Here is a 57,671-nt window from a genome sequence, read left to right as displayed (position 1 = left end):
ATTGATGTTATTGGTCTTGACACTGCACATCATGCTCAATCAGTCATGGCCCAAGGGTTCCCAGATCGTATGCAGCGTGATTATAAAGATGCCATTGATGTTTTATATGACAATCAACGTTACGGGCAGAAAAACGGCCTTGGTTTCTACAAGTACACTCAAGATAAGAAAGGTAAGCCTAAAAAAGAGCAGGACGAGCAAACAGACCAACTGCTGGCAACTATCTGCCAACAGAAGAGTAATTTCTCCGGTGAAGAGATCATTGCTCGTACTATGATCCCGATGATCAACGAAGTTGTCCGTTGTCTGGAAGAAGGTGTCATTGCCAGCCCGGCAGAAGCCGATATGGCTCTGGTTTATGGCCTTGGTTTCCCTCCATTCCACGGTGGTGTTTTCCGTTATCTGGAAACAATGGGAACAGCGGCTTACGTAAAAATGGCTGAAAATTATGCTCACCTCGGTGCTCTTTATCAGGTACCACCTGGTCTGAAAGCCAAAGCTGAACGTAATGAAAGTTACTACTCTACAGCAGCAACGATTGCTGTCAGCACCGGAAAAACAGCGTGAGGTCTGGAAACATGGAAAATGTAGTCATTATTGATGGCATCCGCACCCCAATGGGGCGCTCAAAAGGTGGTGCATTCCGTCAGGTCCGGGCTGAAGATCTCTCCGCTCACCTGATGAAAGAGCTATTTAAACGTAATCCGGCAATACAGCAACACGAAATCGATGACATCTACTGGGGCTGTGTACAGCAAACTCTAGAGCAAGGTTTCAACATTGCCCGTAATGCAGCTTTACTGGCGGATATCCCTCACTCTGTACCAGCCGTGACTGTTAACCGGCTGTGCGGTTCATCAATGCAAGCGCTGCATGATGGCGCTCGTATGATCATGACCGGAGAAGCTAATGTCACACTGATTGGTGGTGTAGAGCACATGGGTCACGTTCCAATGACACATGGCGTGGATTTCCATCCTAAAATGAGTCTGAGTGTTGCCAAAGCCGCAGGAGTCATGGGCTTAACCGCTGAAATGTTGGCAAAGATTCACCATATCAGCCGTGAAATGCAAGATGAATTTGCACTCCGTTCACACCAACGAGCAACACAAGCAACGCAATCAGGTGCATTCTCCAATGAGATATCACCAGTTTATGGTCACGATGCCGATGGCATATTGAAACGGTTTGATTACGATGAGGTAATCCGTTCAGATGCTAATCTGAAAGATCTAGCCGCCCTGCGTCCTGTATTCGATCCAGTAACAGGTTCAGTCACAGCAGGCAGCTCTTCTGCTTTATCCGATGGTGCGTCTGCAATGTTGATAACCAGTGAAAGTTATGCCAAGAACCTGGGGCTGAAACCTCGTGCCCGTATCCGTTCTATGGCAGCTGTTGGTTGCGATCCTTCCATTATGGGATATGGCCCGGTCCCTGCTACACAAATGGCGCTCAAAAAAGCAGGTTTAGTACTAGGTGATATTGGCGTGATTGAACTAAACGAAGCATTTGCCGCTCAATCACTTGCCTGCCTGAAAGGCCTGAATTTGTTGGACAGTATGGATGACAAAGTTAACCTGAATGGTGGCGCAATTGCTCTCGGTCACCCACTAGGCTGCTCAGGTGCTCGCATCACAACAACATTGTTGAACTTAATGGAACGCCGCGATGTTCAGTTTGGCTTGGCAACCATGTGTATCGGTTTAGGCCAAGGTATCGCCACCATTATAGAAAGAATGGATTAAGAACTTATCTGTAAGAATTATTATAACTGAGTCGTTGTTGCCGTAATTCCCGCCTGTCAGGGGCGGGTTTTTTTATTATTATTTTAAATGAATTCGAAAGCATCACCATACATGTTGTCAGTAGAAGCATCACGCTCACCACAAAAGCGCTCGCGAGCAATTTTTGCCATTTCAAATCGCCCTGCAATGTAGATATCATAATTGGCCAAACTACCAAAATCCTCTAGTACCGCTTTAAGCACTGTTCCTGTACGTCCACACCAACCATTCTCTGACTGTTCAACAACCGGAACAACCTTCAAATTAGGGTAGCGCTCTGTAAGTAACTGTAATTCAGCAAGATCATATAAATGTTGTGATTCTCTGCCCCCCCAATACATAGAGATCTGGCGTTCAGGTTGTTCTTCCAACGCTGTCAGCAATATAGAACGGGTATAAGAAAACCCCGTACCGCCTGCAATTAATAATAGCGGATTAGTGCTGCTTTGACGAAACCAGGCTTTACCATGAGGGATATCAATATCGATCACTTTCTGATCCAGAATTCTATCCATCACAGCCATTGCATACAAATTCAGTTCAGAAGCACCAATATGTAATTCAATAAACTCCTTTTCTGAAGGCGTTGATGCCATTGAAAATGGACGTTTATCTCTCTCACCCATTACCACCATCAGATACTGACCGGCGCGGAATGAGAACGGAGAATCGGGAAGTAACCGTACCCGATAAACCGTATCAGTAATAGCCTCTACAGAGGTTACTTTGCAGCTCAGTGTTGTCATGCGTTCCCTCTTATGGTCCTAAAATATCTAATTCATCCCAGATTTTGTCGACGCGGGTACGCACTTCTTCACTCATCACAATAGGACGTCCCCATTCCCTCTGCGTCTCTCCCGGCCATTTGTTCGTTGCATCCATTCCCATTTTCGAACCCAATCCTGAAACGGGTGATGCAAAATCGAGATAATCTATCGGAGTATTCTCCATTAATACTGTATCTCTTGCCGGATCCATCCTCGTAGTGATTGCCCAAATGACATCGTTCCAGTCTCTGGCATTGATATCATCATCACAAACGATAACAAACTTTGTATACATAAATTGCCGTAGATATGACCAAACCCCCATCATGACTCGCTTGGCATGACCCGGATATTGTTTCTTCATAGTCACGACGGCAAGACGATAGGAACAACCTTCAGGAGGCAGATAAAAATCGACAATTTCAGGAAACTGTTTTTGTAAAATCGGTACCAGCACCTCATTCAATGCAACCCCCAACACAGCAGGTTCATCCGGCGGGCGGCCAGTATAAGTCGAGTGATAAATAGCATCATGGCGCTGAGTAATATGTGTCACAGTGAACACCGGGAACATATCGATTTCATTATAATAGCCCGTATGGTCACCATATGGCCCTTCTGGGGCTAACTCGCCAGGCTCAATATACCCCTCCAATACGATCTCAGCACTTGCTGGTACCTCCAAGTTATTTGAAAGACATTTCACAACTTCTGTTTTATATCCTCTTAATAACCCGGCAAATGCATATTCCGATAATGTATCAGGAACTGGCGTCACAGCCCCCAATATTGTCGCTGGATCAGCCCCCAAGGCAACAGCCACCGGGAAACGTTCTCCTGGATGTACCTGACACCATTCCTGAAAATCAAGCGCACCACCACGATGGGATAACCAGCGCATAATGAGTTTATTTTTACCCAAGACTTGCTGACGATAGATACCAAGATTTTGCCGCTCTTTATTCGGGCCACGAGTGACTGTCAGCCCCCAAGTAATCAACGGCGCAGCATCCTCTGGCCAACAGTGCATAATCGGAATACGGGTTAAATCTACATCGTCACCAACCGAAACATGTTCCTGACAAGGCGCAGTATTAAGCCGTTTAGTTGGCATATTAAGGACTTGCTTAAATTTCGGTAGCTTATCCAGTAAATCACGAAAACCTTTCGGAGGATCGGGTTCTTTCAAAAAAGCTAGCAGCTTACCCACATCATGCAAAGCTTTAACATCTTTCTGCCCCATTCCCATAGCAACACGTTCAGCAGTACCGAACAAATTACACAATACAGGCATCGAATAACCTTTGGGATTTTCAAACAACAAGGCAGGCCCACCAGCGCGAAGGGTACGATCTGCAATCTCAGTCATCTCCAAATAAGGATCAACTTCAAAACTGATGCGTTTCAACTCACCTTTATGCTCCAATAAGGTTAGAAAATCTCTTAAGTCACGGTATTTCATACTATTCATTTATGCCGGTTTTTAAGGGGGAAAACATTATAAGCCATCCCACTCAGCTTTTTTGTGTTTTTTTCAGAAGACTACAAAGTAAACCAATAAGTTACTAAAAAGCAATGAGGTTAATTCAACCTTGCGACCTTAAAGACAAATACAACGAAATGGAGGCTAATGAGTTAATATTTGAGCATTAAATTACCCAGTAAGATGTTCAACCACGGATTTCCCATATGACTACTCAATGACTATCAAATTTTGCAATTACTCAACAGAAACACTGATATTTTTCTTTTATTAATATTTACTGAACAAATAACAACCAACTTTATATTAATTACTTTATCTGTTACTTACCAAAATATTACTCATCGCTTTTTTACTGAAAAACATAGGACTCACTCATAACAATAAATATGCATTATTAAACAATTATCACTAAGATAATACCTGTAATGCCCTTTTCTATTTTGCTATGCTTAATAGTCATTGGATTAAGGTTAAATAAAGATGGAAAACTGGTACCTCATTTACTGTAAACGTGGGCAAATTTCACGAGCAATAGAAAATCTGGAACGACAGGATGTTGCTTGCCTGACTCCTACCGCGAGAATTGAAAAAATAACCCGTGGTAAACGTACTGTGAATATAGAACCACTTTTTCCTAATTATCTGTTTGTTCAGTTTGACCCTGAAATTATTCATACTACAACTATCAATTCAACACGCGGTGTTAGCCACTTTGTCCGTTTTGGCGTGCACCCTGCTATCGTACCGGAAACACTGATTAAAGAGATCGTATCAGTAACTGAGCAAGAATATGTATCACCAGATACACCTGTGGCTGGCGATACCGTATTAATCACCGAAGGTATTTTTGAAGGATTGCAAGCTATCTACAATGAGCCAGATGGAGAAACCCGTTCTATTCTGTTACTTAATATTCTGAATAAACAATTACCTAAAGCACTTGATAATAAGCAGTTTGTGAAAATTTAACCAGACAAAAAACGGACAGAATTTACATTCGCCCGTTTTTAATCAAATATTAACGCTTCTGTTCATATAACTGTTGAGCAACCTGTTTCGCAAAATAGGTCAGTACACCATCCGCTCCTGCGCGCTTGAAGCATAACAGAGACTCCACAATTACCTGTTCTTGTAACCAACCATTCTGAATAGCAGCCATGTGCATGGCATATTCGCCAGATACTTGATAAGCAAAGGTTGGTACACCAAATGTCTCTTTTACCCTGCGAATAACATCCAGGTAGGGCATACCTGGTTTTACCATTACAGTGTCAGCGCCTTCCTGCAAATCCTGTGCAATCTCCTGCAATGCTTCATCACTATTCGCAGGGTCCATCTGATAGGTTTTTTTATTGCCCCCTTTCAAATTACGATTTGAACCGATTGCATCACGGAATGGGCCATAATAACTAGAAGCATACTTAGCGGAGTAAGCCATAATTTGAGTATTTACATGTCCTTCCGTTTCAAACAGTTCACGGATTGCACCAATACGCCCATCCATCATGTCGCTCGGTGCCACAATCTCAGCACCAGCTTCTGCATGTGACAATGCCTGTTTGACCAAGATCTCTTTGGTGACATCATTCATTACATAACCATCTTGGTCGATGATCCCATCCTGACCATGTGTAGTGAATGGATCTAATGCTACATCAGTTAGCAACCCTAGTTCAGGAACAGCATTTTTCAACGCACGAACCGTACGCTGAATCAACCCATCAGGGTTATAAGCTTCTTCCGCATCCAGAGATTTTTTATCTGCTTCAATAACGGGGAACAGAGACAATACAGGAATCCCCAGTCGGGCAATCTCTTCAGCTTCTTTCAGCAAAAGATCCATCGTCAGGCGATACACCCCTGGCATAGAAGGCACTTCTTGACGACGATTAATGCCCTCCATCACAAATACAGGATAGATTAAATCATTAACAGTTAATTGGTTTTCAGCAACCAGACGGCGGGAAAAATCATGACAGCGCAACCGGCGCATACGTCGACCAGGGAAAGTTCCTGGAAATGCATAGCTCATATAGCTCTCCTAACTCAAACCCAGCGCACTCGCACTGGGTTAATTAATATGCTATCGCTTCGTGGTGACTGCTCCCCGCCGTAAAAAACCGCGAGGCTTCCCACTTCTCAGGCCGCCACCGTCTTTATGACGGATTTACGCTGGCCTCCGTGGGCAGAAACGACGAGTCCCGCCGCCTGTAATTCCAGTATGCCCTTGCGCTGGATGTTGAGCGCCGCATTGATATCGCGGTCATGTTCAACACCACAGCAAGGGCATTGCCAGATCCGCTTACTCTGCGGCTTTGTATTCCAGTTTCTTGATGAAGCTATTCCAGCCCGCATCCCCGATAGCGCGAGCAATGTGGTGATTTTTCATCATGTTGGCCGATTTCAGTGTCTCCACAATTACCGCTTGGTTTTCGTCAACAATTGAACGAGAGAGTTTATGTTGAAAATCAGCACGGACATTGGCTACCCGCTCATGGACTGCCGCCAGACGTAATCGGGCCTTACCGCGGTTAGCGCTGACCTGTTGTTTGCGGGACAGCGATTTCTGCTTTCGACGCAGGTTACGGGTGGCGTTAATAAGGTGACGCGGGTTATTGACCTTCTCCCCGGTCGACTCGATAAGATAGTGGGACAAACCCATATCGCAACCGGTCACGCGGATGATAACACTCGGCTTTTCCGGCGCATCTTTGCCATCGTCACACAGGATAGCGGCGAAATATTTTCCCGTGGCGGTGCGAGAGAGCGTAATGCTCTTCACTTCCCCTGTAATTTCTCGGTGTATGCGTGCTTCTATCGGTGACAATTTCGGGATCTTCACCGCGCCCTCCAGCACTTTCACCCCAACACAGTGATAGCTGGATTGCTTGCCCTGTTTGCGTTTGAACGAGGGAAATTGGGCGCGCAGCTTCGGGTTGAAGAAATTATCAAACGCGGTATGCAGATTAATCACTGCCTGCTGTAATGCAATGGAGTCATATGCCCTGAGCCAAGCATACTTGCGGGATTGCTTCGCGACCGCCAGGAGCGGTTTGAGGTCTTTGCGCGGATTTAAACTTACACCATGACGTTTGTAAGCCTGCTTTTTGATGTGCAGCGCCTTGTTGTACGCAAAACGGACCGCACCGGACTGGCCGTTAAGATACCCGGCCTGTTCAGGTGTGGGGTAAATGCGGACTTTGGTCGCTCTTAACATATTCAGCGCTCATTGAAAAAGTGCATTCATTTTAGCCTGTTTTACAGACAGACATCAATTCAGTCAGGATACGTCGCAGTAGCCAGACCTAAAACCCTTTGGGCTTTTCGCCTGATATCCCCGCCCGCACTGGGCAAGGGTTTACGGCGTTTTTTGCTAATTATCTTAGCACTACAGAACAACATGTTAAGATTACTATTATCACTTTTCCGTATTCACTTCTGGCGCTTCTTGCTCATCTTCCTCTGAACGATCCCCCAATTTCCGCTGTCCGGTATAAAAACGGGAGAGCAAAATCCCCAGTTCAAACAGCAGATACATAGGAATAGCCAGCAAGGTTTGCGAGAAAACATCCGGCGGCGTTAACAACATGCCAACAACAAAGGCTCCGACCAAAATATACGGACGCTTTTTCTTTAAGGATTCCGGTGTAACTACCCCACTCCAACATAATAAAATAATGGCAACGGGTACTTCAAAAGAGACACCAAAGGCCATAAACAGTGCCATGACAAAGCTTAAGTAGTTACTGATATCCGTTGCAATCAGCACCCCTTCAGGCGCCGTTTTAGCAAAGAATCCAAAAGCTATCGGAAATACAACAAAATAAGCAAACGCCATCCCCAAATAAAATAACAGGCTACTGGAAACAAGCAAAGGGATCATCAAGCGGCGTTCATGCTTATATAACGCAGGTGCAATAAATGCCCATACTTGATAGAGAACCATTGGTGCAGATACGAATATTGACACCATAATGGTCAGTTTTATTGGCGTAAAAAAGGGAGAAGCAACATCTGTCGCTATCATACTGGCACCTTGAGGCAACTGCTTAATCAAAGGTGCAGAAATCATCTGATAGATGTCGTTAGAAAAATAAACCAATGCTAAAAAAACCACTAATACAGTAAGTAAACTGTTTAGAATTCGCTTACGCAGTTCAATAAGGTGACTGATAAGTGGTTGAGTATCATCAACAGCCATGTTTTAGTGTTCACCATTAACTTAATTAGAAGTTTTTTTCTTTGTTGCAGAAACCGCTTGATCATCCACTAGAGCAGAAGGTCCAGATGAAGCCACAACCTGAGACGCTGCCGGCTTTTGTGCCACCTCATTTATTTCCGATGCGTTCATACTCCCCGCATCAGGTTCATTTTGGTATGCTTTTTTCAAAGACTCAGCAGCTTCTTTTAGCTCATCCATCGAAGCTTTTAGTTCCGGGGATAAATTGTGCAACCCCGCTTCTTCTTGAACTTTTTTCAGGCTTTCTTGGAGCTCCTGCAATTTCAGCTCTTGGGCCAACTCATTTTGGACGTTAGCAGCTAAAGAGCGCAGTGCCCTGATCCAACCAGCAACCGTTTTTACTGCCACCGGTAGCCGTTCTGGCCCCAAAACCACCAAGCCAATGACCATAACCAGCAGCAACTCACCAAAACCAATGTCAAACACGGTTTATACCTGCTCTTTGTTTTTGCTCTCAGATGTTTCAGATTGAGCTACAGATTGTTTTTCAGTAATGTTTTTAGTCTCAAAATCGGCATCACTACTGGTTTTTTGAGCCTGTTGAGGCTGATTATCATCCCCTATCGCCTTTTTAAAACCTTTAATAGATGCCCCAAGATCAGAACCTAAAGTACGGAGTTTATTCGTGCCGAACAACAGCACCACAATGACCGCAATAATGAGTAACTGCCAAATGCTTATACCACCCATTCTGATTCACCTCTATTTAACAGGGATTATTTTAATAGCTCATTATATACCCGTTATCTTTCAAGTTGCCTCTTTGTTGGCTGCGCTCGCTCACCCCGGTCACATAGTTACCTATGCTCCCGGGGATTCACTCCCTTGCCGTCTCGATGCATCTTGAAATCCATAGGGTATACATACGACGAACTATAACCAACCTTCAAAAAAACCTGACCCAAGACAAATTTTACTCAACTTTATTCAGACGACACCAGCCAAACAACCATGAAACGGTACCCGCGCCTATAAACAACCAAGGAATATTTGCTAAGCCAGATAACAAAAACAAGCTGCCACAGAGAAATAATGTCGCACCAACACCAAGCAAATACTGCGACTGCCGCTGTTTTATCTGTTGCCCTTTCAAATGACTTGATAGCTTCTCAAGGCTCACCTGCAAATGTTTATGCTGCTGAAGACTGTCATACACTAATTCAGGTAGTTCTGGCAACTTTTCTGCCCAATAAGGCGCCTTTTCTTTCAACGCTCGGATAACTGCCGGCAATCCAACCTGGCTATGTAACCACTCCTCCAGAAACGGTTTTGCTGTTTTCCACAAATCAAGCTGTGGATAGAGCTGCCGCCCTAATCCTTCTACATACAAAAGCGTCTTCTGTAGAAGAACTAACTGAGGCTGCACTGCCATATTAAAACGACGTGCAGTATTAAATAGATTCAGAAGTACATGACCAAATGAAATTTCAGCAAGTGGCTTCTCAAATATTGGCTCACAAACCGTACGGATTGCAAATTCAAAATCTTCAACATTGGTATCACTAGGAACCCAGCCTGAATCCACATGAAGCTCAGCAACTTTCCGGTAATCACGATTGAAGAAAGCAATAAAATTCTCAGCCAGATAACGTTTATCATCTTTATTAAGAGAACCAACAATACCGTAATCAATACCAATATAAAACGGATCTTCAGGATGTTCATAGCTGACAAAAATATTTCCCGGATGCATATCGGCATGGAAGAAGCTATCGCGAAAAACCTGTGTAAAAAAAACCTGTACGCCCCGTTCAGCCAGCAATTTCATATTGGTATTCTGCGCTTCCAATGCTTCAATATCAGAAACAGGGATACCATAAACCCGTTCCATTACCAAAACATTTTCACGGCAATAATCAGAATAAATTTCCGGTACATAAAGCGTTGAACTATTTTCGAAATTACGGCGGAGTTGAATTGCATTAGCCGCTTCACGCAGCAAATTCAGTTCATCAATTAACGTCTTCTCGTATTCCCGCACAACTTCACGAGGACGTAGACGACGTCCATCGGGTAGTAACATTGGTACCCAATTAGCCAGACGGTACATTAACCGGATATCCGCTTTGATAATCGGCAGAATATCAGGGCGGATGACTTTGATAACAATTTCCTGTCCATTCTCTTTTAACCGAGCAGTATGGACCTGAGCAATTGAAGCAGAGGCCAGAGCAATAGGTTCAAAATCATCAAACCAGGTTTCCAATGCCCCTCCTAAAGCGGTTTCAACATATTGACGCGCCAGAGCACCATCAAAAGAGGTAACTCGGTCTTGCAACAACGCCAGTTGATCCGCTATTGCTGGAGGAAACAGATCACGCCGCGTTGAAAGCATCTGTCCAAATTTAATCCAAACAGGTCCTAATTCCTGTAAGGCAAGCCGTAGTCTCTCCCCAAGTGATTTATCTTTATGTCTATTTGGGATCCAGAACAACAAATAACGACCAAAACGAAGAGGCCAAGTTAGGCGAATCCGAGGAATTAGCTCATCTAATCCGTAAGAAAGAAAAACCCGTATGATCAAATAAAGGCGCCTTAATTCACCTGGAGTCATATTTTCCCTCTAATACTGCCAATCGTTGTTCTATTTGCTCGATATCTTTGGCCAACATGCTAACTTCTTCACTGAAATAAGCCACTTCAAGCTGATTTGGGGCCAGTTTCCATTCTTCCGTTAACGCTTCCGCCAGATAATTTTTCTGGCATTCCATTGAGCCGGAAACACACTGAAATCCCTTTTTAAGGACTTGATTAATACTTTCGGCAGCGATATCCCCGAAATAAGGAGAAAGATAATGGGCCAAATCCCATTCAACCATATCTAACAAAGCAGACCATTGCTGAACAACCTGCATATCCCCTTCAATAACCATTTCACCGCTATTGAGCAACTTGGAAATTTGTTGGCGATCCCGTAGTTTAAGCAAAGCAGAAAAGTGAGTTTTAACAGTGCAATCGGCAGATTCGCCCCATTGGCTTAATACGTCCACCTGTTTTTCACTGAACACCAACGTGAGTGGTGTATTCATTTCTTTTAATTCTATCGACAAAACTTTGTCCACCAGCCGCATACGAGCTGGCCTTAACACGGGTTCACGGTACAACAGGTAATTCAACGATGTTTCCATCACTGCGGTTAAAACCGGCGTAAGTGTGGAATTAATAACTGTACTCAGTGATGGTCTTTCCATCTCAGAATTTAAAACCTCTGTGTAGTGCAACAATGCCGCCAGTCATATTGGTATAAGTCACCTGTTCAAAGCCAGCCTCTTCCATCATCGTTTTAAGCGCATCCTGATCAGGATGCATACGGATGGATTCCGCCAGATAACGATAACTGTCAGCATCCTGCACAAAAACCTGACCAATCTTTGGCAGCACATGGAAAGAATAAGCATCATACGCTTTGCTTAACGGAGCGAACAAAGGCTTAGAAAATTCAAGTACCAATAAACGCCCACCCGGCTTCAACACCCGAAACATAGAACGCAGGGCTTTTTCTTTTTCAGTAACATTGCGCAAACCAAAAGAGATAGTGATGCAATTAAAATAGTTATCAGGGAAAGGCAACGCTTCCGCATTAGCCTGCACATAGCTGACATTACCAACAATACCAACATCACGTAATTTCTCACGCCCAACCTTCAACATAGATTCATTGATATCAGCAAGAACAACTTCGCCTTTTTCACCAACTATACGAGAAAATTTGGCGGTCAGATCTCCGGTACCACCGGCTAAATCAAGTATCCTCTGACCTCTGCGCACCCCACTGGCATCAATAGCCACACGTTTCCAGATACGATGGATACCAAACGACATTAAATCATTCATTAAATCGTATTTCGCTGCAACAGAATGAAACACTTCGGCCACCATGCCTGCTTTTTCATCCTTTGCTACAGTACGGAAACCAAAATGCGTGGTTTGTTTCGTTTGGTCTACCATGTTATTTGCCCATTTTTTATTCAAAGCGTTATAAAAGTGTATCAGCCTTTCAGATAAAACCCTATCCTGGTATTAATCATTAGCGCAGAATGGTTGGCTGGCTTTATCAACCAATTCAGGATCAATCGGACGTTTCACCTCAACACCTAAATTACGAAAACTCTCCGCCTGACTTATCAGGTTGCCACGTCCCTCAGTCAACTTTTTCATTGCCAGTCGATAATTAAGTTGAGCCTTATCCAGACTTTGCCCCAAACCTTGCATGTCATCGACAAACAAACGCATTTTATCGTACATACGGGCAGCCTTATCGGCGATTAAACGCGCATTCTGGCTTTGATACTCATAGCGCCACAAGTTATTAATCGTACGCACAGCAACCAACAATGTTGATGGACTAACTAGCATAATATTGTATTTAAGTGCTTCATCAAGCAGCTCAGGTGCCTTGTTCAGCGCAATCAGATAAGCGGGTTCAACCGGAATAAACATCAATACATAGTCCAACGATTTCAGCCCAGGCAACTGCTGGTAATCTTTGCGGCTCAAACCACGAATATGACCTTTAATCGAGTCGATATGCTCTTGAAGGGCTAACTCCTGCTGATGTCGATCACCACTGTTAAAATAACGCTCATAAGCGACCAGTGACATTTTGGCATCAATCACCACATCTCTCCCTTGCGGCAAATGAACAATAACATCGGGTTGGAAACGGCGGTTACCCTCCACCTTGATATTCACCTGAGTACAAAACTCATGCCCTTCTCGTAAACCAGAAGCTTCCAAAATACGGGATAATACAACTTCTCCCCAATCTCCCTGAATTTTATTATTACCTTTAAGGGCATTTGTCAGATTGATAGCTTCCTGAGCCATCTGGACATTGAGTTGCTGTAAGTTACGGATTTCATGTGCAAGAGTATGCCGTTCACGGGCTTCCTGACCAAAACTCTCCTGTACTTGCCGATGAAGGCCATCAAGCTGTTCACGAAATGGCGCTAAAAGCGTATTGAGACTTTGCCGATTTTGTTCATCAGTACGGCGACCCGTTTGTTCAAAAATACGGTTAGCCAAATTCTCAAATTGCGTGTTCAAACGTAGTTCACTGTTGATCAGCAACCGCTGTTTCTCTTCAGCCGCAAGGCGACTCTCTTCCAGACGTGTCGTCACTTCCCGCAGTTCAGATTCTTGCACGCTATTGATTTCTCTCTGAGCCCGCAATTCTTGGTTCAATTGTTCGCATTCAACCCGCCAATAAGCGGATTGTTCAATTTTCTCATTAGCAACGGCAAGCTGGCTGTCCAATTTCCGTAATTCCAGCTCTTGCTGCTGAATACGTTGATGAATGGAGAACCAAACGAGAATACCACCCCCCAAAAGACCGCCAAGTGTCCCTATCAACGTATATAACAACTGGATACCCACCGGTACTTCCTCTATCTAATGCCTAGACCAGATAAACTAAATTACCACTGTATAGATGTCCAGAATGATTTATACAGATGGTTCAGTCTGCGAAGCCGCTCCCAATTAACTCACCCATTTCACTAACCATTGCAAACCAAATGCTCCTGGCGCTAATACGCCAAAAGACCAGATAAGCGCGGAACAGATATTCGCTATCTGGAAATAACGCAATGGCATGGTACAAATACCCGCGACTAATGGCACAATTGCACGGAATGGCCCAAAAAACCGACCAAGGAAAATGCTCCAAATACCCCAGCGCTCAAAAAAATTATGCGCTCGTGTCAGCAGTTGTGGTTTACGGGAAATCGGCCAGATTTTACCAACATCACCTTTAAAATGCGCACCGGCGATATAGGATACCCAATCGCCCAAAAAGGCCCCTACCGCGGCGGCCAACCAAATTGACCAGAAATTAAGGCCACTTTCACCTATTAATGCACCTAACCCAAGCAATATGATTGTTGCAGGTAATAACAATGAGAAAAAAGCCAGAGATTCACCAAAAGCAAGTAAGAAAACAATCGGCATGATCCAGGTATCGTGTGCTTTAACAAAAGCGATTACCAACTCAACTATTTCATGAAGACTCAAATTCATATTCCTATATTGATTAATATACCCTATGGATTTCAAGATGCATCGCGACGGCAAGGGAGTGAATCCCCGGGAGCATAGCGAACTATGTGACTGGGGTGAGCGAGTGCTGCCAACAAAGAGGCAACTTGAAAGATAACGGGTATACCACATTCAATTTAACCATCGCTGCATTAACCAGAATTAAACCAACTTTTTATTCAAGGAAATAACCTTGTAATTTCTTACGAGCAGCAAAATCAAGGCCAAGATCTTTCTCCAGCCATATATCTACACTGCCATAATGCTGGTTAATACTGTTTAATGCCGTCATTAAAAACTCTTCTCTCACGGAATAAACATAAGCGAATTTATCAACCACATCGTCACTCATAGTTTTCGCATGCTCATTTAACAAATATTCACGATAAGGAGCCAGAGTGCAATTAGTCACTAAATAATCTTCCATTACCGTATCCAAATCAGCCCCCAATGCAAATAATACCAGCGCAGAACCTACACCGGTTCTGTCTTTACCTACCGCACAATGCTGGACTATCCCACCTTTTTCCGGTTGTTGCAGTAATTTAACTAATGTCTTGTAGGCTGAGTTTTTTAGAGGCAGTAATTCATAAAGACGGAACATAAATGCCTGAGGATTAAATTGTTCCAACATCTCTGACGCCAATTTTTCCAGATTTGCATTCACTTCATCAGATAAGGGATTGGCCGGAGCATGATGATAATTAGCGCCATTCCATACCAAATCGGGTTTATCCGCTATTTCACTGGTATCACGATAATCTATGATTTGAAAGAGATTTTTATTTGCCAGGAAAGATTGGTCTTGTTCTGTTAAGCGATCCAAAGAACCAGAACGGAAAAGCAAGCCTGATTTGATTTTTCCACCACTCGCGACTTTTTTACCGCCTAAATCACGAAAATTAATCCCTCCATTGAGGGGAAGCACTGAGGGATGCAATAAAGATGTTGTGATCATGATGATTTTTAATCAGTTGTTAGGTATTAAAACATTAACAGATTTCTATTCAAAATAAGAGTGAGCCGGAATACTCCGGCCCAAAAAGTATGATTTACAACAAACGGCGAGCAGCTTCTACTACAATCCCCAATGCGTTACTTTCTGTTTTCTCAAGTAATTCAACATTAGGAATCTCCTGCTGAGTACGGTTAACAATAACACCGGCAACCATACCCGCACGCAGCCCTTGGCTTGCACACATTGTTAATAAAGTTGCCGATTCCATTTCATAATTCATAACCCCCATCGCCTGCCATTCAGCCATTGAACCTTTAAAACGGCTCACAACACGGCCAGAATAGGTATCATAACGCTCCTGACCGGGATAAAAAGTATCGGAAGAGGCCGTTACCCCCACATGTACCATTGCACCTAAATCTTTTGCTGCTTCGTACAAAGCCGTCGTACATTCAAAATCGGCAACCGCCGGGAATTCCATCGGAGCAAAATGCAGGCTGGCACCATCCAAACGAACAGCCGCGGTAGTCACCAACACATCACCAACATTGATATTTTCCTGAATTGCGCCTGTTGTGCCGATACGTAAAAAAGTACGTACCCCCAATTGCGCTAATTCTTCAACCGCAATAGAGGTTGACGGGCCACCAATACCCGTAGAGCATACAATGACTGCTTTACCATCAATTTCTGCCCGCCATGACGTAAATTCACGTAAAGAAGCGAGATGAACTGGGTTATCCATCAATCTTGCGATTTTTTCCACACGTTTCGGATCACCCGGAACAATAGCTAAAGTTGCGCCTTGCAGATCGTTTTTGGTCAGACCTAAGTGAAATACATCAGACATATCAGACTCCTCAGCAAGAAGAATTTATAATGAAATTAGTTGAGATCTACTGTATTGATCATTTAGGCATCTTTTAGTGATAAATGTCACCTTAAAGTAATATAAAAAAGAAAAACGTACATTATTTTGAGACATAAATCACAAAATAACCATGAAATAGGTAAAAAAACAGGGCGTTTTCTTCCGTCCATAAACTAACTTGAATGAGTTCATATTATGGAAAAACAATCCATTGTTTAGCTATATTTATGTTTCATAACGTATCGAGAAAAATATATCACAGATTATCTCATCGAAATATTTTCTCCTTGAGAGTTAATAGAGGTTAATATCCATTCCATCACAAAGAAAAAATTATCATTTCATAACCCAGTCATAAAAAAAATATTTCCAATAAACTATCAACTTAATCAAATATAAATCACCGTCGTTACTAAAATACTCTCCTAACATTTATAAATCAACAACGCAATAAACTGGACTATTTTTAAAATAACTTTTTCTTATGATAAACATATTAAAAAATTAACTGTATTTTACTTCTATAGCTAATAAATAATTTTTCTTGCTTATTTACCAACATATTACAATTATATTTTCAACAAAAATAAAACAATTACCAAATATAAATATCACAGTTGTCTTTTTATAAGATGCATATTGTTTAGATATATACCCTAGAAACAGTTATAACAGCGCTGAAAATTGCTATCGATGAAGCATTAAAAAACAGTGAAGATATCACCAGTAATGGAGACACAGCTCATTAATTTGACATTCTGCTTGCGGGACTGAAAGCTTTCCTCTGAGAAAATGACAGGCACAGACAGTATGCTCTACTGATAATATCAATCAAACAGTAAAGATAATTCTCTCTATGCCTGCATAATATCCATATGTAAATATACCTGTTATCCTTCAAGTTGCCTCTTTGTTGACTGCACTCACTCACCCCGGTCACATCGTTATCCATGCTCCCGGGGATTCGCTCCCTTGCCGTCGCGATCCATCTTGAAATCCATTGGGTATATCAAGTACCTGATACTTTATTAAATTATTAATCAGCACATTATTTACATAGGTTATTTTATAATTTCGACTGTTATTACATTGAAATTTAGTTTATTCAACAAAACCGGTCATACCGTATGAAAATATAAATCATCTTTAGTTATGAAATTAGATATATTTTCCAAGTCTATCGATAGAATTATTTCACCAAGTATCCCACGGTTAATATCAGATTCATCTATTTTTGTTACTTTTATTTCTGAAAGATGACCATTCATATTTTTAAAATATTCATCCTCATGATTTTTTGTTCTGATTACCCTCTGTTTTGAATACAGATCATATTTATAAACCTCTGTATTTATTTCTTCTGGAAAATACATTTGACCAACAAAAGCAAAGTGCTCTTTGTCATCCACATTTGTACTCAATTTTCTGATCGCAACATGAATATGAGTCGCTCTACCAGCATAAAACCCGGGATAAATAGTCGTAAAATTAACTATCCCATTCTTATCCGATGGTTGAGCTCCTCTTAGAAAATTTTTATCATCAGTTCTATTGATAGAAGCTATTCCAGCAACGTTAGGTACTATATCGGGGCTGATATAACTCCAACCAGAATATTTCCCCCGACTATTACAATGCCAGATATCAATAAATAAATTATCAACAGGTTTACATGTTTTTTTATCCATGACAGTAATTTTCAATAAAAAAGGTATTCCTACTTCTGAATCGGTAATATCCCTTCTTACAATTTTGTCATTTCGGAAATACGGCCCTGATATCTGCTCTGGCGCAAGCGTACATACGCCTATTCCATGTTGTGGGGATAACTTTGCTTCCGCACGAGCTAAACTCATCGGAGCAAGTGCGGCAGTCGCCGTAATAACAGCACTACTTTTTAAAAAATTTCTTCGAGAGCTACTTTTCTTACCTTGCAACTTATTAACATCCATATAATCCTCTCTTTAATTATTAAGTTTCTATTACAATGCTTCCATCTTGTTACTACTCGGGTTATTTTGTTAATAAAATATATTTTTTCAAATACCAATATGGCATATATAAGTTACTGAAAGTTTGGTAATAGAAAAGATCCCAGCCAAGCCGCACCTCTACGTGCTATTGAAAAAAGAAAGATTATTTTATGAAAAATGCCCATCACCAATTAAAGATGACAGGCAAATTATGGGATGCGTTATTTTACTGACTCACGGAGGCGTTTCGCTGCTTGTACCATGTTTGCCAGTGACTGGCGAGTTTCAATCCAACCACGGGTTTTCAGGCCACAATCCGGGTTAACCCACAAGCGTTCGACCGGAATACGATCAGCCGCTTTACGTAACAGTGCTTCAATCCATTCAACACTAGGTACGTTAGGTGAATGAATGTCATAAACCCCCGGCCCGATCTCATTCGGATAAGAGAAGTTTTCGAATGAATCCAACAGCTCCATATCTGAACGGGAAGTTTCAATGGTAATCACGTCCGCATCTAATGCTGCGATGGAAGGCATGATGTCATTGAACTCGCAATAACACATATGAGTGTGAATCTGTGTGTCATCTTTGGCAATTGCAGCATTCAATTTAAATGCTTCTACCGCCCAATCAAGATAGGATTGCCACTCTTCCCGGCGCAGTGGTAAACCTTCTCGCAATGCTGGCTCATCAATCTGGATGATACCAATACCCGCTTCTTGCAAATCGTCCACTTCATCACGCAGTGCCAATGCAATCTGCTTAGCAATCGTCTCACGGCTGACATCTTCCCTTGGGAATGACCAACAGAGAATTGTCACCGGCCCGGTTAACATCCCTTTGACAGGTTTCTCCGTCAGCGATTGAGCATATTTAGCCCATTCTACCGTGATAGCTTCTGGACGACTGACGTCACCAATAATCACTGGTGGCTTCACGCAGCGGGACCCATAGCTCTGAACCCAACCATTCTGCGTAAAGACAAAACCGTCGAGGTGTTCACCGAAATACTCCACCATGTCGTTACGTTCAGCTTCGCCATGAACCAATACATCTAATCCTAAACGTTCTTGTTCGTTAATTGCCTGCTTAATATGTTCACAGATATTGGTACGATAGCTGGCACCATCTACCCGGCCTTTTTTGAAATCCAAACGCAAGCCACGAATTTCCGTCGTTTGCGGGAATGATCCAATGGTTGTTGTCGGCCACAATGGCAAGTTATAGCGCTGACGCTGTATTTCCGCACGCTGCGAGTATGGCTGATTACGCTCACTGTCCTGTGGCTTAATTGCCGCCAGGCGCTCAGTAACAGCCTGATTATTCACCCGTTTAGATTCACGACGTGCACGGATTGGCGCACTGTAAGCATCCAATTCTGCTTGTTTACTGCCATCTGGCTGATTCAATGCCGCAGCCAGCAAAGCTAACTCTTCACATTTCTGCAATGCGAACGCAAACCAGCTTTTCACCTCTGCATCAAGCGCAGTCTCATCACTCAGATCAATAGGGCTATGCAGAAGAGAACAGGAAGAACCAATCCACAGTGTACGGCTACCTACCAATGGCTTAATTAGCTGATGCTTAGCGGTTAAATCAGCACGCCATACATTACGACCATTAATCACACCAAGGGAAAGCACCCACTCTTTCGGCAATGACTCATTCAGTTGCGCGATATCATCCTGACCAGCAACCAGATCCACATGTAGCCCTTGTACCGGCAAAGATTTAATCGTTTCTAGATTGTGACCAACGCTATCGAAATAGGTAGTCAGCAATAGTTTAACCTGTCCTTGAAGTGCCTGATAAGCAACCGGATAAGCTGCCAACCACTCTGCTGGCAGTTCCAGTACCAGCGCAGGTTCATCAATCTGAACCCATTCGATACCACGTCTAGCTAACTCAGCTAATACTTGCTGATAAACAGGAAGAATATCTTTCAATAAAGAGAGACGATCAAATACCTGACCTTTCACTTTACCCAACCACAGGTAAGTTATCGGCCCCAGTAAAACTGGTTTCACTTGATGGCCCAGAGATAAGGCTTCATCCACTTCTTCTAGTAACTGAGTCCAACTCAGCTTAAATTCCTGCCCTTGCTGAAATTCCGGCACAATATAATGGTAGTTAGTATTAAACCATTTAGTCATTTCCGCGGCGGCGGCAGGTTCACCCGTCGGCGCACGACCGCGAGCAATACGGAACAGTGTATCTAGATCAATCGTGCCATCTGGATTCTGGTGACGCGGTGGCACATTACCGAGTAGTAAACTGGTGGTTAGAACATGATCATACCAAGCGAAATCACCAACCGGCACTAAATCAACACCAGCCTGCTTTTGTTGTTCCCAGTGACGGGCACGTAACTCACGGCCAGTTTCCGATAATTCTTGCTGAGAAATTTTCCCTGCCCAATAGTTTTCCTGAGCCTTTTTAAGTTCTCTTTTCAAACCGATACGTGGAAAGCCAAGTGTGTGATTAATAGTCGTCATTTCATTATCCCGTCATTTTTAGCCGTCTAGATGTTTACACATCCATAATCAACAGGTAAGGTATAAACCACAAGCGCAATTTATTCATTATCATCCTGAAGGTTTCTCATGATCGAAATAAAACATCTAAAAACATTACAATCATTGAGTCATTGTGGTTCATTAGCGGCAGCAGCCAATCATCTGCATCAAACACAATCCGCTTTGTCTCATCAGTTCAGCGATCTTGAACATCGCCTTGGCTTCCGGTTGTTCATTCGTAAAAGTCAACCGCTTCGTTTCACGCCACAGGGTGAAGTTTTATTACGACTAGCGGAACAAGTGCTCCCTCTGGTTCAAAATGCACTGCGCGAATGTAAAGAGCCGGGCCAAACAAATCTGCGTATCGCTATTGAATGTCATAGTTGTATTCAATGGCTGACACCTGCACTCAAGCATTTCCGAGAAACCTGGCCACAAGTCAATGTGGATTTCAAATCCGGCGTCACTTTTGATCCACAACCTGCATTACTGCAACGAGAATTGGATGTCGTTTTGACATCAGATATTCTCCCTGAGAGTCATTTGCACTACACACCGCTATTTGATTATGAGGTCAAACTGGTTGTTGCTCCGGATCATCCTCTGGCCAATAAACTGCACATCCAGCCAAAAGATTTAATTGATGAGACATTGATGATCTATCCCGTTCAACGTCAGCGATTCGATATCTGGCGGCGTTTCTTGCAACCGGCGGGTGTTGTCCCTACGTTGAAAAATGTGGATAACACCCTATTACTGATCCAAATGGTCGCTGTCCGCATGGGAATCGCGGCTCTGCCACATTGGGTTGTTGAGACATTTGAAAGGCAAGAGTTAGTGGTAACTAAAACACTGGGAGAAGGTTTATGGAGCAGGCTGTACGCTGCCGTTCGTGAAGGCGAACAGTATCAGCCTGAGATTGACGCGTTTATCCATTCCGCACGCCAGCACGCGATGGATAATCTGCCATTCGTAAAAGGAATTGCAAAATTAAACGTTGATGCCCCCAGAACAACGCAACAAACAAACTCCCACCAATGGTAAATTGATCAGCCATTCCACCGGAACCAACATATTATTCATCATTGCCGAGAGGTTCCGGTATCTACGGCGGGAAAACCAATACCACCAGCCAGATACGAGTAAACATATAAAATCAGTTATCAACCTGACAGGCGAAATATCCACCGATCAGGCTGAACACGGCGACTCACAAGATTATCGTGACAACTCACAAATTATAGGATATCAATGCTCTTTCTGTACCAATAGAGCTTCCAGTAAATCCAAATCATGCAGCAAGGTTTGAAGTGTCTCATTACTTATTTTTCTAGTTGCACGCAGATGATATAACTCACCACGCTCTGCCCTTAATGCAGTCAGACGAAAACGACGTTCCAAATCTTCCACTAGCAGGCTATGTTCTATCTCATCCTGCCCCACAGTACGGCGACGCAAATAGCCAATTACCCTGGAAGCAACTTCAGTAATCACTTCAGCATCCAATTGCTCTTCGGGACTAGCAGAAAGACGCTCTTCCATCTTATTCATACTGACAATCGCCACTTCCGCCATAGCTGCCCGCGCCATTCGGACCTCACTGATATCTGCCTCCTTATCGGAAGTTTGCATTCCCCGTAACAGGAATGGCAAAGAGAGAACGCCAATTAACAACGAGAACAGAATGACTCCCGCGGCAATAAAGATAAGCTGATAACGGGCCGGGAATGGCGTACCATCCGCCAGAAACAGAGGAACAGACAGTGCGCCAGCAAGTGTGATTGCTCCACGAACGCCGGCAAAAGATGCCAGCCATAATTCACGAGTGGTATAAGTCGCAAAATTCAGTGGATTTTTTTTCATAAAAAATTTGCTGATATTCTTCATCAGCCATAACCAGCAGAAACGCAGTAATAAAAGGGCTCCATAAATCACTGCAACCGCGGCGAACAGCATCCAGGTTTCAACGGTTGGATCAATTTCTGCCTGTATAACGGAAGTTTGCCAGATCCCCGGTAATTGCAGGCCCAGCATGACAAACACCAAGCCGTTAAATACAAACGCCAGCATTGACCAGACACTATCAGCACGCAAACGCATTGCCAACGGAGCATTACGGATGACCCCAGATTTACTGATCGTCATACCCGCGGCAACCGCGGCAAGGATACCGGAAACGCCAATATGTTCTGCAATCAGATAAGAAGCAAACGGCAACAGCAACATGAAAACAATTTGGGTTGCCGGATCGCCACCGCTCCAACGATTCATTAAGCGCAGGGATTTACTGTACAACCAGGTTACTGCAATACCGGATAACAAACCGCCAATAGCAACTTTGAAGAATTCTATGGTCATGCCAGTAACAGAAAATGCCATCGTTCCCATTGCTATCGCTACAGCGAACTTTAAGGCTACCAGGCCGGAAGCATCGTTCATTAACGCTTCCCCTTCCATCACATTCATCATGCGCTTAGGCATACGCCTTTTTCCAACAATGGATGATAAAGCCACCGCATCTGTTGGCGATAACACAGCAGCAAGGGCAAAAGCAGCAATTAACGGAATACCTGGCATCAGCCAGTAAATCAGATAACCAATACCGACAACAGTAACCAGCACCAATACCAGCATCAGTATGAAAATTTCCCGTCCATACTGGAAAAACTCTCTGGTCGGCATTTTCCAGCCATCAACGAATAACAAAGGAGGAATTAGCAGAACGAGAAATAGCTCAGGATTAAAAGTAACATGTAAGCCAAAGTGCGGCCAAGCCAGCAATGCTCCCATAGCAATTTGCATTAACGGCAGAGGTATGCGGAACGGAATCACTTTAGTCAGAACGCCAGAAACTGAAACCACCAAAATCAAGATCAGAATAGTAAAGAATATTTCCATGTTGCCCTTACAATTTGCCTAAGAACCGTTGGTATACAGATTGAAACTCTTTTTCTTCCCGTTAACACAAAACAGTGAGAATAAATCTTAATACTAAAATAACTGAATCAATCGAAAAAGGTAGATACACGCGGAGCCGTATCCGAAAGAATTACAGGAATATTGTAAACTAATCAGATAAATACAGGGGAAATAATTGAGAATTTAAAAGTAATCGCAAGAATTGGCAAAGTGCGCAGGGGTGAACACCCATTACGCACTTTTTAATCAATCAAATAGCCCAATCACCAGCATAAAATGCTACTAAAGCGATCGTAATTACCACGGTACCGATATTCAATTGGCGCCATTCACCGGAACAGATACGACCAACAACCAGCGAACTGAAACCCAACATAATACCGGTTACAATATTGCAGGTCAGAACAATAAAGACTGCACAAAGCATACCGGACATCGCCCCAACAAAATCATCGAAATCCAGCTTTCTGACATTACTCAGCATCAACAAACCAACATACATCAATGCCGGCGCGGTGGCATACGCCGGTACAAGATAGGAAAGTGGAGAAAAGAACAAAATTAACAGGAACAGGATACCGACAACTGTTGCGGTTAAACCTGTTTTACCGCCGGCGGCGGTACCTGCGGCTGATTCGATATATACCGCAGCCGGAGAAGCACCGATAGCACCGGCAAAAATACTACTAACAGAATCGGCAGTCAGCGCTTTACTGCCATTAATAATCTGTCCGCCTTTATCCAACAGGTTCCCTTGCCCTGCTACCGCACGGATGGTACCGGTGGCATCAAACACCGCAGTCATGACTAACGCCAACACACTGGGTAACACAATCGGCTGCAAAGCCCCCATAATATCCATACTAAAAATCAAGGACAGGCCATCATCTCCCAGACTCGGTATCTTAAAGAACCCTTGATATTTCACCGCCGGATCAAAAATCAGCCCAATAACTGAAATCACCACGATCACTAACAGCACACCACCGGGAACTTTCAATTTTTCCAGACCAAAAATAACAGCCAGCCCAAGCAGAGTCATCATAACCGGAAAAGAGGTGAACGCCCCCAAAGCAACAGGCAAACCTTCCAGAGGGTTCTTAATGACCAGACCCACACCGTTTGACGCAATCAGTAACAAAAACAGCCCAATACCAATCCCTGCACCATGCGCAATACCCATTGGTATGTTGCGTAAAATCCAAGAACGAATACCGGTAACAGAAATCACCGTAAACAAGCATCCCATCAAAAATACCGCACCGAGTGCAACCGGAATAGTGATTTGCTGTCCTAAAACCAAACTAAAAGCGGTAAATGCAGTCAACGAAATTGCACAACCAATTGCCATTGGCAAGTTAACCCACAGCCCCATTAACAAAGAACCAAAACCGGCAACTAAACAAGTCGCAATAAAGACAGCAGTATGGGGAAACCCTGCCTGCCCTAACATTCCCGGTACAACGATGACTGAATAAACCATCGCCAAGAAAGTTGTGATCCCTGCCAGAATTTCACGGCGTACCGTTGTGCCACGTTCAGTCAATTTAAAATACTTGTCCAGTTTGCATTTAACTGGTGCCTGAGTGCCAGACATGTCGTTCCCCTGCATTATGTTCATGGTACTTCTTCCACTTCCTCATCAAACGAAAACGATCACCTTGCTTAATAACACAACAACTTAATGAACATTGCACCAATCGGTTCAACAAATCATAAAAGCAATCGTTTGGCTTTTAGAATAGAAAACAGTGAGAGAATTTGAGGCGAAAGATTATCCAGTGATCATAGTGTCGAAATCAATAGCTAACAGTATTATTTAGTCAAGCATTAGAAGAATGACTTCCGAAGATTAAACTTTTCACAATAATTAATCGCAATGTTTCAACCTTAGGATTCGACTACAGCTACCGAATGAATACTTCAGCTTTTATCACTTTTATTACTTTTATCACTTTGTGGATTAAACCGATCCATGGTTGAAACCAGAAACAGTGCTGCAATGATGACAAGCAGAACAGGTAAACCTGATGGCGTCACTGAACTCGCTATACCGGCAAGCAGTGGTCCAAACAAACTCCCAATTCCCCACAACATAGCCGCTGCGGCATTAGCCACTATCAGATCATTTCCTGAAAAATACTGACCGATTTGGACCAATGCAATGGTGTAGATAGCCCCCGCAGTTGCCCCTAAAACAATCAACAAAGGCCAGATAAGATACTGATATGTCATAACAAACGGCAATAATGCACTTGCTCCGAGCGTTGCTACACCACAAATCTGGTATAAGCGCATACGATTCATATGATCCGCCAGCCAACCAAACGGAAGCTGCATCACTGCATCACCAGCAAGAATGACACTTATCATCAGTGCAGCTACCGCTTCGGTATACCCACAACTCATCCCGTAGATGGGAAACATAGAAAGAATGGTCCCGTCGAAAAAGGAAAAAAATAGCACACCACCACAGATCGCCGGTGCAATCTTCACAAATTGAACAATAGAGAAATTGGATTTCTTACTGTGTTGCGGCAACTTATCGCCTTTCTTCTGATCTACCATGACAAAGAGCACCAGTGAAAAGATATGGATCAGAGTACAAATCAGTATCGGCGTTTTATCTGCGATACCATAAAAAGCAATGATAGAAGGGCCAAGCAACTGACTGACAGTAAAAACTGTTGTATAAACAGCCAGTACCCTGCCTCGTTTATTCTCTTCAGAGAGTTCATTAATCCAGGTTTCACCTAGACAGATCATTAATCCATTAGCAACACCAGTAACTAGCCGCAGAGGAAAAAGCAACTCCATCGGCAACGAACCCAAAAGTGGGAGCAAACTGCCAGCAGAAACCCCTGTTGCAATCATCATGACGTGTTTCTTACCTACCAGAGCTACAATTTTCTGGACTACCGGAGCACTCAAAAGAACCCCCAATGCCGGAGCCGCAGAAATTAAACCAATGTACAACTCATCAATACCTTGGCTATTCAAGCGTAACGCTATCATTGGGATAGTCAAACCAATGACAATGCCAATAACAGCGACACTCGTGGTAATAGTAAAAATGGCAAAAAAATTATTATTTCTATAATCACGACTGTTCATTTTATTTATATCTATCCAGCAAAAACAAAGAGAATAAATATGAAATGAACTGAAAACAACAAATTAATAATATTATATTGAATGAGTTAATTCCTATTGGTTATTATTTCAAACAGTAAATATATAACGATATATCAGCATTAACCCCGAAGCCAGTACAATAATATTGATAAACTTCAAAAATGTTCCTCTGGAGATTTTCAGTGTCACTTGGCGACCAAAATAGATTCCCAACAACATGGCTGGAATAAATACCAGTATCAATAACAAAAATGAGGTGTCCAGATAAATACCCATGACAACAAAAATAATCACTCTCGTCAGGGTACTGAAACCAATTAAAGTCGTCTGAGTGATCCTGAAAATTTCCTTATCTGATATCCGTCCAGTTAGATAAATTGCATATAGAAAACCTCCACTACCAAATAGCGCACTGAAAACACCTCCACTCAGACCAAATGGAATAGCGGCTTTAGCGGGGAATTGACGGTAGGTTTTACTGAAAAATAGCGAATAAATTGAATAGAAAACAACAAATAACCCTAACACCAGAACTAAAACATTAGGCCGGGCCATCAATAAAATAGCGGCGCCAATCAAGCTACCGACAACCATTAATGGAATAACTAACTTGATCTCACTAAACTCTGATTTCTTACCCTCTCTGGTAATATTAATCACTGCGGCGGTTAAATCTACCAACGCGAGCATAGGAACAATTTTCGCTACAGGGATATAAAATGCTAGAATTGGGCCAGCAATAAGTGCAGAACCAAACCCGGCCATACCAAAAACCAGATAAGCAAAGAAAACGACAAAAATGCAAATAAACAGATCAGGCCACGCAAGTACATGTAACATTTCTACTTCCCTGAAAATGGTTTCTAAACTAAAGTGATTGTTTTCCCAATACTAATAGCTTTTACTATCATTTGTCAGGTCAGTCTGCAAAAAATTGGACGCTAGTTAAAGATATACTTAATGTACACATGATACTGGTATGGTCCTGATGGAAAAATAACATATTAAAATTACAATCAATTAAAAATATTTACTAGCAATAAATCACTTACCGTATATTGGGAACATATAAGGGTATTGGCAAGATAAAAGCGATACCACCAACAAACCAGAGGGCGATCTTAAAAAGAATGGTATTTCGTTAGATTGGATTAATATTGTTATTAATACCATTCATACAACGATGCAGAAAGTTCTGACGGATTAACCAGCCAAGATTATAACGGTTTAACAGGTATTTAAGCGTTAATCGAGCGAGAAAATAGTTTTTAAAAACGGCGACATAAACTGATTTTAGCATGTTAAAAACATAAAAAGAGATAAACGGTTTAAATCAAATCATAGCAAAGAAATGCTATTCAACGGGTTAAAACAGGGTAAAACAAGTTTAAACTGACGTATTTAAGAGTCTGTACATTATTCTGTTAAATCATTTATCTGGGGATGTTTTCATGCCGATTTTTATCATCGATTATTTAACTGATTTATAAAAACTTTATTCTACGATTGAAAACACTATTAAAGCGGCTCATTTTTAAAAATAGATTATCGAATTAACAGATTTATATTCTTATTTATCTTTTTTCCTGGAAACATAAGCATTAATCAAACCCATTTTTATTTCTCAGTTTTCATTGATAGCTTTATGATGGGCAGGTTTTAAACCATTATTAAAAGTCATTTTTTTAACCGCTGATTTTAAGTAGCATAAAACTTTAACAGTTGTTTTTACCACTTTTAACGCTTGCTTTTTACTAAGTTTAATCATTATGAAATATCTTATTTTACGTTTACCTAGTGTAGATTACCCCGGCTTTTTATCTTTAATGACACTATTTTATCGATAATTTAAATCAGTTTTTATAAGTCACCACCATTTATTTTTCTAAATAAATTAGCCGGTAAATAATCTGATGATATAAAGATACCCCTTTGTGTTTTTTTCAGATACTCACTTCTCTTTCAGAGCTTAAATCCTACCAGATTGACCGTTTTATCCTTTCTTTATTGCATCATTTTTATAGTTTTCTTCATAAAATAATGGTGAGAAAATACTTTCATATCATTCTGTTCGAATAATATTATTTTACATGCTGGTTTCTTTTCAACTCTCTGTTAATAAACTTAGACTCAATTAATCATTCTTATTAAAAATTAACTTATTTAATAAATCAATTAATTAAAGTTACACCATCCCTGCATTTGCATTTTTAAATAGCCATAGCAGGTTAGTTAAAATATAAAATAATAGAATAACACCATTGCTGATAAATACATTAAACATAGTAGTAAAAAGGTTTTCATTGGATAGTCCATGTAAATATAATCGTTTTTTCCATTTACCAACCTGTATTTAACCCCCTCCATTTTCATTAAATTAGCACTTGGGTTTTTATTTTTCCTGTATTTAATTTTTTTAGGTTTAAAATCAGATAGGATAATAGGTATGTTAATGATATTAAAATCAACGCCAATGCGGTTAATGTGGTTAATGTGGTTAATGTGGTTAATGTGGTTAATGTGGTTAATGTGGTTAATGTGGTTAATGTGGTTAATGTGGTTAATGTGGTTAATCAATTTAAAACCCGTTTCCTCTGGTATTTTCTCTTTTAATATCAATATAACATCAAGTTTTTTATCCACTTTTAAAAATCCTTAATCACTTCTTTTTAACTTTTTTCTGGTATTTACGGCTGTAGTATTAGCCTACAACGTGGTGTATGCCCCGCGAAAGAAGGCGAAGCTCAAGACGTTGGCGCAGGTGACGGGCCGGGGTATCTCCACTACCTATCAGTTTTATTCAGGCATGACGAGATATTCAGGATGAAGTTTTGTGGTGTGCGATTACTGCTCCCGGCACCATTCCAAAAAACTCAGAGCACTGAGGGAAAGCGTTAAGCAGTATAATTTTGCCTGAAAAAAGAAAACGGCCCAAAAGCAGGACCGTTCGTATGTCGAAAACCCGCTACCTCATTCAAAACATGCTTAACTGAATGGTGTTATCCTTGCGATCGCTTCTCCTATCCCGCTTGCCCCGCCAGTTACAACCACTCGTTTACTTTCAAATCTCCTCACTTGGCTCTCTCCTCAAATACGGGGTTATAAGTTGCATTTATTTTGCTGCGAAGATATGGGAAATCCCGAGTCAGTTGTGAAATCAGATGATTACCAATATTAAAATCAGGTTCGCCTGGCCGTTTTAGATGTGTATCAGGGTTAAGGTTCATAAAGAATGCAAAACTATATCGTTCATCACCATTAGCCAACACCCGGTGAATAAGTGAGCGAATTTCTCCATTTGAAAGTACTTCCAGTACATCGCCCGCAATTAGTAATAGAGAGTTTTTCATTGCAGGTACGGCCTGCCAAGGCTCGTTATTATTCATTCTATAGAACAGTCCCGGAGAATCCTGCAATAAAAGAGTGAAAAACTCATAGTCTGTATGGGCACCCATGCTGGATGCCTGTTGGATTTCTTCTGGTTCATGCGAAAGATAATGAATCAGTCGGAGCTGGCTTGCTGGATTACAGGTTGCATCAACAATGTTGATTTCATGATGGCTGTAATGTGATATGAGCGCAGAAGTGATCAAACGCCCGAGTGAAAGCGAAAAATCAAAATACCTATCGATAACCTCGCTTGCGTTTAAAACCTAGCTTGGATAGCGATTTTCTCCGCTCAGAATCCATTCAGGCGCACCACCTGCGGGCCAATATCAAACGCCTCGTACACTCGATCCTTTTCATCTGCATATTGTCCTTTCTCAGTAACCGGAACGTATCCTCGATGACCGTCAGAGTTACCAATATAAAACTGCATTTTAATTTCGTCTGGCAGATCAAATAGTTGCTGAGCAACACGCTTTAGATGTACGGACCCAATGACAAAAGCTGGATCAGTAATATTGGTGATGTGAATATGTCCGAACTTTTTCAAAATTCTAATAAACTGGCTGACTTCAAAATGGCCAGTAGAAATATCCTTATACTCTATGACTGGTACTTGTTGAATCTTCATCTTGTGATACCCTATTTGGTAATTTCAAGGATTCGCTACTTTATTAGCAATATAATTAGCAATATACGCAGAAATCATGTTTGAAGTATTCATGATTCAAATTTTCCAACAGTCTCATATCCAGATCTATCTCTGTACCTATTTCGATTTATCCTCTGCTTGGCCTCCTGGAGCATATTTGAGTATATTCGAATTCAGCAAATGCCAACAGACAGTATGGCGTTTATTGATTCCACCAAAATAGCAGTCTGCCATAACCTGCGCATCCCCCGAAATAGCGTCTTTGTTGGCGTAGCTCGTCGGGGAAAAACCAGCACAGTCTGGTTTTAAGCGAGTCCGCTGAAATTTAAACGCGAGCTGCTACACATAGTATCCTTGCCTCTTTTCCCAGATTCTAAAACCACACTGATAGACAAAAATGGCTTTTCTTAATACCTGTTTTATCACGTTCAGGATAAGGCACATTTACTTGAATGAGTGAAAGTTTCTGTAACCCTTTGCTTTCAGATAGCACGAAGGCCAGACTCGAAAAAAACAAAAAATTTGTTGATTTTTAACTATAAAATTAATAAAAAAACCACATTGACTACCAAACAACCACCTAAAAAAATCTTGCATTGTAGCGATATGGACTTGCAGAAGAATAATATTTATGGATATATCACTATTGATGCAAGAAATACAAACTGTTACTTTCCACATTATAATCTTAATATTAATTTCATATTGTTATAATTAAGGAGTCTAATAATGAATGACCGCTTGCTTGTCATAAAGGACGAAAACCATTCAGCAAACCCTGATATGGGGCTAATTATTCCCCTGGCTCATCTTAATGAAGATGGAAGTGTGTCAGATATTCAATCGGGAGAGTTCCCTAATGGTGGAATATTTGTATCTAAGAATTTTTTAAGTATTAACCAATCTTTTAAAACAGATGAAATATTCATACTTAATGAGTACTTTAATAGCGAAGAAGAGGATTGGAAATCAAACTCCAGATTACAAAAGCACTATACTGTGGGAAATAAGGCCAGTAGATTAGAAAGACACTTACTCATACCAATTTTAGATATAAATTTGCCCGATATAACTTCAGGGTCTGTAGATTATGCTTTCGATTTGCCTAGTAACTATTTCTTCATACAAAATGAAAGTTATATATATGGTCCTTTCAAAGCAACTAAGCAAAATGAGAACTGGCTCCTCTCACCACTAACAACTCCATCTCCATTACAACTTAATACTGATTTTGTGGCCAAAATTTCTTTAAATGAGTTAAGTGAAAATAACTCCATTGAAATCATAAAGATAAAAGGAATAACCAAAAAATTCATAAAGAATCTGAAAGAAGTATCGGTAATTCAATATGAGAAAATTGATTACATCTCAGACGTAAGATTAATATCTTACTTTACAAAGAATAATTTCGGAAAAGGAAAAAATTTTTTACTAGGAAAAAGTGAAGCACAACGTTTATCACAAGGCATTGAAGAATATGTTAAGAAAAATAAAGCAATAAGTAATAATGAAAGAATGACAAGATTGAGAAATTTGTTATCAGAATTTCTTGATAAAAGTGATTACGGTAGTGAAATAATAAATGAATTCTTAGCTGAAACTAGAGACGGAAGGCTGTACTTAGATAAATATTTTGATAAAAATAGAGACTTTCTACTCAAAGAGAAAAACAAAGAATTAGAAGATCAATTCGAATCTAAAAAAGCGTCATTAAATAATGAATTAAAAGATCATGAACGATTAATTCTTCAAAAGAAAGAAGAGTTAAATAATGAAATTAAAGACATTGAAATAGAGAAAAAGAAAGCAAAAGAAAGAATAGATGAAATAAAAAAGCAATCCGATGAAGATGCTCACCAAGTTCTTTTAGAAAAACAAAAGGAACTAACTGAGCAAAATTCAAAACTTGAGCACTCAATTCAAGAGAACGAAAAAATAATCGATAATTTTTTATCCACTCAAGAGCAAATCAATGAATTCAATACATTAGACAAAGAAATAGAATATTTAAAAAGACGAAAGCAAGAAATTGAAACCGAAAATAGAGTCATTGAGAATGCTTTAAAAACCCAAGAAGCCATGCTCGAATCACCTCAACTTCCTGACAAACTCGCTGAAATCAGCACATTGACTACTATCCTTCGAGGGGAGAAAAGAAAAAATGTCCTGGCTCTAAGTGAGCCTATGAAGATTAAACCCTCAGAACTTAAATTAGATAAAAGTAACAGAAGTGATTACATTCATTATCTAATGCAGTCATTTAGCTCGGACGGTGGTAGGAATTTCACATTTGATGAAATGGCTAATTTAATTATAAACATATCTCAATCCTTTATGACCATATTAGCTGGCCCTCCAGGTACAGGTAAAACATCTACAGCTATACGTCTAGCTAAACATCTAGGCCTTGCTGACGATGAGTTAACTTTTTCTGGTACAAACTTCCTTAACATAGCTGTTGGCCGCGCCTGGGTATCAGGCAGAGATATATTAGGCTTCTATAATTCTTTAAAAGACTTATACCAACCATCAAGAACTGGGTTATATGAATTTTTAAAAAATACAAAGAATAATGATTACCTGAAGATGGTTCTCTTAGATGAAGCCAACCTCTCTAGTATAGAGCATTATTGGTCAGACTTCCTTGGCATGTGCGACCCTGAAGGCGCTAATAGAATGATCGATACGGGAATACCAACAACGTCCGACCGTTTTTTCAGTGTTCCTAAGAACTTAAGATTTTTAGCCACAATAAACAATGATTCTACAACTGAGAAACTGTCTCCCCGATTGATTGACCGAGTTCCTATTATTACAATGGACCACAATTTCAATTACAAATCTCTACCATCACAAATTGCAAATTTTGATGGCGCATTAGATTTCGCAAATTTAAACAATGCATTTAACATTTCAGTATCCGATGCAAGTTTTACTCAAGATGAAGAAAGCGCTTTAGAAAACATTCTCGATATTCTTTCTCAACCTATGGCAAGGACAACATCAATAAAAGTTAGCCAAAGAAAAATCAATGCTATGAAAAGATATTGTCATGTTGCAAACGAGATTGAAAGCATGCATGTAGCACCTCTTGATTATGCAGTTAATCAACACATAATTCCTCTCATTGAAGGCTATGGTAGTTCTTTTAAAGATAGACTTAATGATCTTGAGCAAAAATTTTCTGAATGTAACTTCACTATCTCAAAAGCGTCCATCAATAATATTATTGATCACGGCGATATTTACGGTGACTCCTACTCTTATTTTTAAAGGACAATAAAAATGAAGCTAGAATTAACCATTTTAAATGGACCTAGAAAGAATGAACTTATAGAATTATTTGAGCAAGATTCTACTCACTATGCATCACCGTATATTCTTGAAGATGAAGCTATTGATATAAAAATTTCTTTAGATAGTGCTTACGAGCGCGTTTGCCTGAGCTTACATGAAAACGAAATTGAATACACCGATATCTTTCATGACATTAGAAATAATAAATGGGTGTATACGTGGCACCCTAAAAAAACGATCAATTATCAATATGAAACATTCTTTCATAACTATTTCGGTATAGCAGAATTTTTTCTTATCCTTGAGCATGATGAAAAGGAGAAACTAGTTCTATTTCAGAAGATTGATGTTTTAGCGAAGAAAATTAATGCAGAGAGAGTTAACGACATGCTATCTTTCTTAGCTAAGCACAATAATGATGCTTTATATTCTTTCTTCCGTGTAACCCGCAGAAATGCGGGTTTTAAAGATGGTGATACTCCTGCGGATATTTTTTTAGAGTGGATGGAAAAAACAATAAAAAATCTCTCTCAGTTAATTGATGCTATATTATTCGAGCCAATCACGAAACTTACTACAAAATACCAGTTCATTGCGCCTACAGAAAGTACTAACGTAGATGACCAAACCCTCTCATGGATTTGTGATAATATCGAGGAATTATTTGAAACACCTCAAGAACAAGATGCTATTCTTGAATACAATGGTAAATTTTACAGCAGTCTAAAAATTAGAGAAAGCTCACTTTGTAATGATAGTGATGTTTATGAGAATCAAGTGCTTCATGGTTTTATTACTACATTAAAACTAGCTGTTTCTGGACTTCTTGCAGGCTTTGAAACACCAACTCAATATCAAGAAAAAAACAATACATATAGTGAATATGTTAGCTTTTACAACCAAATTAGAAAATTCCAACGAAAAATCAATCACAATAAAATTAAAAAATGCAAGGAAATGTTAATTTACCTCAACCATATTAAAAGAAAATTAAACAAAAGGATACCGGTAAAAAGACAGCTAACCGGCATTCCTACACTCACAATGAAAGTTAAAAATCACAAGACCTATCTTTCAATATTTAATAAAATAATTAGCTGGTATAGGTTTGGAAGTCCAGATTGGAGTACTCAAGAAGAGCTTTTATCATTAAAAAGCATACCAAAACTTTTTGAATACTATTCCCTTTTCTATTTAAAAGAGATTCTTGATAAGTATTTCAGATACACTACTCCGTTCGATAGCAATGACGGAAAGTCATTTTTTTGCTATAAAATTAATAATACAAGAATCACTTTACATTATGAACCTAAATACTGGATGCACAAAAACAAAAAGTCTGGCGAGGAATCGTTAATCAATTCCGAAAACTGGACCATAAATAACGGTAAGATAAATATAAGAAATCATTTTTCTAAAAACTCAAATCGTTCTCCTGACTTTGTAATTACAGTTGAAAACGGTGTTTCAAGATATCACTACATTCTGGATGCAAAATACACAACTCATAAAAAAGGATTCACTCATTACCTTCCAGAACTGACTATGAAATATCTACATGGACTGCATGATATCAGTTCAAAAAATAAAAACATATTAGGCTTAACAGTAATTACCCCAAATATATCCGCCATAATCAAACATTATCATACAGACAGCTTTAATATATTTTCAGATAACCCTATCGAACCATCTCTCAATGTTGGCTCAATAAGTCCCGGACAAGAATTTCAGAATAATTTCATTTTCGAAAAAATGATTGGTCTCATTGTAGACAAAATGTGCAAAAAATTTGAATCCAGAGAACTACCAAATATCATACAAGAATCTGCTTAACCCATTTCAGCACGATGAAATTATAGTTAGTAGATACTATGGTTTCATCGTATGAAAATATTTATTATTCATTATTAAAACCTCTATCAATACCTTCAACTCATGCAGAATATGAGCTTATTGACTCATAGAGTAATGATATTGCACTTACTATGCAAAACTGCCAAGCATAATTGCTTGGCAGCCTTAAACCACCTCCCTAGCACGTGATCTTTTACTGGTTTTTAACTATGAAAAATATCATAATAACCTCTCCCAATTTAACTAAACAGGATAATTTATGACTCTTAAAGAATTCATATCTGATTTAGGACTGACCGTGCCTCAATTTATAGCTGCCATTCCTGTATTCATTGTTTTGCTTAATTTATTGTTTAAAGCGCTAAAATCCCATTTTAAATTAATTAATATGATTACAAACGATAAATATAGTATATTACCAGTAAATAAAAAAACAGAGGCAATAGGACTAATATATCAAGAAATACATGATAACAATAAAATCGAGAATTACTCCAGAGAACTAAAGCTTGCTGATTATGGCTTAAAATATCCTATTATCACATTACAATTCTGTTTTGACTATCTATACTCAAAACAGAAGTTATCAGTTCAGTCATCGGCTTATGACTTTCTGAAGCAAGACAAAATTTTCTTGAAGAAAAGAAATGAACTTCCTGTAGTTTCACAAAAGAGACTATTTTTTTCAGTCGGAATACTACTTGTATTAATTTGTCTTTCTGTAGGAGAGTTTATTACAGGGATTCAGGGTATAACTGAAACAATACATAGTAAAGCTAACTGGGAGTCTGGTAGCAAACTGTGCCTCTTCCTTTTCGTCGAGGTTCTTTTGGTACATTTAATTTTAATATTTTTCTGTGAGATTGGTTCTATTGTTAAGGCAATATATTTTTCTAAAAAATTGCATGCTTTTTATAATAAACAACTATGTAAAAAATATAAGAGCTAATATTTAGTTAATTCGGGCATATTTAGTGAAATATGCCTACTATAGCAACTGACCGCCCTTCTGAAAAATTGCACTTATTAGTCGAATCCGCCCCTATAATTTAAATTGTATCATCGCCTGTCCTTGAGATATTCCTTCCAACAACGGAAACAGAAAATTATGGAGAACAAGAAACTTAAGGTACTCGGCAAATAGCTGTAGTGCCAGAATACCTACCCCTCTACTACTAACGTCTCTAAATATCCCTTAGACAGACATAAGTCAGCTTAGAAATTCACTCCCCCTCGATCACTATTCCCAAATAACGATGGGCAAATAAATTAATGTAACTGGAATCAGTGATCAAATTAGGCGGAATACGCATATCGAAATCTGGTAAGACAACGATTACACTCCAACATCTTAAAGAAACAGAAGATAAGTCTCCCAGCTACACCGATCTTGAGTCACATCAACATGCAATAAAAAACCTTAGTAATGATTGTAATGATAACTATTCTCACATTAAGATAATGCCGTGATTATTGATTTTTGATGCTATAGGTTATGTCTGACCACATTGTTGTTTCCGCTGAGCTAACCCTTGAATCGCTTTACGGCGCGCATCATGGCTGGCTGAAAAACTGGCTCACGCGCAAACTGCAATCGTCCTTTGACGCCGACGACGTAGCGCAGGATACCTTCCTGCGTGTGATGGCCGGCGACTCGCTACAAGCCATTCGCGACCAAAAATCTTTCCTCTGCACGATCGCCAAAAGAGTGATGATCGATCTGTTTCGCCGCAAAGCGCTGGAAAAAGCCTATCTGGAACTGCTGGCACAACGGCCCGAGGCATTTATGCCCTCGCCGGAGATCCGTCAGTGTCAACTTGAAACACTCCAACAAATCGACCAGATGATCGATGGCCTGAGCAGCAAAATGCGCCAAGCATTTTTATTGTCTCAGCTTGAAAATTTGACCTACAGCGACATTGCTTCACGCCTCAATGTGTCCGTCAGTTCCGTGAAAAAATATATGGCCAAAGCCACCGAGCACTGCCTGCTGTTTCGTCTGGAGCATGGACTCTGATATGGACACCATGTTAACCCATTCTCGCCGCCAGGCATTAAAATCAGCATCACACTGGTATGCGATACTGAATAGCGATCAGGTAAGCCCGCTGCAAACTGAAAAATGGCAGCGCTGGTACGAACAGCATCAGGATCATCAGTGGGCATGGCAGCAAGTGGAAAATCTGCGCAACCAGATGCTTGTAGTGCCAGGTAATGTGGCAAGCCACGCACTTCAGGAAACTTACCTGTCACGACGCAAGGTGATGAAAGGCATACTGTTACTTCTAGGGGCTGGCAGTGGCTGGCAACTGTGGTGTTCGGAGGTGGGAGAAGGCCTGCGGGCCGATTACCATACTATTAAAGGGGATATTCAGCATCATCGACTGAGCGATGGTACACTGCTTACACTCAATACCGACAGTGCCGTAGATGTCCATTTTACTCCTCAACAACGTCTGGTACATCTCTGGTACGGCGAAATTGCCATCACTACCGGGCATGATACCGGAGCAAAACTGTTGCGTGTACAAACCCGTCATGCACAACTGACTGCGCTAGGCACCAAATTTACGGTTCGTCAGGAAGCCAACGCCACACTACTTAGCGTGCAGCAACATGCCGTAGAGGTGATACTGACCGGTGCCGACCGTAAATGTATTGTGCGTCAGGGCGAAAGCCTAAGATTCAGCTCCACCGATTTTGGTGAACTGACCGCGGCAACCGCCGAAGACAACGCATGGACGCAGGGTGTACTAAGTTTCAGCGATAAGCCACTGAATGAAGTGATAGCAATCCTCTCCCGCTATCGAAGCGGTATATTATGCTGCGACCCAGCCGTCGCCTCGCTACGGTTAAGCGGCACTTTCCCGATGAAAAATACCGATACGATATTAACCGTCATAGAGAAAACACTTCCCGTTAAGATTCAATATATTACCCGTTTTTGGGTGAATGTTCTGCCCGTAGAAAAATCATTAACGTAAAAAATAATCATTTTCAATTGTCCTTTTTGTTTCCTCGTTCGACTTCATAAATGAATACAGCAACAAAATGATTACGGAGACGTTATGATGCCTTTACGTGCACAGCCACTGCGCGCGCTTCACAAAGCAACACCGCTGGTAATGGCGATTCGTTTGAGCCTGTTACCGGTGGCTTGCCTAACCTCAGGGATAACGTATGCTGCGGTAGAGCCAACTAGCGCACACTATGACATTAATGCGGGCGAACTGGATAAAGTTCTTAATCAGTACTCCACCCACGCCGGTATTACCCTTTCAGTAGATGCCGGCTTAACCCGCGGCAAACAGAGTAGCGGTCTACACGGCAATTACTCCATCACCGATGGACTGAACACCTTACTGGTCGGCACTGATTTGCAGGTGAAAACATTGGGCAATAACACGTTCACGCTCGAACCCGCTCCTGTTGCGCAGAAAGACGTGCTGACCGTGGTAGGCGACTGGCTAGGTAGTGCGCGTGAAGCTGACGTGTTTGAACATGCAGGCGCACGTGATGTTATCCGCCGGGAAGATTTTGCTAAAACAGGCGCAACCACAATGCGTGAAGTGCTGAACCGCATTCCCGGCGTCAACGCACCGGAAAACAACGGTACCGGCAGCCACGACCTGGCGATGAACTTTGGCATTCGTGGCCTGAACCCACGTCTCGCCAGCCGCTCTACGGTTCTGATGGACGGCGTTCCGGTACCCTTCGCGCCTTATGGACAGCCACAGCTATCATTAGCGCCAGTATCTCTCGGCAATATGGACGCAATAGATGTAGTACGCGGTGGCGGCGCTGTGCGCTACGGGCCACAAAGCGTAGGTGGTGTGGTGAATTTCGTGACCCGCGCTATCCCGCAGGATTTTGGTATTGAGACCAGTGTGGAAGGACAACTTAGCCCCACATCCTCACAAAATAATCCAAAAGAGACCCATAATCTGATGATTGGCGGTACGGCAGATAACAGTTTCGGCACAGCGCTTCTCTACTCCGGCACACGCGGCAGCGACTGGCGCGAGCACAGCGCCACGCACATTGACGACGTGATGCTCAAAAGCCGCTATGCACCCAATGAAGTGCACACCTTCAACAGCCTACTGCAATATTACGATGGCAGTGCGGATATGCCCGGTGGCCTTTCACGCGCCGATTACGATGCCAATCGCTGGCAATCCACTCGCCCATATGACCGCTTCTGGGGCCGCCGTCAGCTCGCAAGTCTCAGCTATCAGTATCAACCCGACCAGCAGCACAAATTCAATATTCAGGGCTTATACACTCATACCTTGCGCAGCGGTTATCTTGAGCAGGGCAAGCGCATTACCCTTTCCCCGCGAGAATATTGGGTGCGTAGCATCGAACCACGCTATAGCCAGCTCTTCAATTTAGGTCCTTCGGCCCACGAAGTAGGGATTGGCTACCGTTATGTGAATGAAGCCAGTCACGAAATGCGTTACTACACCGCCACCAGCAGCGGTGAATTACCCAGCACATCAAGCCCTTATGACCGTAATACTCGTTCCGGCACCGAGGCTCATGCTTGGTATATCGACGACCGCATTGATATCGGCAACTGGACCATCACGCCTGGAATACGATTCGAACATATCAAATCCTTCCAAAACAACAATGTGAAAGGCACCCGCCAAGAAGTAAGTTACGATGCGCCGCTGCCCGCACTCAATGTTCTTTATCACGTTACTGATAGCTGGAATCTTTACGCCAATACGGAAGGCTCATTCGGTACCGTACAGTACAGCCAAATTGGTAAGGCTGTGAAAAGCGGCAATGTAGAACCTGAAAAGGCGCGAACTTGGGAAGTCGGAACTCGCTACGATGACGGCGCATTGGCAGCGGAAATGGGGCTGTTCCTGATTAACTTCAACAATCAGTACGACTCCAACCAGACTAATGATACTGTTACGGCACGTGGGAAAACCCGACACACAGGGCTGGAAACTCAGGCACGTTACGACCTTTCCGAACTTACGCCCAAGCTGAAGAACGTTTCGGTTTACGCCAGTTACACGTATGTCAACGCAGAAATTCGTGAAGAAGGCAACACCTACGGGAATCAAGTGCCGTTCTCACCGAAACATAAAGGTGCATTTGGCATAGATTACAAACCGGGTAACTGGACCTTCAACCTCAACAGCACATCCCAATCCAGTCAGTTTGCTGATAACGCTAATACCGTGCAGGAAAGCGCCAATGGAAGCACCGGTCGCATTCCAGGCTTTATGCTGTGGGATACGCGCGTGGCGTATGACTTCGGCCCACAAATGGCCAATCTGAGTCTAGCCTTTGGGGTGAAAAACATTTTCGACCACGAGTACTACACCCGTTCCTATGATGACAATAACAAAGGCCTCTACGCCGGGCAGCCACGTACGTTCTATATGCAAGGTTCTGTAAAATTCTGACGTTATATTAATCCGTTCGCCGGGCCATTGCCCGGCTTTGCTATTTCTGGAGCTAAGTTATGCTTGCACCGATTCACGTAATGTTTATCGTTTTGCTCTTCTTCACCAGCCTGCCCCATGCCATTGCGGTCACGGTACAAGATGAGCAGGGCAGTTTTACCCTCAATACCGTTCCTCAGCGCGTAGTTGTGCTGGAATTATCGTTTGTTGATGCGTTGGCCGCCATCAATATCAGCCCGGTAGGTATTGCCGATGATAATGATCCGCAGCGCATCTTCACGGATGTTCGCCAGCATATTAAGCCCTGGCAATCAACCGGCACTCGCGCTCAGCCAAGCCTTGAAGCCATCAGCGCGCTAAAACCTGATCTCATCATTGCAGACAGTCAACGCCACGCGGGGATCTATCGGGCACTCAAGGGCATCGCTCCCGTTTTGCTGCTAAAATCCCGTAACGAAACCTATGAAGAAAACCTGCAATCTGCCGCGATCATCGGCAAAGTGATGGGGAAAGAGAGTGAGATGCAACAACGGCTGGCAGAACACCGTGAACGCATGAAAGGCTATGCCAGTCAGTTGCCACAAGGCGTCAGTGTGGTTTTTGGTACCTCGCGCGAACAGCAATTTAACCTGCACTCCAGCGATACCTATACCGGCAGCGTCTTAACGGCATTAGGGCTGAAAGTTCCGGCGCCAGTTAATCATGCAGCAATGGCTTCTCTCAACTTAGAGCAGTTACTGGCACTCAATCCTGACTGGCTTATCGTCGCCCACTATCGCCAGGAAAGCATCGTGAAGCGCTGGCAGCAAGATACGCTGTGGCAGATGATGACAGCACAGCACAAGCATCAGATAACAGCGGTAGATAGCAATACTTGGGCTCGTATGCGCGGGATATTTGCCGCTGAACGCATCGGCAGTGATGCGGTAAAAATCTTCCATCATCAACCGGTTAATGAAACACCATGAGACGCCGCCATCATCCGGTCTGGCTTTGGGGATTGCCGCTGGTTGCCCTGTTTAGTGCATTCTGGCTAAGCCTGTTTTGCTATTCCGCTATTCCCATTCCCGCCATCAGCGCACTCAAGGCACTGGTGCCAGGTCATACACCGACATTGCCTGAAGCACTGGTTATCAATCTGCGGCTACCACGCAGTCTGGTTGCTATTCTGCTTGGCGCGGCTCTGGCATTGGCCGGCGCACTACTCCAGACGCTCACTCATAATCCACTGGCCTCCCCCTCCTTATTGGGAATTAACAGTGGCGCAGCACTGGCAATGGCGCTGACCAGCGCTTTCAGCCCGGCACCGCTGGCCGGATATTCCATTTCTTTGGTGGCGGCTTGTGGCGGTGGAATTAGCTGGATGATAGTGATGGCCGCAAGTGGTAGCTGGCAGCAAAAATACGATCGCAACCAGCTAATTCTGGCGGGCATTGCCTTATCGGCCTTATGTATGGCACTAACACGTATTACGCTACTGCTTGCCGAAGATCATGCTTACGGCATTTTCTATTGGCTGGCGGGTGGAGTCTCCCATGTCCGCTGGCCTGAATTCTGGCAACTATTCCCTTTCATGGTGGTCACTGTACCTGTAGTTTTGTTGCTGGCGAAATCACTTAATCTGCTCAACGCTGGCGATGTCAGTGCCCATACGCTTGGCGTGAACCTGACGCGACTGCATATCTTCGCCAGTCTGGCGGTACTGATTCTGGTGGGTGCCTGCGTCAGTGTAGCGGGACCAATCGTGTTTATTGGTCTGCTAATGCCCCATCTGGCGCGGTTCTGGGTTGGCTACGATCTGCGCCGCACACTGCCAATGTGCATGTTGCTGGGAGCGGTATTTATGCTACTTGCGGATTTACTGGCCCGTGCACTGGCCTGGCCAGGAGAACTCCCGGCAGGTGCGGTACTGGCGCTGATTGGTGCCCCTTGCTTTGTCTGGCTAGCAAGGAAGCGAACATGAATCGTCAGGTTATCTTACTTTTAGTCGTGTTGCTGGCAGTTACGCTGGTGCTAGCGCTACGCATGGGCACGCAACCACTTCCCTGGGACGCGTTAATAAGCGGCTGGCAACCCGGTGACAAACACCACTTTGTGCTAACGCAGTACCGTCTACCACGTATTTTACTCGCCATCACTGTAGGCGCTGCACTAGCGCTTTCCGGCGTCTTGGTCCAAGGGATTGTTCGTAATCCTCTGGCCTCCCCCGATGTACTGGGGGTCAATCATGCAGCAAGCCTGGCGTCGGTAAGTGCGCTGATCCTTTTCCCTTCTCTGTCAGTGCAGTGGCTTCCGCTACTCGCTTTTGGCGGTGGAATGGCTGCGCTAATCCTGCTACGAGCGATCGCCGGCCCCTCTTCTCCACTGCGCCTTGCACTGGTTGGCGTGGCACTTTCAGCTACCTGGACAAGCATCACCGATTACCTAATGCTCTCACGCCCACAAGATATCAACAACGCGCTTTTGTGGCTAACGGGCAGCCTGTGGGGGCGCGACTGGCAGTTTGTAGCTATAGCCCTACCGATATTGATGATACTGATACCACTCAGCCTACGCTTTTGTCGCGATTTAGATTTGCTGGCACTCGGTGATGACAGCGCCAGCACACTGGGCGTTTCGCTCCCACACGTACAATCCTGGGGATTAATGCTGGCAGTAGCGCTTGCCGCAACAGGCGTCGCCGTTTGTGGTCCGATTGGCTTTATCAGCCTCGTGGTACCCCATCTCGTTCGCAGACTTGTGGGAGGACGGCATCGCTGGCTTATACCCGCATCCATGCTTATGGGTGCACAAGTTCTGCTGCTAGCCGATTTGCTGGCAAGGACCATAGCTCCACCGATAGAGCTGCCTGCTGGCGTGCTGACCGCCATCATTGGTGCCCCTTATTTCTTCTGGCTTTTAGTGAGGACACGTTAAATGCAACTGGCTACGGAAAAGTTATCTGCGGGCTATGGGAAAAAACGCATTCTGAATGACCTGTCGCTCACCCTCCCGACCGGGAAAATCACGGCGCTGCTCGGCCCCAATGGCTGCGGGAAATCGACATTACTGAAATGCTTTTCACGGCTATTAACACCATTATCTGGAAAGATAACAATAGATAGTGAACCTTTAACGCACTTTTCCTCACGCAAGCTCGCCAAACATCTGGCGCTTTTACCGCAACATCCTCTCACACCAGAGGGGATCGCCGTCCATGAACTGGTTGCATATGGACGCAGCCCTTGGCTGACATTCTGGGGGCGTTTAGCATCTCATGATCGTCATCTTGTACAACAAGCAATGGAAAAAACTCAGATTAGCCATCTTGCCGATAAACGCGTTGCCGACCTTTCAGGCGGGCAGCGCCAACGCGCTTTTCTGGCAATGGTTCTGGCCCAAGATACACCGGTGGTACTGCTCGACGAACCCACTACATATCTTGACATCAACCATCAGGTGGAATTGATGAAGCTACTGCGTGAGCTGAACAACGAAGGAAAAACAGTCGTGACCGTACTTCATGACCTCAATCAGGCTAGCCGGTACTGTGACCACCTGGTGCTGCTTTCCCAAGGGCAGGTTGTCGCCCAAGGCTCACCCGAGGAGGTTATGACACCGAAATTATTACAGCGGGTATTCAGCATTAAAGCGGAAATTCACCCCGAGCCAGTTTCAGGTAAGCCAATGTGTGTGGTGTGTTAGAAGGGGAACTAGTGTAGCGTGTTGGCTCTCTTCTCCAGAGGCTTAATATGCTCGGCTTTTTGTTAGAGGTTGTGTTGGGATTCATTGCTTATACCGCCCAACTCAAAAAGCCGAGCTTGAATTTATGTGATGCTAAGATTGCTGTTCTTAGGTAAAGGTGATGTTATTAGGCTCTACAGCCTCGACTTGACGGGCATTGAGCTTTATTTTGGAACTCATTTTTTATCGAAGTGAAGATGCTCCGGCATTCGCAACATCAGGGAATAATTTTGTTAAATCATCCATTTAATTTGCTGTTCCCTTACGGCCAGATGATTTACGTCCCATGACCAAACTCATAATAACCCCAATAATCCATATTATGCTTCATTAATGAATACGCAACCTAGGCAATTTTAATTGCAACCACTACTCTGGCTTTTCTTTTAAGATCAGAATCTTCTGGCGCTTACCTGATATAATGTTCATATTTGTAACGAAAACTGTTTTCTTGCTGGCTAATTGCATAATCAGCTACTAACAATAAGCGTATCTTAACCGGTCACTCCCTCTTTTAAAAATCTGATAAAAAAAGATACGCGCGCTATTCAAGATGTTTTCGTTGAAGCGTTAACTCAAGGTAACGCGTTAATTGTAGTGTAAACGTTTCTACTGCTATACTTCTTGCTTCAATGAATTACTTCGACCAATACCTTGTTTTTTTCATTCAATGGACAAAACATTAATCCATTTTGGGATCTATTCTATGGTCTGGAGACGTTACATCAACGTGAGGTCCAAATCTGTCTAATGGCTTGGATTGCCAATTTGGATCTGCTAAACGACCGTGAATTTTTACATGAACATGTAGAATTATTAGGTGAAGATGAACTCAGAATCATTCAAATTTTTTTGAATTACAAGATATTATGTTAGGTCGGGGTGCTCACATTGATGACGAGCCTTGTTCAGATTTTGCTGATTTATCAAAGATTGCTCAAAAAAATCATCCACGATAGATTACGTTTAACAGCAAAATCCCGAACGAAATTATTACGTTGATAACACTATAAATCTTAATATATTAAGTCACGAGGCGTTTAAATGGCTGAGTTAGTAGATAGCATTGAGATAGAAGACATATATGAACAAGAAATCAGTTTTCTGATTGGTTCTGGTGCATCATCCGGAATTTTTCCAACTTTAGCTACTGCAATGAAAATCAACGAAAATCAATGGGAAACAATTGAAACATTGGGGCAATATTTTGATGAGATGGAAAAAAAAGAGTTAAAAGCCTTATTGTTTATGCATTACTATAAACAATGTATTAAACCCGTTATGACCTTTAACTGGGAAGATGAAAAAGAACGGGACTCTTTAGTCGATGGAAGTAAAACCCAAGTAATAGATAATTATAAGAAACTCATATGCACACTTTATGACCTCCTTCAAGTACGCAAAGAACATGGTAAAATTATTAATATATTTACGACTAACTATGACTCTTGTGTTGTAGATGCTTATGAAGAGCTACTCAGGGAGGAGAAAATATCACTTAATTTGAATGATGGCGCAAAAGGTTTTAAGACGAAATTTTTAGAAGCCAGACATTTTGATTCAATCGAGGTCCAAAAAGGAGTCTTTGACAATAGTGAGTATAAAATACCACAATTGAATATTATCCATTTGCATGGCTCTGTATATTGGATAAAAAGTGGCGAATCAATTCAAGTTAAATATCATGGTAACAATCAAGATCAATTCATTGACATTGCTACTCCTGAGTTGGAACATTTTAAATCAGTTATTGAATGCCCAAATTCCAAGCGTACAGATTTCGAAGATATCAAATTTGCTGATAATTTCCATAAATTATCTTCTGAATTTTGGGAAAAATATAGCGCCCTTCCCATTGTAAACCCAACAAAATGGAAATTTCACGAGACAGTCTTTGAAGAGCATTATTATCAAATGCTTCGCTATATGAGCTACATTTTAGAGAAGAAAAACTCTATTTTGGTTGTGTTCGGCTTCTCATTTGCAGATGAACATATCAGAAATTTAATAAAAAGATCTCTAGGAAACAGAACCCTTACCATGTTTATCTGTTGCTATGACGAACAGAGTTATCAGGCTATTTACCCTTGGTTCAAAGAATATAAAAATGTAAAGTTTGTCAAAATAGATAAAACCATGGACTTCTCTATTTTTAACTCGGATGTATTTTCCATGTCTTCACATAAATAAAAAAGAGGTAATAAATGTCTATTTTAGTTGGTGAAGTTATTGCTATTCATGGGATCAAAATTACGCTTAAGGTCTATGAAGAATCAAATAAAGACACATTATTTTATGATGGAAAGAAATATAAAGGAATTTCCATTAAAGAATACATCAAGATAAAAAGAGGATTCAGGGATATCATCTGCCTCGTAGAAGGAGAATTTTTAGATGAACATAGGTATATAGAAGAAAATGAGAAAAAATATTATGTCAGGAAAGTGGAATTAAGACCAATCGGCTATTTTGAAAAAGGTAATTTTAATGAAGGTGTTAAATACCTTCCATTAATTAAAGATCAGGCATATCTTTTAGAAGAGGAAAAGCTTCAGGTTATCTATGGAAAAGATAATCATGGAGAGTTTATTATTGGTAAACTTATGAAAGAAGACCTCCCTATATCATTACCTTGGTATAACCTATTTAATGCTCACATGGGGATTTTTGGCAATACAGGCAGTGGGAAGTCCAACACATTAACAAAGTTATATACAACGCTTTTTGATCAAAAAATCCAAAAAATTAAAGAAAAAAGTCAATTTGTTGTCATTGATTTTAATGGCGAGTACACTTCAAATCAGTTGGTCAGTAATGAATTTAAATGTGTCTATAGGTTAAATACCCGCACAGAGGAAGATAAATTTCCACTTTCCGCCAGTGAGTTCTGGGATACAGAAACTCTCAGCATACTCTTTCAAGCTACACAAAACACACAAAAACCATTCATCAATCGTATTATCACTGGTCGGGAACGTTTTTCTAATAATCCTGATAATTTACTGAACTACATTAAGAAAACTTATGAACTTATATTTACTTGTGCTCAGCCCAAACCCGATTCACTTGACTTAATTAGAGAAGTCACCGAGCTAATGGGACTTGATGATTTATATCATCGACTTAAGGAAGTGGCATGGCATACAAAAAATAATTGCTTTTATATAAATACTACTAAGACTAATAATGAGTCTAAGAATTACTACTTTAATGCTGAAGGTAACGGCTACCAATCTGTTTTCAGTTCAATGATTAATAGTATAACATTACCTGAGATTGATGCTTTTGAAGAATTTAAAATTCGGTGTAATATTCAGTTAATATGTGATTTAATATATGGTTATGTTCAATATGAGTTCATACAACCTTTATTGAAACGCACCGAATCATCATTAAACGCTTTACGTAAGGTTATTACTATTACTGAGAATCAAATAATTACGAAACCAGTAATGGTAATTTCTCTGAGAAAATGCAATCCGGAAATCAAGAAAACCCTGCCACTTCTAGTTGCCAAACATTACTATCATCCTCATAAAGATAAAGTTACTAACCCTCCAGACACAACAATTCATCTAATTATTGATGAGGCCCATAACATCCTTTCTCAGCAATCAAGTCGCGAAAGTGAAAGCTGGAAAGATTATCGCCTTGAGATGTTTGAAGAAATCATTAAGGAAGGTCGTAAATTCGGAGTATTTTTGACTTTATCCAGTCAGCGGCCAGCAGATATTTCACCAACAATTGTATCACAGATACATAATTTCTTTATTCATCGACTGGTCAACGATCGTGACCTCCTTCTGATTGATAATACAATTAGCACACTTGATAATATGTCAAAGAGCATGATCCCTAACTTGGCTAAAGGTTGCTGTGTCGCAACTGGTACATCGTTTAACCTGCCAATAGTGTTGCAAGTTGACGCCTTAGAAAGCTCAAAGCGACCGGATAGTAAAGATGTAGATTTGGAAAATATATGGAAGTAATAAACTTTCTTCGGTGTTACTCGTGCCGTAGGAAAATTGAGAGTCTAATCATATTTTACACATCTATTTCTCTCAACTACAACCATGTGGTAGCTGAGTGACCACCATAAAACTTACTATTTATTTAACTAGAAGGATATGCAAGATGGACAACAACGACATAGGTAATGAAGTAATAAATTTAGTCAAACGAGTTATTAGACCTACAGCCATCATGGGGTTCATGGGGTTCATTGCGTTGTTTGTTATTTGGTTTTATCTTAACCGGTTAGGCCGATTAGATATATTTATTAGCTCCGTAACATTTAAAGATCTTTTCATCGTCATTGCATCAACTTTTTTATTCAGCATAGTACTTACTTCGATTTTTATGTTTATACCATCAATTTTACTCATCTCTATTATTAAGAAAGAAAGTAATCAATTTCATAACTATAAAAAAATAAGAGGAAATTTCGTTACAATTGCATTTATCATATCTTTACTTGCGGTTGGTATTTTCCTTTTCTCAGCATGGCTGGCCGATAAATTTGAATACATGGAAGCAACTATTATTATAATTTCAGTGTTCTTTGTTTTGAGTTCCAGCATGCTAGTTTCTTATTTAATTAATAGAAACCTAATTTCAGACGTACTGCAATATAAAAACAAACGCACAAGAATTAAACTTTCATGTTTATTTCACATTATTATACCTGCTTCCATTTTTCTTATGACCCTCTTCTACTCATATCCATTATCTCTTATTATAAATAAAATACCTAATAAAGGAGAAGTAAGCGATAATGTGCTGATGTTATACGTTGTAGCAACATCTCTAATCACTGTTATTTTTTCTCTTATACCTGGTTCCGTTTATCTAAGTCGCGATAAATCCGAAGGAATTGTAAAAAATGTATACATAACAGGATATGCAGTTATTTTTTCTTTATTTTCATTGTCATGGATAATAACCTCCATTCCCGTTTTCATTGTAAATGCAACCATGAAAATTTCCGGCATTAGTGATTATAACGAACATTCATATCTCATTAATGAAGACAACTATCCATTAGAAGTTTTTAATAATAAAAAATGGAACGTAAGGGCCCTAGAGAAAAATGGATTCTTCCTGATTGATGGAGTAACTTTGTACGCATTCGGTGATATAAAATTAGTATGCCCAGTTGATGTATTGGAAGCTTATAAAAATAGCCTGCGATTCATCCCTGCTGATAGAAGTTATGATGAGAAACTAAATTTAGAGCTGAGAAAAAAAGCAAAAATTTGTCATCCGTTCCTAAAAAAAGAGTTGAAAGAATTTAATATCATACCGTCTAAAATATCTTAATGTAATTATTTACGAGGATTTTAAATCCTCGCCATTGACAAAAAATACAATTTAAATCAGCTCGTCAGGCGAGAGCGTTTCTAGTGGGAAAGTTTGGGGAGGCGATGTTCTTAACATGGCGGCAAGCTCTGTTTGGTGAACGGAACTTAATTAAAACAAAGTGCCGGATAAAAAATCAGCACTTTGTCAATAATCTGTAACGGGTATACCCATTTTCATACATATTCTTTGTTGTATCGCCAAGCATGTTTCAAAGCAGTACTGAACTCCTCTCCTTCGATATTCTCTAATTCCATATCGAGCATTTTGGTCCAATCATCCTCGCCGAGTTCATCATATGCTGCGTAAAGCTCCTCAACTTCTAATATGACATTTTTCAATGCTGTCTTTCTGCTACCGACCAATCTTGAGTCACCGTTCAAATTAAAAACACGAATGGTTTCTTCAGCCTTTTTCAGTGCTAAACCGGTAAGTCCGTCAACGGGAACGACCATACCTGAAGTCAGGAATAGCAAAAAGTCGTCAGGGTTATCTTCATCAGGTTTGATAAGATCATTCGCATCATACGACCCTGCACCATTATCTTTGTATATCCCACACCGTTTCCAACCACCTGATTTTGAGCTGTCGCCACAGGAACCAAACAGGTTATGCCAATCAAAAGCCTTGGCTGGAAACTTATCCCGAGGTCTGAAATGCTCGATATGCTTACGAATCAACCGACACTCACAGTATGCACAAAATTCGCCTTGCATTTCCTCCAATCGAAGCCAAATCGCCCCTTGATCTACATCCATCCAGGCATTTTGGCCCGCAATGTAATGTTGCAAGATTTCCGGCCTTTCCGGACGAATTAATTCTTTCATCCTTGCTTGTCCTTCTCCGATTTTATCTTATTGATTCTGTTCTTCATTCTGTGAATACGGATGAGACTATTAGCTTTCTTTAATTCCGGGCTGCTTGGACCAAAATGCCCTTTGATTTTTTCGTATAGATCATGAGATTGCTCACTGAGCTCCTCATCCTTGCCAACCAGTGATCTTTCGAAGTCACTCACCCAATGAGACTCTTTAATATTTGGCGGCGTAGAAAAGACTTTCATCACTTGTTCAAGAATTTCAGCATGTTCACTGCCTTTAGTTTGCATCAGCGGGGGCTGTAAGAATTGCGCACCACTATCATCATTATTCTCTGCAAATTCACGAATGCATCGCTTTTCAGTAGTCGAGAGCACGATAGGACTATGTGTGGTAATGATAAATTGGATGTTCGGGAACACGTTACGCAAGTTTGTTATTACATCTTGCTGCCACTTTGGATGAAGATGGAGTTCAATTTCATCAATTAATACAATGCCCCGTCCTTCAAGCGGATTTCTCAAAAGAGGGTTGAGCATCACCATGCGCCGCGCAAGGTCAGCAACTAACCCTAAAAACACACGTTGCCCGTCTGAAAGTTGCTCAATTGTCACATCCTGGCTGTCATTAGTGACCTTTACAACGTCAACGCCGGTTGCCGTTTCAACCCAAATCCGACTGATACTGGGAACTACAGTGGTAATCGCTTCCTCGACAATTTTCCTTTGAGCTGATTCTGGCAGCATCTGATTTTCTATGGATGCATTATGCTTTGATATAGTCGCGACGAGTTTATCTTTCATATCCTCAAGCAGCGGTTTTACCGAAACCATCCCATTATCAACGGACTTCTGTAGGTCACGCACTTGTTGTTCCAGCATTTCAATAGACGATGAAACCTCTGAAACCGTTCTTTTATGCAGATAGACAAACCATTCGATAAAATGGTCGAAACGGCCTGCGCCTGTGAGAGCATGATTATACGCATCAAACCGCTCTTCCCTTCTTTCCCCACTGTCTTTTTGAGATTTATTAAAGGGGTGCGACCTCTCTACAGAGTAAAATGCAAATGTAGGTAAATTTATCGTCTTATTCTCATTAATCACACGCCATACATCAGATAGCTCTTTAGCAGGCTTGATAATGCTATCCCTTCGCTCCGCAGTGCCAGGGGCCGATCTGGATAGCCTAAGTGATAAACTTTTAAGACCCCTTCCAAAGTAAAAATTACTACTGACATCGGCATATTTATTCTCAGAATCATTCTTGATATCAGTCAGTTCACTCAACCTTTGGCCACTGCCATCTTCTTTGAGAATATTTGCACTAAACCAACTTAACGTTTTGGTAATAGCAGAAAGAATGCTGGTTTTTCCCTTACCATTGTTTCCTATGATAATCGTGAGGTCTTCTTCAAAGTTCACTTCCAGATGTGAAAATCGACGAAAATCTCTTAATGACAAGCTGCGAAGATATAATGCATTATCAGGATGAAATCTATCTGATTCATCGATGTAACCATTTTGAAGATACTTCCAGCAAAGCTCAAACCATTCGTCTGTATTTTTATTATCCTCGGGGAGATCGTTGCTTACGTTGCGCTGATAAAGTTCGAATGCTGACAGTAAACTCCCACCTTTTGCTTTTCGTTCTAGTTGTTTGGTCATCTCTGTCTCCTAATACGTTCAATTAATTCATTAGAATACTTTTCATTCATTCGGGTAATGAACTCAGGCTCAATATGACTCGCAAATGCCAATAATCCGATCAGGTAAGCCTTATCTGCGTCATCTAGTAATCCATACTTATACTGATTAATCAGGTGTTTAATAAATCTTTTCCTCTCACGCCCTAAAGAGAGTTTCCCTTCGTTGTTGAGCGTGATACCCGTCACATGACGGTTATGAGCCTTTGAAGAAAAAACTGTTTTACCGTGGTTCATCCTCAACGCATTTTTAAATAATTTATTTAACAACGCTTCAATAATTGCCGGAACCGTTCTCAATAAATCTTGTATGTTGCATGAAAATGTCAAATCATCAGCATAACGCGTGTACGTTATACCCAAATTTTGGCATTCCTCGTTCATCTGACGATCAAATTCATAAAGACAGAAGTTTGATATTGCTGGCGATGACGGTGCGCCGACACTCAACATCAACCTGCTCTTGCTACGCTTTACAGGTTGCCAGAAAAGAATGCGCTCAACATAGGGCTTATCTTGGGTTAAGAATTGAGGAGCCTGTTCTGAAGACATTTCAATGCACCGCCAAAAAATCGCTGGGGTGATTGAATTAAAAAAATCTTCAAGATCAGTTTTTAAAAGGTACTGGTTGTTCGCGTGCGCGGAAGCATTATCACGTATGCTCTTTCCTTTCCTGTATGCCATGGATGATTCATGCACAGGGAAGAGATAGAGTTGCATAAATGCACGCTGAAACTCTTTCAGCCTCTTGGCTGGTTGCGCGATTATCCTGAACCCAGTGGTACGCTTGGGAATTCTGTAAACTTTGTACTTTCTCGGGGCATTTTCCAGAAACAACCTTACATCCGATTCACTCTGGTGTAATAACGTAGCTAATCCACTAATAACCGACATAACTTTACCTGTAAAAAGCCCGGCGAGTGGGTTCTGCCGGGCTCGGCTCTTTACTGGAGGAAGCGAAAGTGTCGCAACCTGAAGGAGGAACGAGTTCAGGTTGCGACACTTTCGCAACCCTTAATGCGTTCAATAAGTTAGAGTCTGGCTAATCACCCGACTAGACGTAAGACGTCCAACGCTAAAGAGTTTTTCAAGCTTATCTCACTCAGCCACACTTAACAACTTTGTCCTAATCATGCGATTCAATGTGTTAACTGTATGTTGTCGCTGCATTTACACCGACAATAACACCGCACTTGAGTATTTCAGAAGGATGAAGGAGAGTTGCTCTCATCTGTCGCTCAACTGCATCTTTTGACCATAATCCTGATTCAACCAAAGCACTACAAGCCATCGCTCTAAAACCATGCCCACAAACTTCCGTTTTAGTGTCATAACCTATTGTCCTTAAAGCAGCATTTATTGTGTTCTCACTCATTGGCTTATTTGGATTATGATCGCCCGGAAAGATTAACTCATTATCTCCAGATAATTTTTTTATCTGTTTCAGTAATTCAAGAGCTTGGTGGGATAAAGGTACAAGATGTACCGTTCGCATCTTCGAACCTCTATGAGAATGTTTAACACCATCAATAGGCTCTCTTTCTGCTGGAATTGTCCAAAGTGCTTTTCCAGATCAACTTCTCTCCAGCGTGCAAAGCGGAGTTCACTGGAACGAATAAATATATATAGAGTCAGTCGGACAGCCAAAATAGTTAAGTGTCGTCCTTTATAGTGTTCAAGACGAGTAAGAAAATCGGGTAATCTTTCAAGAGGAAGAGCAGGACGATGAGTTGATTTACGTGTCGCCAACGCACCTTTGAGATCTTGAGCAGGGTTGCGAGCGATCAAGCCATTTTGTACCGCATAGAGCATAATAGCAGTAATCCTTTGTTGTTGTCTGGAAGCGAGTTCCAATCGACCACTGCTTATTACTACTGTGCCAATCTCTAGCCACTTTTTCAAACGTTAAGGTTTCGGCAATCGCTTCTTGTTTTTCTACTTCTCTTTTTTTACTGTGACTGATGCCATTGCGGATAATTATCTTAATACTATCGCGTTGCTCTCTAGCTTTCCCTAGTGTTACTTGAGGATATGCCCCTAAAGCAATCCGGTTTTCTTTACCCGCAAACCGATATTTCAGATACCAGCGTTTTGAGCCACTGGGTTTAATGAGCAGATACAAACCTTGTACATCAGTAAAGTTTGTATTCTTTTTCACAGGGCTTTGCCACACGAGCTTCCATGTCTGTTAAAGGCATAATTTGGGGGTCAACTCATTATCGAAAAGAACTGCCCCCCAAATATCATGGATGTCAACGGATACAAATGGACAATTATAGACTCAAAAACTAAGTAATTTTTTTTCAGGTAGTTACGGAAGTTTGTGGACGCGAAGGCTGGACTCGCTAAAAAATTGTAATTCATTGTATTTAAATTATTTAAAATAAAAACAGACCACCAATTTGACCACTTTCTATCTACGTATAACTATAATAATTCTAATGACTGGACTCACAAGTACATTGATATATCGTTGTAATATCCATTAACAACTGATAAATGTTACACTAACACACAGAGTTAGAATAGGTTTAAATGGTGACTCTATTATTATATAATAATTAATTGCATTTTTAATTATTATGCTTTGCAATTAAATGTGTCCAATGAGGGCGATATGGCAAAGATTAATTCCTTAGTAAGCTTATCAAGTTTATCCGGTATTGATCCTGATCTTCTAGACGAACTTGGGGTAGTAGATGTATTACTAAATGCTGACACTTCTTTATTTATTGATCCATTATTACTTGATAATAGCATTCATTATGAAATTAATAAGAAAGCTGTAATTAGTTACGAGGATAAATTTAAAAAAATAATGAAATTCTTAAATGCCTCACAACAGGAAAATGATCCACCTTGGAAGGCTGCATTAAAAGAGTTTAATTTCTCAGAGGTGAGCTATACATGCCTTGGTTATAGCAGCTCTATAAATGGTTCTGGATGGGGCGTTAAGTTAATAAAGTCCACAATAAAAGTTGCTAAACAAATCATAGATTTAGGTGTTGAAGATAAAGATTTCTTCATGGGGTTAGCTTTATTTGAAGAAGGAATTGGTCCTGATAGAATCAGTGACATGACGACTAACATTATATTACATGACCTTTTAGAGTTTACATTCAGAGTCAATCAACATTTAAAAATACCATCGAAAAAATTCAAGATAAAGAATAGTAAAACTGAAATTGAAGCACTGATAAACCCAGTTACCGATGGCCCACTAATATTGGTTCCAAGTGATATAGTCAGGGCTCTTCCAATTGTAACTGATTGGAGTGAGATAGGAGGAGCTGCAAGACATAATGATGAATTAAGAGAAAAGCTTAACAGCAAAATTGGTGGTTTGTGGACATCAATGACAAGAATTGAAAAAGATATAGCAAAGGCTAGTGCTTTAAGAAGTAAAAGTGCATTTGAAGAAGTTCTGGAGTTAATTAGGTACATTGACAAATTACCCTACGATAGTAAGCTAGACAAAAATGGAGAATTTTTCTGGCGAGATATAGTTAAATCCATACAAAAAGATCACCCATTAGACTTGAGCGAGTTTAAAAAAGATAATATCACTGAAGAAGATTTTATTAAGCTAGTTAATACTATTATATACCCTATGGATTTCAAGATGCATCGCGACGGCAAGGGAGCGAATCCCCGGGAGCATAGGTAACTATGTGACCGGGGTGAGTGAGTGCAGCCAACAAAGAGGCAACTTGAAAGATAACGGGTATAAATGAGTTTAAGAATCTAATCGAAGAAAAAGGAATATGGAAAGAACTTTGGAGTGCAGATGGTAAACCTCGTAAAGAGAAAGCAGCTCAGCGCCTTCTTTTCACTGTCGCTTATTCATATTGCAAAGCGAATGATCTTGATCTCTCACCAGAAAGTGATTCAGGGAATGGGCCGGTAGACTTCAAAATATCCAAAGGATTTAAGAAAAAAATAGTTGTTGAAGTAAAACTTTCACCGAATCCTTCGTTGGTGCATGGTTACGAAAAACAATTAGAAATATATAAAAGCGCTGATGATACGAACATAGGGATATATGTAATAATTGATATTGGAAAACTCGGTAAGAAATTTGAAAAAGTTATGCAAGTTAGAAATAACTTTCTTAAAACCAATAAAAAAGCATCTGCTATAATAATTATTGATGGTAATAAAAAAGCATCAGCCAGTATTAGAGATTAGGATATACCTATTGAGATTGCAGTAATCTCCCAAAAAATAGGATAAAAGAATAAAGACTTGCTCATAATTACACTATGCGCAAGTCTTGAAAATGGCCATTTAAAATTAACATTTTTTAGTTAAATAATTATATTTCATACGGAAATTATTAACATTTTTCACTCATAAAAATGCATCATAAACTCTTAGCAACTTTGCTGACTAAATAAGTCTACTCTCACCTAAGCGATATTACTTTATTTATTGTATGAAGTAGCATCCCTACAGGCCTTTGTCGCTTAGGATTCTAGTTCAGAAGCATATGCTCTATCCATTCCCCCACAGTTTGATACAGGATAATCCAAAAAGGCTATTTTCGAGAGGCGGTAATCAAAAATTCCATTGTAATAATCCGAGCAGAATCACCGCCTCAACAAATATTTGACTTAGAATTAAAAATCAACTAGGTTATGTCCCTCAATTAAATTATGGCCTTAAGAAATAAGCGGATACAACCTAATTTCACCATAGCGATATAATTTCTTGCTGTCTTTTCATAACGGGTGGCGATGCGACGATGCTCTTTGAGT

General features: G+C 41.1%; 48 protein-coding genes and 5 pseudogenes (1 of these 53 running past the window's edge). 23 read left to right on the top strand and 30 right to left on the bottom strand.

The genetic code is table 11. The annotated features are described in order from the left end of the window. Window positions 1-567, top strand: partial view of a fatty acid oxidation complex subunit alpha FadB gene (gene fadB, locus CKY02_RS13715; RefSeq protein WP_112895710.1) — the final stretch only. Its footprint begins 1,620 nt before the window's first position; only the last 567 of its 2,187 coding nucleotides appear in the window; its start codon lies off the left edge, out of view; it ends in the stop codon at window positions 565-567. A gap of 11 nt (window positions 568-578) precedes the next feature. After that, window positions 579-1,745, top strand: coding sequence for an acetyl-CoA C-acyltransferase FadA (fadA, locus tag CKY02_RS13710; protein ID WP_112895709.1), 1,167 nt, complete (start codon window positions 579-581; stop codon window positions 1,743-1,745). A gap of 83 nt (window positions 1,746-1,828) precedes the next feature. Here the strand turns inward: fadA and fre are convergent, their stop codons facing one another. Beyond that, window positions 1,829-2,530 (bottom strand): NAD(P)H-flavin reductase, encoded by a 702-nt coding sequence (fre, locus tag CKY02_RS13705; protein ID WP_112895708.1) that lies wholly within the window; start codon window positions 2,528-2,530, stop codon window positions 1,829-1,831. A gap of 10 nt (window positions 2,531-2,540) precedes the next feature. Further along, the gene (gene ubiD, locus CKY02_RS13700; RefSeq protein WP_112895707.1) at window positions 2,541-4,013 is read right to left on the bottom strand and encodes a 4-hydroxy-3-polyprenylbenzoate decarboxylase; all 1,473 of its coding nucleotides are present in this window, start codon (window positions 4,011-4,013) and stop codon (window positions 2,541-2,543) included. A 504-nt stretch (window positions 4,014-4,517) separates the two neighbouring features. Here ubiD and rfaH point away from each other — a divergent pair. Then, complete coding sequence (gene rfaH, locus CKY02_RS13695) at window positions 4,518-5,006, top strand: transcription/translation regulatory transformer protein RfaH (RefSeq protein ID WP_112895706.1); 489 nt, start codon at window positions 4,518-4,520, stop codon at window positions 5,004-5,006. Window positions 5,007-5,055: 49 nt separating this feature from the next. Here the strand turns inward: rfaH and hemB are convergent, their stop codons facing one another. The 5 genes and pseudogenes from hemB to tatA form a co-directional block, all read right to left on the bottom strand. Continuing rightward, window positions 5,056-6,069: a porphobilinogen synthase gene (gene hemB / locus CKY02_RS13690; protein WP_112895705.1), complete on the bottom strand. Its 1,014-nt coding sequence runs from the start codon at window positions 6,067-6,069 to the stop codon at window positions 5,056-5,058. 107 nt (window positions 6,070-6,176) lie between these two features. Continuing rightward, window positions 6,177-7,254 (bottom strand): annotated as a pseudogene (locus tag CKY02_RS13685) (RNA-guided endonuclease InsQ/TnpB family protein). 201 nt (window positions 7,255-7,455) lie between these two features. Next, entirely contained in the window at window positions 7,456-8,238 is a 783-nt protein-coding gene (gene tatC / locus CKY02_RS13680; RefSeq protein ID WP_011148498.1) for a Sec-independent protein translocase subunit TatC, read from the bottom strand. A 21-nt stretch (window positions 8,239-8,259) separates the two neighbouring features. Next, window positions 8,260-8,703: a Sec-independent protein translocase protein TatB gene (gene tatB / locus CKY02_RS13675; protein WP_112895704.1), complete on the bottom strand. Its 444-nt coding sequence runs from the start codon at window positions 8,701-8,703 to the stop codon at window positions 8,260-8,262. A gap of 3 nt (window positions 8,704-8,706) precedes the next feature. After that, window positions 8,707-8,967 (bottom strand): Sec-independent protein translocase subunit TatA, encoded by a 261-nt coding sequence (gene tatA, locus CKY02_RS13670; protein ID WP_011148500.1) that lies wholly within the window; start codon window positions 8,965-8,967, stop codon window positions 8,707-8,709. Between tatA and CKY02_RS24690 the strand changes: the two genes are divergently transcribed. Beyond that, entirely contained in the window at window positions 8,951-9,124 is a 174-nt protein-coding gene (locus CKY02_RS24690; RefSeq protein WP_167405311.1) for a hypothetical protein, read from the top strand. The two genes, tatA and CKY02_RS24690, sit on opposite strands and share 17 nt — an antisense overlap. A gap of 66 nt (window positions 9,125-9,190) precedes the next feature. Here the strand turns inward: CKY02_RS24690 and ubiB are convergent, their stop codons facing one another. The 5 genes from ubiB to CKY02_RS13645 all read right to left on the bottom strand — a co-directional run bounded on the left by ubiB (window position 9,191) and on the right by CKY02_RS13645 (window position 14,295). Further along, complete coding sequence (ubiB, locus tag CKY02_RS13665; RefSeq protein ID WP_112895703.1) at window positions 9,191-10,831, bottom strand: ubiquinone biosynthesis regulatory protein kinase UbiB; 1,641 nt, start codon at window positions 10,829-10,831, stop codon at window positions 9,191-9,193. After that, window positions 10,818-11,468, bottom strand: coding sequence for a ubiquinone biosynthesis protein UbiJ (ubiJ, locus tag CKY02_RS13660; RefSeq protein ID WP_112895702.1), 651 nt, complete (start codon window positions 11,466-11,468; stop codon window positions 10,818-10,820). Before ubiJ ends, ubiB begins: the two co-directional genes overlap by 14 nt. A gap of 1 nt (window position 11,469) precedes the next feature. Beyond that, complete coding sequence (ubiE, locus tag CKY02_RS13655; protein ID WP_112895701.1) at window positions 11,470-12,225, bottom strand: bifunctional demethylmenaquinone methyltransferase/2-methoxy-6-polyprenyl-1,4-benzoquinol methylase UbiE; 756 nt, start codon at window positions 12,223-12,225, stop codon at window positions 11,470-11,472. Window positions 12,226-12,297: 72 nt separating this feature from the next. Beyond that, a complete protein-coding gene (gene rmuC, locus CKY02_RS13650) occupies window positions 12,298-13,593 on the bottom strand; it encodes a DNA recombination protein RmuC (protein WP_420800737.1) in 1,296 nt (431 codons plus the stop codon). A 165-nt stretch (window positions 13,594-13,758) separates the two neighbouring features. Further along, window positions 13,759-14,295, bottom strand: coding sequence for a DedA family protein (locus CKY02_RS13645; protein WP_420800736.1), 537 nt, complete (start codon window positions 14,293-14,295; stop codon window positions 13,759-13,761). Window positions 14,296-14,381: 86 nt separating this feature from the next. Between CKY02_RS13645 and CKY02_RS26315 the strand changes: the two genes are divergently transcribed. Further along, the gene (locus tag CKY02_RS26315; protein ID WP_274382183.1) at window positions 14,382-14,504 is read left to right on the top strand and encodes a hypothetical protein; all 123 of its coding nucleotides are present in this window, start codon (window positions 14,382-14,384) and stop codon (window positions 14,502-14,504) included. On the opposite strand, the gene CKY02_RS13640 is transcribed toward CKY02_RS26315, so the two are convergent. The 5 genes from CKY02_RS13640 to metE form a co-directional block, all read right to left on the bottom strand. Then, the gene (locus CKY02_RS13640) at window positions 14,489-15,271 is read right to left on the bottom strand and encodes a tyrosine-protein phosphatase (RefSeq protein WP_112895699.1); all 783 of its coding nucleotides are present in this window, start codon (window positions 15,269-15,271) and stop codon (window positions 14,489-14,491) included. The genes CKY02_RS26315 and CKY02_RS13640 overlap by 16 nt on opposite strands. Window positions 15,272-15,365: 94 nt before the next feature. Next, complete coding sequence (gene udp, locus CKY02_RS13635; protein ID WP_112895698.1) at window positions 15,366-16,121, bottom strand: uridine phosphorylase; 756 nt, start codon at window positions 16,119-16,121, stop codon at window positions 15,366-15,368. Window positions 16,122-16,887: 766 nt separating this feature from the next. After that, window positions 16,888-17,082 (bottom strand): hypothetical protein, encoded by a 195-nt coding sequence (locus tag CKY02_RS23905; protein ID WP_146747443.1) that lies wholly within the window; start codon window positions 17,080-17,082, stop codon window positions 16,888-16,890. A gap of 178 nt (window positions 17,083-17,260) precedes the next feature. Next, window positions 17,261-18,094 (bottom strand): dioxygenase family protein, encoded by an 834-nt coding sequence (locus tag CKY02_RS13625; protein WP_112895697.1) that lies wholly within the window; start codon window positions 18,092-18,094, stop codon window positions 17,261-17,263. A gap of 242 nt (window positions 18,095-18,336) precedes the next feature. Continuing rightward, window positions 18,337-20,613, bottom strand: coding sequence for a 5-methyltetrahydropteroyltriglutamate--homocysteine S-methyltransferase (gene metE, locus CKY02_RS13620; RefSeq protein ID WP_112895696.1), 2,277 nt, complete (start codon window positions 20,611-20,613; stop codon window positions 18,337-18,339). A 108-nt stretch (window positions 20,614-20,721) separates the two neighbouring features. Here metE and metR point away from each other — a divergent pair, with 108 nt between their 5' ends. Then, on the top strand, window positions 20,722-21,678 hold the full coding sequence (gene metR / locus CKY02_RS13615) for an HTH-type transcriptional regulator MetR (protein WP_112895695.1): 957 nt from the start codon (window positions 20,722-20,724) through the stop codon (window positions 21,676-21,678). Window positions 21,679-21,882: 204 nt separating this feature from the next. Here the strand turns inward: metR and CKY02_RS13610 are convergent, their stop codons facing one another. The 6 genes from CKY02_RS13610 to CKY02_RS23900 all read right to left on the bottom strand — a co-directional run bounded on the left by CKY02_RS13610 (window position 21,883) and on the right by CKY02_RS23900 (window position 29,331). Beyond that, on the bottom strand, window positions 21,883-23,532 hold the full coding sequence (locus CKY02_RS13610) for a Na+/H+ antiporter (RefSeq protein WP_112878787.1): 1,650 nt from the start codon (window positions 23,530-23,532) through the stop codon (window positions 21,883-21,885). Window positions 23,533-23,803: 271 nt separating this feature from the next. Continuing rightward, the gene (locus tag CKY02_RS13605; protein ID WP_112895694.1) at window positions 23,804-25,150 is read right to left on the bottom strand and encodes an NCS2 family permease; all 1,347 of its coding nucleotides are present in this window, start codon (window positions 25,148-25,150) and stop codon (window positions 23,804-23,806) included. A 326-nt stretch (window positions 25,151-25,476) separates the two neighbouring features. After that, window positions 25,477-26,667, bottom strand: a complete 1,191-nt coding sequence (locus CKY02_RS13600) for an MFS transporter (protein ID WP_112895693.1) — start codon at window positions 26,665-26,667, stop codon at window positions 25,477-25,479. Window positions 26,668-26,775: 108 nt separating this feature from the next. Then, window positions 26,776-27,528, bottom strand: a complete 753-nt coding sequence (locus tag CKY02_RS13595; protein ID WP_112895692.1) for a sulfite exporter TauE/SafE family protein — start codon at window positions 27,526-27,528, stop codon at window positions 26,776-26,778. 784 nt (window positions 27,529-28,312) lie between these two features. Further along, window positions 28,313-28,456 carry a hypothetical protein gene (locus CKY02_RS24685; protein ID WP_162120531.1) on the bottom strand — a complete coding sequence of 48 codons (144 nt, stop codon included), beginning with the start codon at window positions 28,454-28,456 and terminating at the stop codon, window positions 28,313-28,315. Between the two features lie 464 nt (window positions 28,457-28,920). Beyond that, window positions 28,921-29,331: a hypothetical protein gene (locus tag CKY02_RS23900; RefSeq protein ID WP_146747442.1), complete on the bottom strand. Its 411-nt coding sequence runs from the start codon at window positions 29,329-29,331 to the stop codon at window positions 28,921-28,923. 125 nt (window positions 29,332-29,456) lie between these two features. On the opposite strand from CKY02_RS23900, the pseudogene CKY02_RS26720 reads away from it, so the two are divergent. Next, window positions 29,457-29,681, top strand: a pseudogene (locus CKY02_RS26720) (IS4 family transposase); the annotation flags it as partial. Between the two features lie 78 nt (window positions 29,682-29,759). Here the strand turns inward: CKY02_RS26720 and CKY02_RS13590 are convergent. Together CKY02_RS13590 and CKY02_RS13585 are read right to left on the bottom strand one after the other, a co-directional pair. Continuing rightward, entirely contained in the window at window positions 29,760-30,281 is a 522-nt protein-coding gene (locus CKY02_RS13590; protein WP_162120529.1) for an isopenicillin N synthase family oxygenase, read from the bottom strand. Window positions 30,282-30,367: 86 nt separating this feature from the next. Continuing rightward, window positions 30,368-30,706 (bottom strand): 2-oxoglutarate and iron-dependent oxygenase domain-containing protein, encoded by a 339-nt coding sequence (locus tag CKY02_RS13585; protein WP_112895690.1) that lies wholly within the window; start codon window positions 30,704-30,706, stop codon window positions 30,368-30,370. Between the two features lie 216 nt (window positions 30,707-30,922). On the opposite strand from CKY02_RS13585, the pseudogene CKY02_RS13580 reads away from it, so the two are divergent. The 14 genes and pseudogenes from CKY02_RS13580 to CKY02_RS13515 form a co-directional block, all read left to right on the top strand. After that, a pseudogene (locus CKY02_RS13580) lies at window positions 30,923-31,033 on the top strand (transposase); the annotation flags it as partial. A gap of 423 nt (window positions 31,034-31,456) precedes the next feature. Next, window positions 31,457-34,000, top strand: a complete 2,544-nt coding sequence (locus CKY02_RS13575) for an AAA family ATPase (protein WP_112895689.1) — start codon at window positions 31,457-31,459, stop codon at window positions 33,998-34,000. Between the two features lie 12 nt (window positions 34,001-34,012). Beyond that, entirely contained in the window at window positions 34,013-35,860 is a 1,848-nt protein-coding gene (locus CKY02_RS13570) for a DUF2357 domain-containing protein (protein WP_112895688.1), read from the top strand. Window positions 35,861-36,140: 280 nt separating this feature from the next. Then, window positions 36,141-36,830 carry a hypothetical protein gene (locus tag CKY02_RS13565; protein ID WP_112895687.1) on the top strand — a complete coding sequence of 230 codons (690 nt, stop codon included), beginning with the start codon at window positions 36,141-36,143 and terminating at the stop codon, window positions 36,828-36,830. 546 nt (window positions 36,831-37,376) lie between these two features. After that, complete coding sequence (fecI, locus tag CKY02_RS13560) at window positions 37,377-37,898, top strand: ferric citrate uptake sigma factor FecI (protein ID WP_112895686.1); 522 nt, start codon at window positions 37,377-37,379, stop codon at window positions 37,896-37,898. A gap of 1 nt (window position 37,899) precedes the next feature. Continuing rightward, window positions 37,900-38,865 carry a ferric citrate uptake sigma factor regulator FecR gene (fecR, locus tag CKY02_RS13555; RefSeq protein WP_112895685.1) on the top strand — a complete coding sequence of 322 codons (966 nt, stop codon included), beginning with the start codon at window positions 37,900-37,902 and terminating at the stop codon, window positions 38,863-38,865. Window positions 38,866-38,949: 84 nt separating this feature from the next. Then, a complete protein-coding gene (fecA, locus tag CKY02_RS13550; protein WP_112895684.1) occupies window positions 38,950-41,310 on the top strand; it encodes a TonB-dependent Fe(3+) dicitrate receptor FecA in 2,361 nt (786 codons plus the stop codon). A 59-nt stretch (window positions 41,311-41,369) separates the two neighbouring features. Then, window positions 41,370-42,278 (top strand): Fe(3+) dicitrate ABC transporter substrate-binding protein FecB, encoded by a 909-nt coding sequence (locus CKY02_RS13545; protein ID WP_112895683.1) that lies wholly within the window; start codon window positions 41,370-41,372, stop codon window positions 42,276-42,278. After that, a complete protein-coding gene (gene fecC, locus CKY02_RS13540; protein ID WP_112895682.1) occupies window positions 42,275-43,273 on the top strand; it encodes an iron-dicitrate ABC transporter permease FecC in 999 nt (332 codons plus the stop codon). Before CKY02_RS13545 ends, fecC begins: the two co-directional genes overlap by 4 nt. Continuing rightward, entirely contained in the window at window positions 43,270-44,226 is a 957-nt protein-coding gene (gene fecD, locus CKY02_RS13535; RefSeq protein WP_112895681.1) for a Fe(3+) dicitrate ABC transporter permease subunit FecD, read from the top strand. The genes fecC and fecD overlap by 4 nt, the downstream gene beginning before the upstream one ends. Continuing rightward, window positions 44,227-44,994 carry a Fe(3+) dicitrate ABC transporter ATP-binding protein FecE gene (fecE, locus tag CKY02_RS13530; protein ID WP_112895680.1) on the top strand — a complete coding sequence of 256 codons (768 nt, stop codon included), beginning with the start codon at window positions 44,227-44,229 and terminating at the stop codon, window positions 44,992-44,994. A 1,083-nt stretch (window positions 44,995-46,077) separates the two neighbouring features. Continuing rightward, window positions 46,078-47,223, top strand: a complete 1,146-nt coding sequence (locus CKY02_RS13525; protein ID WP_112895679.1) for an SIR2 family protein — start codon at window positions 46,078-46,080, stop codon at window positions 47,221-47,223. Window positions 47,224-47,237: 14 nt separating this feature from the next. Next, window positions 47,238-49,022, top strand: a complete 1,785-nt coding sequence (locus CKY02_RS13520; protein ID WP_112895678.1) for an ATP-binding protein — start codon at window positions 47,238-47,240, stop codon at window positions 49,020-49,022. 145 nt (window positions 49,023-49,167) lie between these two features. After that, a complete protein-coding gene (locus CKY02_RS13515; protein ID WP_112895677.1) occupies window positions 49,168-50,352 on the top strand; it encodes a hypothetical protein in 1,185 nt (394 codons plus the stop codon). A 215-nt stretch (window positions 50,353-50,567) separates the two neighbouring features. Here CKY02_RS13515 and ptuB read toward each other — a convergent pair whose 3' ends face one another. From ptuB to CKY02_RS25210, 4 genes and pseudogenes are all read right to left on the bottom strand, one after another. Beyond that, on the bottom strand, window positions 50,568-51,218 hold the full coding sequence (ptuB, locus tag CKY02_RS13510; protein ID WP_112895676.1) for a retron Ec78 anti-phage system effector HNH endonuclease PtuB: 651 nt from the start codon (window positions 51,216-51,218) through the stop codon (window positions 50,568-50,570). After that, complete coding sequence (gene ptuA, locus CKY02_RS13505) at window positions 51,215-52,876, bottom strand: retron Ec78 anti-phage system effector ATPase PtuA (RefSeq protein ID WP_112895675.1); 1,662 nt, start codon at window positions 52,874-52,876, stop codon at window positions 51,215-51,217. Before ptuA ends, ptuB begins: the two co-directional genes overlap by 4 nt. Beyond that, window positions 52,873-53,808, bottom strand: a complete 936-nt coding sequence (locus CKY02_RS13500; protein WP_112895674.1) for a retron St85 family RNA-directed DNA polymerase — start codon at window positions 53,806-53,808, stop codon at window positions 52,873-52,875. The genes ptuA and CKY02_RS13500 overlap by 4 nt, the downstream gene beginning before the upstream one ends. A 307-nt stretch (window positions 53,809-54,115) precedes the next feature. Next, window positions 54,116-55,112 (bottom strand): annotated as a pseudogene (locus CKY02_RS25210) (tyrosine-type recombinase/integrase); the annotation flags it as partial. Window positions 55,113-55,531: 419 nt separating this feature from the next. Here CKY02_RS25210 and CKY02_RS24680 point away from each other — a divergent pair. Continuing rightward, complete coding sequence (locus tag CKY02_RS24680) at window positions 55,532-56,581, top strand: hypothetical protein (protein ID WP_112895673.1); 1,050 nt, start codon at window positions 55,532-55,534, stop codon at window positions 56,579-56,581. A gap of 311 nt (window positions 56,582-56,892) precedes the next feature. Then, window positions 56,893-57,102, top strand: a complete 210-nt coding sequence (locus CKY02_RS13480) for a hypothetical protein (RefSeq protein ID WP_112895672.1) — start codon at window positions 56,893-56,895, stop codon at window positions 57,100-57,102. A 460-nt stretch (window positions 57,103-57,562) separates the two neighbouring features. Here the strand turns inward: CKY02_RS13480 and CKY02_RS13475 are convergent. Continuing rightward, a pseudogene (locus CKY02_RS13475) lies at window positions 57,563-57,671 on the bottom strand (IS5/IS1182 family transposase); the annotation flags it as partial.

The organism is Photorhabdus bodei, assembly GCF_003287735.1.
Taxonomy (GTDB): domain Bacteria; phylum Pseudomonadota; class Gammaproteobacteria; order Enterobacterales; family Enterobacteriaceae; genus Photorhabdus; species Photorhabdus kayaii.
This window is presented reverse-complemented; position numbering and strand designations above follow the sequence as displayed.

Coding starts and splice junctions, on each gene's coding strand:
- CKY02_RS13610 (WP_112878787.1), bottom strand. CDS start 23,532: ATGGAAATATTCTTTACTATTCTGATCTTGATTTTGGTGGTTTCAGTT.
- CKY02_RS13575 (WP_112895689.1), top strand. CDS start 31,457: ATGAATGACCGCTTGCTTGTCATAAAGGACGAAAACCATTCAGCAAAC.
- rfaH (WP_112895706.1), top strand. CDS start 4,518: ATGGAAAACTGGTACCTCATTTACTGTAAACGTGGGCAAATTTCACGA.
- CKY02_RS13595 (WP_112895692.1), bottom strand. CDS start 27,528: ATGTTACATGTACTTGCGTGGCCTGATCTGTTTATTTGCATTTTTGTC.
- hemB (WP_112895705.1), bottom strand. CDS start 6,069: ATGAGCTATGCATTTCCAGGAACTTTCCCTGGTCGACGTATGCGCCGG.
- CKY02_RS13525 (WP_112895679.1), top strand. CDS start 46,078: ATGGCTGAGTTAGTAGATAGCATTGAGATAGAAGACATATATGAACAA.
- metR (WP_112895695.1), top strand. CDS start 20,722: ATGATCGAAATAAAACATCTAAAAACATTACAATCATTGAGTCATTGT.
- fadA (WP_112895709.1), top strand. CDS start 579: ATGGAAAATGTAGTCATTATTGATGGCATCCGCACCCCAATGGGGCGC.
- CKY02_RS13585 (WP_112895690.1), bottom strand. CDS start 30,706: ATGAAGATTCAACAAGTACCAGTCATAGAGTATAAGGATATTTCTACT.
- CKY02_RS24690 (WP_167405311.1), top strand. CDS start 8,951: ATGCTTATACCACCCATTCTGATTCACCTCTATTTAACAGGGATTATT.
- fre (WP_112895708.1), bottom strand. CDS start 2,530: ATGACAACACTGAGCTGCAAAGTAACCTCTGTAGAGGCTATTACTGAT.
- tatA (WP_011148500.1), bottom strand. CDS start 8,967: ATGGGTGGTATAAGCATTTGGCAGTTACTCATTATTGCGGTCATTGTG.
- CKY02_RS13570 (WP_112895688.1), top strand. CDS start 34,013: ATGAAGCTAGAATTAACCATTTTAAATGGACCTAGAAAGAATGAACTT.
- CKY02_RS13625 (WP_112895697.1), bottom strand. CDS start 18,094: ATGGATGTTAATAAGTTGCAAGGTAAGAAAAGTAGCTCTCGAAGAAAT.
- fecI (WP_112895686.1), top strand. CDS start 37,377: ATGTCTGACCACATTGTTGTTTCCGCTGAGCTAACCCTTGAATCGCTT.
- CKY02_RS13645 (WP_420800736.1), bottom strand. CDS start 14,295: ATGAATTTGAGTCTTCATGAAATAGTTGAGTTGGTAATCGCTTTTGTT.
- CKY02_RS13565 (WP_112895687.1), top strand. CDS start 36,141: ATGACTCTTAAAGAATTCATATCTGATTTAGGACTGACCGTGCCTCAA.
- ubiE (WP_112895701.1), bottom strand. CDS start 12,225: ATGGTAGACCAAACGAAACAAACCACGCATTTTGGTTTCCGTACTGTA.
- ubiD (WP_112895707.1), bottom strand. CDS start 4,013: ATGAAATACCGTGACTTAAGAGATTTTCTAACCTTATTGGAGCATAAA.
- fecA (WP_112895684.1), top strand. CDS start 38,950: ATGATGCCTTTACGTGCACAGCCACTGCGCGCGCTTCACAAAGCAACA.
- CKY02_RS13500 (WP_112895674.1), bottom strand. CDS start 53,808: ATGTCGGTTATTAGTGGATTAGCTACGTTATTACACCAGAGTGAATCG.
- CKY02_RS13600 (WP_112895693.1), bottom strand. CDS start 26,667: ATGAACAGTCGTGATTATAGAAATAATAATTTTTTTGCCATTTTTACT.
- CKY02_RS13520 (WP_112895678.1), top strand. CDS start 47,238: ATGTCTATTTTAGTTGGTGAAGTTATTGCTATTCATGGGATCAAAATT.
- fecC (WP_112895682.1), top strand. CDS start 42,275: ATGAGACGCCGCCATCATCCGGTCTGGCTTTGGGGATTGCCGCTGGTT.
- fecE (WP_112895680.1), top strand. CDS start 44,227: ATGCAACTGGCTACGGAAAAGTTATCTGCGGGCTATGGGAAAAAACGC.
- CKY02_RS24680 (WP_112895673.1), top strand. CDS start 55,532: ATGGCAAAGATTAATTCCTTAGTAAGCTTATCAAGTTTATCCGGTATT.
- ubiB (WP_112895703.1), bottom strand. CDS start 10,831: ATGACTCCAGGTGAATTAAGGCGCCTTTATTTGATCATACGGGTTTTT.
- tatC (WP_011148498.1), bottom strand. CDS start 8,238: ATGGCTGTTGATGATACTCAACCACTTATCAGTCACCTTATTGAACTG.
- ptuB (WP_112895676.1), bottom strand. CDS start 51,218: ATGAAAGAATTAATTCGTCCGGAAAGGCCGGAAATCTTGCAACATTAC.
- CKY02_RS13605 (WP_112895694.1), bottom strand. CDS start 25,150: ATGTCTGGCACTCAGGCACCAGTTAAATGCAAACTGGACAAGTATTTT.
- CKY02_RS24685 (WP_162120531.1), bottom strand. CDS start 28,456: ATGATTAAACTTAGTAAAAAGCAAGCGTTAAAAGTGGTAAAAACAACT.
- ubiJ (WP_112895702.1), bottom strand. CDS start 11,468: ATGGAAAGACCATCACTGAGTACAGTTATTAATTCCACACTTACGCCG.
- CKY02_RS13545 (WP_112895683.1), top strand. CDS start 41,370: ATGCTTGCACCGATTCACGTAATGTTTATCGTTTTGCTCTTCTTCACC.
- fecR (WP_112895685.1), top strand. CDS start 37,900: ATGGACACCATGTTAACCCATTCTCGCCGCCAGGCATTAAAATCAGCA.
- CKY02_RS13515 (WP_112895677.1), top strand. CDS start 49,168: ATGGACAACAACGACATAGGTAATGAAGTAATAAATTTAGTCAAACGA.
- metE (WP_112895696.1), bottom strand. CDS start 20,613: ATGACGACTATTAATCACACACTTGGCTTTCCACGTATCGGTTTGAAA.
- ptuA (WP_112895675.1), bottom strand. CDS start 52,876: ATGACCAAACAACTAGAACGAAAAGCAAAAGGTGGGAGTTTACTGTCA.
- udp (WP_112895698.1), bottom strand. CDS start 16,121: ATGTCTGATGTATTTCACTTAGGTCTGACCAAAAACGATCTGCAAGGC.
- CKY02_RS13640 (WP_112895699.1), bottom strand. CDS start 15,271: ATGATCACAACATCTTTATTGCATCCCTCAGTGCTTCCCCTCAATGGA.
- fecD (WP_112895681.1), top strand. CDS start 43,270: ATGAATCGTCAGGTTATCTTACTTTTAGTCGTGTTGCTGGCAGTTACG.